Below are 57,671 nucleotides of genomic sequence, written 5' to 3'. Positions count from 1 at the left end.
TTCGGGATTCACGGCATCGACGTGTCACGCTACCAGCATCTTATTGCGTGGGAAGAAGTGAAGAAAATGGAAGTGTGGAACATCAAAATGGGTTTCGCATTTATCAAAGCAACCGAAGGCATCGGCAACATGGACCCGCAATTCCGCCGCAACTGGCAAAAGTGCCGGGAGAATGATATCATCCGCGGTGCCTATCACTTTTTTATTCCCACAAAAGATGGAAAGCTGCAGGCCGAGAACTTTATCGATAAAGTAAAACTAAGACCCGGCGACCTGCCTCCTGTACTGGATGTGGAAACGAAACTCAGCGCCAGTCCCGCTGCCTTGCGCCGCGAAGTCAAACGCTGGCTGGATGTGGTGGAAGAACATTACGGCGTAAAACCGATCATCTATACCAACGCGGATTTCTACCGGCAATATTTAGGCGTCGACTTCGATCAATATCCGCTGTGGGTAGCGCATTACTATGAGCCACGTCAGCCGCGCATTGGAAGGCCCTGGCATTTCTGGCAGCACAACGACAGCGGTCAGGTGAATGGCATTACGTCAAAAGTGGATTTCAATGTATTCAACGGCGATTCTGCTTCCTTCCGCGCACTGCTGGTGCCCGGCGCGCCGGAAGAATAACTAACTTGCTTTTCAAATTACTTGTATGGAACCCGAGCAGGAACCCGATGTAAGAAAATACTTCCTGAAGATTATCAACACAGCGTCTTCCCTGTTGCTGTGGCTGATCTTTATCATCATGACGGGGCTGCAATTCGGGCTGGCGTTCAGCGGGCGTTACCCGGCCGTTGTCACCTGGATCTATTATGCCATCATTGTTCTAGGATCGGCCTTTCTCATCCGCTATTACATACGCCTCTGGCGCAAACCTTAGTCGTTTCCGCTTTTTTCTCCCACAAACCAGTGTTCCTTGTTTTTAAACAAAACATTGAACGTAGTGAGTGAGCCATAGCAGCGGGTAATGTATTGCTGGATGTTTACCTTTTCTTCGTCGCTCAGTTTTTTGTGGCTGTTGATGTTTTGCTCCAGCACGCGCAGGCGGTCGCGGAGCATGACGATCTTGTGAAAAAAATCTTCTACGGGAATTTCCTTGGGCTTGAGCTGTTTATCGGCCGGTTGAAGGATCAGCGTGCCGCCGGTCCAGCGTTCGCCCAACTGTACCGGTTCGCCGAAACCATTCCACAGGCGGAGAATGCGGAGCATGGAAGCTTCCATATCGCTGAGTGTTTCAATCTCCTGCGAAACGTTTTCGGGAATGATCTCGTCGAGTTGCGTATCTGTTTTCTCTACTTCTTTAACACCGAGGTGGATAAAGGAAATAAGATAACTGGCATAGCGCACGCCCACGATTACGCCGGGACCGTATAATGTATGTTGCAAACGGGTGCCGATACCCAGCGTCAGTTGTTGTTCTTCCATAGCTCAAAATTTTACGGCGATGAAGATAAATGAGCCCGTTTTATTTTCCCCGTTTTTTATAAAAAAGAGAAAATCCGGCGGTTTGTACCGCCGAAAAGCCGTTTGGTGTATCGTATTTACCGGCCGCGGGTGGGTGGAATAGGTTTGTGTCAAATCGTAAAAGACATGAAACTCAACCAACCTATCTGCTGCCTGTTGCTGATCGCCGGACTAACCATGGCCTTGTGTACCCGCGTGCAGGCTCAGCAGCCGCTATCGAAAGATTCGGTCGTTGCCGCTGCTGCCGACTCGGCAAAAGTGATGAACGGAATTACCATTTCTTCCAAAAAGGAATTCATTGAACAGGGTGCAGGAAAAATCACGCTGAATATGGCGGCGAGCCCGGTAGCCGCCGGTGGTAATGCTTATGAAGCCTTGCTGCGTGCGCCGGGAATGTTTGAGCAGCAGGACAACCTGCAATTCCGTGGTAAATCCGTGCTGGTATTGATCAATGGCCGTCCTTCTAATCTATCCGGCCAGGAGCTCAAGGCCCTGCTTACGGCCACGCCGGCCGGCGGTGTGGAAAAAGTGGAAATACTGACCACTCCTCCTGCGCGCTATGATGCACAGGGCGATGTGGTCATCAATATCAAACTGGTAAAAAATAAAAACTTTGGTACCAATGCCACTTTAACGGCCGGTGCGGGCTGGGGCAACTACGGGAGATACAATGGTGGTGTTCTTGCCAATCACCGGAATAAAAAGGTAAATGCTTACGCCAGTTATGACCTGCTGCAGAATACACTTTACAATAAAACGGATCTGCGCAGAACAATGGATGCCCAAACTCTTATCCGGGAATCTGATTTTACGAGTTATAAACGTTTCAATCATAGCTACCGCGCAGGTGTGGATTATGAAATAGATAAATCAGCCACCGCAGGTGTGATGGCAAGAGGCCTGTTGCTCTATCGCGACAGGAACTCCACCAACCAGGTGGTAAAAGACAATATTCATAACGGCATCGATTCTTTCTCACGCGTGTTTACGGGCGGCCGGACATCCGTCAATAATATTTCAGTAAACGCTTATTATACCAAACAACTGAACAGCAAAGGCAAAGAGCTGACAGTAAATGCCGATTATTTTTCCTACGATAAAAGCTGGAAGGACCAGGTATCAACCATCTACAGCGATGAAAACGGCCTTGCTTACCAGCCTGAGTATCTTTTACGCAACAACTCTCCTTCTTCCATCACCATATACGGGCTTTCTGCAGATTATACCCATCCCGTGAAAGAAGGAAAAATTACCGCAGGATTGAAAACATCGATCAACCGATCCGATAATAATGCCGGTTGGGAATTCCTCGACGGCAACAACTGGAAAACAGATGTGCTGCGCAGTAATCATTTCATTTACCAGGAAAATATTTATGCCGGCTATGTCAGCCTCAATAAAAAGATTAAAAAATGGAGTCTTGAAACAGGGCTAAGAGCGGAGTATACATTTACCGAAGGTAATTCCAGAACGCTTGGTCAAAAAAATAGTAACCGGTATTTTAAACTCTTTCCTTCGGCTGCCGTACAATACCAGCTTTCGCAGGATCAGCAATTCGGTGTTTCTTACCGCCGGAAAATTAACCGCTTTGGTTTTGATGTTATGAATCCCTTTACCACTTACGTAAGTCAGTACAGTTATATCCAGGGAAACCCGGCCATACGTCCTTCCTTTTCCGACAATATCGGCTTATCTCATACTTATAAGAATAAGTTAGTTACCTCTATCGATTATAGTCATATCTCGGATGTACTGGCTCCGGTGTTTAAAAAAGACCCCGGAAGCGAAGTCGTGATCAGCACCCAGGACAACCTGCGCAGAGCCGGACAGCTAAGTTTATCCGTTTCTTATATGGAACAGTTGTTCAAGGGAAAATGGAGTATGACCAATACCATCGGGGCCGTATATGCCGGCATCAGTGACCCCGACGGGCTGGATAAAAAGACAACGACCACCGGTGCTTATCTCAACATGACCAACCTGCTGACTTTTAAACAGGGTTGGACTGCAGAAGTATCGGGTAGTTATTTTTCTGCGCTCACCGTTGGGGTAATGCATTTCCGTCCGCAGGGATCGCTGAATATCGGCGTATCAAAGGCAATTTTGAAAAACAATGGGCGGCTGACTTTTAATATCACCGATCTGCTGAATGTACAGGAGTATCACTATACTGTTTCGTCCTTTGGTGTGACGTCTGCTGCCGGCGTAAAACCTGAAACACGTGCGGCACGACTGACCTTTACCTGGAAATTCGGTAACAAAAATGTGAAGGCGGGCAAAACACGCAGAACGGGTATTGAAGAAGAAAAACAACGGACAGGCAGCAATTAAGCGGACATCCTGAAACCGAATAGCTTATTTTGCAGGAAGGATATTGGCGTTATGAAAAAGACCGTTGCCTTACATGCATTTCTTTGGTTGCTCTATGGTTTGCTGGAATACCAGGCCTATCCTGATGCGCGGGTGCTGCAACTGAATATCTTCTTTTTGCTTCGCATGGCGCTGTACATAAGCATCTTTTACTTCAATGCGCTTTTTCTTTACGACCGGCTTTTCAAACGCAAATCAGTTGCGCAGGGTCTTTTTTACTTGCTGATATCCGCGGCCACTTTTTATTTCCTGCTTTCCCGGATTTTTCATGTTTTCTATTTCGATGTATATGAAGAACGGTTAAAAGGAATAAGGAGCATGAACCAGAAGCCGCTGACGGCGGAGCAGATTTCGAATTCTGTGGCCATGATAGCCGCGATCTATTACCTGTTTATTTTTCTGGCGGCGCTGTTTTATTGGCTGTATCGCCGCGTAAAAATTACAAGCGCAAGGGCGGAGCGGCTGCAACGGGAGAAACTGGAAAAGGAAAATGAAACCATCCGTTTTCAGAATATGTTTCTCCGCTCCCAGATCAATCCGCATTTCCTGCATAACACACTCAATTTTTTTTATGCAAAAGCATTGCCCTTGTCACCGGAATTATCGGAAGGGATACTCACGCTGTCCAATGTAATGCGGTATTCCCTGCAGCAGGAAGAAGATGAGCAGGGGCTGGTGCCGCTGGAACGGGAAGCGGAACATTTACAAAATGTCATCAGCATCCACCAGATGCGTTTCAGTCAACGGTTGAATATCGATTATGTAGTACACGGACCGATAGAAAAAGCAAAGGTGATTCCGTTGGTGTTTATTACGTTACTGGAAAATGCTTTTAAACACGGCGAAATGTTGAGTGACGCGTCTCCGTTGACCATCCTGCTGGAAGCGAAAGAAGAAACCGGCCGGGTTTTGTTTACCATCCGCAACCGGAAGAAAAACGGTCCCAAAGAAATCTCCCACGGCATCGGCATTGAAAATATCCGCCAGCGATTGAAAAACATTTATAAAGACAATTATATTTTTCAGATAAAAAATGAAGGAGAATTGTACGAGGTAGAGGTGGAGTTGCCATTTATTTCAATGAATAAACCAAATCCATAACATGATTTCCTGCATAATTGTGGACGACGAACAACATGCGATCGATGTGCTGGCTCATTTTGTGAACCAGACGCCGCTGCTGACGCTGAAGGGCACCACCGCGGATCCGCTTGAGGCGTTGCAGTTGATCAACCGCGAACAGGTGGATCTTATTTTCCTGGATATACAAATGCCGCATATCAGCGGCATCGATTTTATCAAAGCAATCAACGGTCGTTGTAAAGTGATCCTCACTACGGCATACAGCGAGTTTGCCGCCGAAGGTTTCGACCTCGAAGTGGTGGACTATCTTCTGAAGCCCATACCCTTGCCGAGGTTTCTGAAAGCCGTGCAGCGCGCCGCCGCGGTTTTAGCCAAAACAACTGCTCCCGAAACGGAAACGGACGATTACATTTTTGTAAAAACAGAGGCCAAAGGGAAAATGCTGAAGATCAACCTGGCCGATATTGATTATATCGAAGGCATGAAAAACTATGTGGCTATTCACACCGGCGATACAAAAACACTGGCTCTCCTGAATATGAAAGACCTCGAAGACCGCTTGCAGGGAAAACATTTCATGCGTGTACACCGGTCTTATATTATAGCCATCGGAAAGATCACCATGATCGAGGGCAATAAAATAATGCTGAAGAAAGGGCAGGAAATTCTTTTAGGTGATAGTTACCGGACAGCTTTTCTTGAAGCGATGAAAGGAAAGTTAATGACCGGTGGCGGTAAATAAACCGGCTCAGTTCTCCTCGTCTTCCATCATATAATCTTCGGGGCGCCAGGCGATGGCCGGCGGCAATCCTTTCTTATAGCGTTCTGCCGCATCTTTGATATGCTTCTGGAAAGTGTATTCATCTGCCTGCAGGGCAAACTGATAAGGAGGTTGGTATACCTGCATGAAGTAATCCAATGAATCGCCGTCGAGCTGGCTCAGGCGACGCACCAATCCTTTGTTGAAGCGGTGCTTGATGTATTTTTCTTTTTCTTCTGTAAGCAGCCGGCGTTGAAATGCCTGCATCTGCCGGTTTTTCTTAAACCGGAACATATTAATAATAGCACTGAGATCGAAGCCCACCCCTTCGCTGTTGACCGACGGTGTGATCTTCGGTTTGCTGTAGTTGAAAACCTTCGCGTAGTCCTGGCGGTTTTGAATCGAATCCTGCCTGTAGTTGCGTGGTTTCACTTTCACTTCGTCGAGCATGGCCACGTTTACCGCCAGTGCGATATCGAAATTGATGGAGAGGTTCATTTTGGCCACGGGAAACTTTTGTGTGGGCTTACCAAGGTAGCTGAACCAGATGGAGTCTTTGTCGGACGCATCGATGATGTAGTCGCCGTTATTATCGGTCATGGCCCCTTTGCCGGAAGTAGAGAGAACGCTCACCGCGGGAAGCGCATAGTTGCGCGAGCTGTCGTAAACCGTGCCGCGCACCTTATATACGGGCGTTCTCGGTTGCGCCCGCAGCAAAGCGGGAATACAGCCGAAGACCAGTAAAAGGAGTATGAATAGAGTTTTCCGGTTCAAAAGCGCGCAATTAGCAGGCAAGTAACAAAAGAAAGTGCAAAATAAACGCTAAGAGTGATGGCGCGTGTTGAGAATTACTTTTTCCGCCTGTTCGGGATAATGCTGATGTTCCAATTGATGAATGCGCATAGCGAGTGAATCGGCGGTATCGTTTTGCATGACGGCACAGCGGGCCTGGAAGATGACGGCGCCATGATCATAATGTTCGTCTACAAAATGAATGGTAATGCCGGATTCGGGATCGCCGGCCGCCAAAACGGCTTCGTGCACAAAGCGGCCATACATGCCTTTGCCGCCGTAATTGGGCAATAAGGCGGGATGTATATTAATAATAGCACCGGAAAAAGCGCCGGTCAGCGCCTGCGGTACTTTCCAGAGGAAACCGGCAAGGATAATAAAGGAAATTCCCGCTTCGCGGAAAACGGGAACGTAGGCATCGCCGCGGAAAAAGCGCTCTTTTTCGATAATCAGCGTGGGAATGCCGGCTTTTGCGGCGATATCGAGCACACCCGCGCCGGGCTTATTGCAAACGATGAGGGCGATGCGGATGTTCGGGTGCTGCCGGAAATGTTCGATCATGCGGGCGGCATTGCTGCCGGCGCCGCTGGCAAAAACGGCAACGGCGATGCGGTTATCCACAATTGCGCCGCCGAGGCCCATGCGCCTGCCCATTTTTTTGAGGTAGCTGATGAAAAAACGGAATTGACCAAAAGGAATGCTGATGACCAGCACGGCCAGCGGCCAGATAAGCGTGACGATAATAATATATACGATGACCCAAAGCCAGGTGGCATTGATGCCGAGAGCGCCCATAATATAACGGCCGGCGATGCCGGTGAGGCTGCCGCCAATGGCAAAGGTGCAGAGGATCAGGAGAACCCGCAGGCCGCTGACCTTCCATTTTTGCTGAAGTCCCTTGAACATGCTGTGAATTTAGAAAAAGCCGGATGGTGAACAACGGCCCCGCAAAAGTGCGGAAAAAGCCTCATTTAATTTTGTGATTTTCACATTCGGTTTGAAACCGCGAAACGCCTGACTGATTCATGACAATCAAAAAGAGGCGGTTGGGAAAAATACCCATAAATCGCCTGAAACGCAATGTGGTAGCGGGTTTAAAAAATTTTCAAATTGTTGTCCATTTGTTAAGTTCGTGGCTTATTTTTGCACCCGGTTAGAGCTTTTTATCCACATTTTTGATCAATTGTGTTTATGATTCCTTGTAAGCCAACACTTCAAAGACTAACGCTGCTGTTTCTCTCGATTTTCGTTTTATCGGCGGTGACTGTTAGTGCGCAAGATGGTAAGACCCTTTTCGTGAGCAAGTGTCAGAGTTGCCACGCGCCTGATATGAAAACCGGCAGCACCGGTCCCGCACTCGGAGGAGTGGAAGACCGCTGGCCTGACAAGCAGAAACTGCACGAGTGGATCCGCAACAACAAAGCGTTGATCGCTTCGGGTTATCCATATGCAGTGGAGATTTCCAAGTATTCTCCAACAGCCATGGATCTGTTTACCAATATTACCGATCCCGAGATCGATGCGATCCTGAAGTATATTAACGATGTAAATACAGGGGTTATTGGCGGTAAAAAAACCGAGAAGGATAGTGAAAACGGAAAAGAATCTAACCAGAACGCCGTTATCTTCGGTGTTATCTCTCTCATTCTCGCGCTGATCGCCTTCATCTTAATGTACGTTAACAGCAACCTGAAAAAGCTGTCTGACGATGCAGAAGGTATCGACCGCCCCGAGCCTGTTCCTTTCTACCGTAATAAAGTATACCTGGCACTCTTCGCCATCGTACTGTTTATCGTAGGTGGGTTCTTCGTTTCCAAAGGCATGATCGGGCTGAACCGTCAAACCGGTTACGCGCCTAAACAACCTATTTACTACTCTCACAAAGTGCACGCCGGCATCAACCAGATCAACTGTCTGTATTGCCACGGCAACGCATGGGAAAGCAAGACAGCCGCCATTCCTTCTGTGAATGTGTGTATGAACTGTCATAAGACCATTCAAACCTACTCCAAAGGACCTAAGCTGTACGACAACGAAGGAATGGAGATCAACGGTACGGCCGAGATCGCCAAACTGTACGAGTACGCTGGTTTCGATCCGAAAAAACCGGATGCGTGGGATCCTTCCAAAGCCAAGCCGATCGAGTGGGTGAAAATTCACAACCTGCCTGATCACGTATACTTCAACCACAGCCAGCACATCCGCGTGGGTAATGTACAGTGTCAAACCTGTCACGGTGATATCACCGGAATGGACGTGGTACACCAGGCTTCTGAACTGAGCATGGGATGGTGCGTGAACTGTCACCGCCAGACCAAAGTGAACTTCAATTACTCTGACAGCACAGGCAACCAGTTTTACAGCATCTACCAGAAATTCCACGACGATATCAAGTCCGGTAAAATGGATAGTGTGAGTGTCAAAGATATCGGTGGCCTGGAGTGCCAGAAATGTCACTATTAATCGCTGCTGCAGGACCGTCCTGCTTACTGATAATAAAATTTTAGTTTAAAAACAGCGGGTTGATCAAGTTAAAGACCGCTGCCAATTCAGATAATATGAGCCAAAACAAGTACTGGCAAAGTTTCGCAGAGGCAAATGATCCGGAGAATTTCAAAGGCCGGAACCAGGATGAGTTTCGCGAAGAACTGCCGTTCGAAGATTTTGATGGCAAGGGCCTCATCGACGCCAAGGCTCCCCGCCGCGATTTCTTAAAATACCTGGGTTTCAGCACGGCAGCCGCCACCCTGGCCGCCAGCTGTAAAGTGCCCGTACGTAAGGCCATTCCATTCGCCAACAAGCCCGAGAACATCGTTCCCGGCGAGGTTAAATATTATGCTACCACTTACATCCAGGACGGTGATGTGGTGCCTGTTCTCGCACGCGTGCGCGACGGTCGCCCTATCCTGATCGAAGGCAACGACCTTTCTTTCGTGAAAGGTTGTACTACTGCCCGTATCCAGGCTTCCGTACTGGACCTGTATGATAAAAACCGTGTTACGCATCCCAAACACAAAAAGGGTAATGAGTTCACGGAGATCCCGACTTTTGAAGCGCTCGATAAAGAACTCGGTGCGGCCATCCGCAACGCAGGTGGTGAAGTTGTGCTGCTCACCGGCACGATCAACTCTCCTTCCGCATTGCAGGTTATCGCCGACTTCAAAGCCGCTTACCCCAGCTTCCGTCACGTACAATACGACGCAGTTTCTCATTCAGCGATGCTGCTGGCCAACGAAGCAAGCTTCGGCAGCCGCGCTATCCCGAGCTACAAGTTCGAGAACGCACGCAAAGTGGTGGTGAGTTTCGGCGCCGATTTCCTTGGTACCTGGCTGAGCCCTGTAGAATTTTCTCACGGTTTCGCACTCAACCGCCGGATCAATGAAGACGATCCTAAAATGGTTCGTCACTTCCAGTTCGAGAGCTTCCTGAGCATGACCGGCGCCAACGCCGACTACCGTTTCAACCACCGTCCTTCTGAAACAGGCGCTGTGGTAGCTGCACTCGCTGCTGCACTCGGTGTTCCAGGTGTTTCTGCTCCCGCTATCACAGATGCCAAACTGAAAGCAGGCATCGAGCAGGTAGCAAAAGAACTGAATGCCGGTAAAGGTGAAAGCCTCGTTGTCAGCGACAGCAACGATGTAAACGTACAAGTACTGATCAACGCGATCAACAGCCATATCGGTTCTTACGGCACCACCATCGACTGGTCTGCTCCTGTTAAGTACCGTCAGGGTATTGACAAAGACCTCGCTGACCTGGTTGCTGCGATGCAGAGCGGAAGCGTAGGTACATTGATGATCTACGGCGCTAACCCCGTTTACACCTGGCCCGAAGCCAAAAAATTTGAAGACGCACTCAAGCGCGTTAAAGTTTCCATTTCTTTCAACGACAGAATTGATGAAACGACAGCGCTTTGCCAATACATTGTTCCTTCCAATCACTACCTCGAAAGCTGGGGTGATGCCGAAGCACGTGCCGGCCAGATTGGTTTTGTACAGCCTACTATTTTCCCGCTGTTCAAAACACGTCAGTGGCAGGAAAGCCTGCTGGTCTGGGCTGGTAAAAACGAACTGTTCGAAGACTATTTCCGCAACTTCTGGATCGCACGTCTCGGTTCTGCCGACGCTTATAACAAAGCCCTGCAGGACGGTGTATGGACGGCTGCTGAAGCTACAACTGCTTCTGCCGGTTCATTCAACGGTGGTGCTGTTGCCGGTGCCGTAGCGGCTATCGGAGCGGCTCCGAAAGGCGGCGCGAAAGAAGTAGTACTGTACCAGAACGTAGCACTGGGTTCAGGCTCTCATCCGGGTAACCCCTGGCTCCAGGAATTGCCCGATCCGATCACCAAGGCAACCTGGGACAACTACGCCATGATCTCTGCCTCTACTGCAGACGAACTGAAGATCGATTACAAGAGCAACGACTACGAATATTATCCAAACAAACCGGTTATCAAAATCAAAGCGGGCAACCTGGAAGTTGAACTGCCGATCCTGGTGGTACCCGGTATGGATAAAAATACAATCGCTGTCGCCCTTGGTTATGGCCGCGCGGCCAGCCTGGGTCCGGTATACGAGAATGTAGGTAAAAACGTATACCCGGTTTCTTCTTTCAACGGTACAACGGTTAGCCTCTACGCAACCAATGCAACTGTGGAAAGAGCCGGCAGAAACGAGAAGATCGCGCAGACGCAGATCCACACCAGCTATGAAGACCGTGTGGACGTAGTGCGCGAAACAAGCCTCGCCAGCTTCATCAAAGACAAACACGAGATCAAAGACTACCGCGATAAACTGGTAAATGATTACGCTAAAAATACCGGCAGCTTCCGCAAAGAAGCTACGCTGTATGGCGATCATGAAGCACCGGGTATCAAGTGGGGAATGAGCATCGACATGAACGCCTGCTTTGGTTGCGGCGCCTGTGTGATCGCTTGTCACGCTGAAAACAACGTACCGGTAGTAGGCAAGAGAGAAGTATTGCGTTACCATGATATGCACTGGCTGCGTATCGACCGCTACTACGTGTCTGACGAAAAAGATCCTAACGAACTCAAAGGCGTGGTATTCCAGCCGATGATGTGTCAGCATTGCGATAACGCTCCCTGTGAGAACGTTTGTCCGGTAGCAGCTACCAACCACAGCAGCGAAGGCATCAACCAGATGGCTTACAACCGCTGTATCGGTACACGTTATTGCGCGAACAACTGTCCTTACAAAGTACGCCGCTTCAACTGGGCTGACTATACCGGAGCTGACAGCTTCAAGAACAACCAGGATCAGGAACTGGTGGGTAAACTGGACATTGCCGTTCACCACATGAACGACGACCTGACCCGCATGGTACTGAACCCTGACGTAACCGTTCGTTCACGCGGTGTGATGGAAAAATGTACTTTCTGCGTACAACGTCTGCAGGCTGCCAAACTGGACGCCAAGAAAGCCGGCGAGCCGCTGAAAGACAAACACGTACGCCTCGCATGTTCTTCTGCCTGTGCCGCCGACGCCATCGTATTCGGTAACGTTAACGACAAAGACAGCGCGATCAACGAAGAAAGAAGAAAGAATCCGCTGCGTACATTCTATGTACTCGAGCAGATCCACACCCTGCCCAACATCAGCTACCTGGCTAAAATCCGCAACACCGACGAACTCATCCCGCGCAAAGGTGCGCACGGTGGTGGCGGACACGAAGAAGGTGGTCACGGTGAAGAGAAAGGTCATGGAGAAGCACCACATGCTGAACAGGGACATGGCGAAAAAGAACACCAGGAGTCTAAATTGCCATCGACTCAGCCGGCAGAGGCTCATCACTAAGATATAAAACGGAAGCCCGTCTGCGGACGGGCCTCCTTCAAAGCTCTTTTGATATTGTAACGACAGGCCTGTGCAGGTTTAATTACTTACACTTCGCCTATTTCCCGCTATCCGTAACTGCAATAGCAGTAGGATAAACGGAAATGCCCGGTTCTTTTGTTGGAAATGCGTACTGGAATATCCGGTCGCGAAATCAAGAACAAGGAAACGGAAAAAAAGTTTGAATGCTGTTTTAATCGGAAAAGATTATAGTGGCAGACAAACAACCAAACAGCTTTTACTTATTCGGAAATATTATTTATGTCTTTACTCAGATACGAATCACAGGTCAGACCGCCGATTGTGGATGGTAACAAGGATTATCACCAGGTAACAGAGGACATTTGCCGCCCGGTGGAAACCAAGCCGTCTAAACTCTGGTGGGTTGGGTTTATTATCTCCCTTGGTCTTTTGGGTTTTGGTTTCGTTTCCGTAACCATGGAAGTGATCTATGGTACCGGTCAGTGGAACCTGGGTAAGACCATCGGCTGGGGTTGGGATATCACCAACTTCGTATGGTGGGTAGGTATTGGTCACGCGGGTACACTGATTTCCGCGATCCTTCTCCTGTTCCGTCAGGGATGGCGTACCGGTGTAAACCGTGCGGCGGAAGCGATGACCATCTTCGCGGTAATGTGTGCGGGCCAGTTCCCCATCTGGCACATGGGTCGTGTGTGGAATGGCTTCTTCGTACTGCCTTACCCCAACACCCGCGGTCCGCTTTGGGTTAACTTCAACTCTCCGCTGCTGTGGGACGTATTTGCGATCTCCACTTACTTTACTGTATCTCTTCTCTTCTGGTACTCCGGTTTGTTGCCCGACATGGCTACGCTCCGCGATCGTGCCAAGGAAAAATGGCGCAAAGCATTCTACGGTGTTGCAGCATTCGGCTGGACAGGCAGCACCAAACACTGGCAGCGTCATGAAGCGCTTTCACTGGTACTGGCAGGTCTGAGTACACCACTCGTACTTTCCGTACACACTATCGTATCATTTGACTTCGCTACCTCCGTTATTCCCGGCTGGCATACTACCATCTTCCCGCCCTACTTCGTGGCTGGTGCGGTATTCTCCGGATTTGCGATGGTACAAACGCTGTTACTGATCACCCGTAAAGTGCTGGCTCTCGAAGACTATATCACCATCGAGCACATCGAAGTGATGAACAAGGTTATCGTCCTTACCGGTTCTATCGTAGGTATCGCTTACCTGACCGAGCTCTTCATGGCCTGGTACAGTGCGGTTCCGGGTGAACAATATGCCTTCTTCGAAAACCGTCTGAACCTGAACAGCCCTTACGGATGGAGCTACTGGCTGATGATGGGATGTAACGTACTTTCTCCGCAGATCTTCTGGTTCCGCAAAATGAGAAGAAACCTGCTGGTTACCTTCTTCATGAGTATCCTGGTTAACATCGGTATGTGGTTCGAACGTTTTGTGATCATCGTTACTTCTCTGTATCGCGACTACCTGCCCAGCTCCTGGAGTACGTACTATACGCCAACTATCTGGGAGATCGGTTTCTACCTCGGTACATTCGGTTTGTTCTTTACCTGTTATTTCCTTTTCTCCAAATACTTCCCGGTTATCGCGATCGCTGAGATCAAGCATATCCTGAAGAAAAACGGCGACAACTATAAGAGCCAGATGGATAAAGTGGAAAATGAATCGATCGAGAAATTTGCAGATGACGAACTGCACCACGGTGATCATCATTGATCAGCGGCAGTTCAACAGTTCTTTTTGATAAAAAATAGTAGACCGGCTGCAAAGCGGCAAGCGGTCCATGACAATAAAAACAACGGGTGAATCCGTTCACCCAGGCTATAAAAGCTATAAATAATGAGCGTTAAAAAATTCATCGTAGGCAATTTTTATGACGAGGCGGTATTGTTTCCCGCTGTCAAAAAAGTGCGCCGTGCCGGTTACAAGATCCATGATGTGTACACGCCATTCCCTATTCACGGTCTGGATAAGGAGATGGGCCTGAAGGACACGAGCCTTCACGTGGCAGGTTTCATCTATGGCATCACCGGTACTACCACTGCAGTGAGCTTCATCACCTGGGCCCTTACGGTGGACTGGCAGATCAACTTCGGTGGTAAGCCGTTTTTCTCCCTGCCTGCGTGGATTCCCATTACGTTTGAGTTGACCGTACTGTTTGCAGCGGTAGGCATGGTACTTACATTCTGCTGGCTGTGTCAGTTGGCGCCTTTTGTAAAGAAAGACCACTTCAACCCGCGCAGCACCGACGATACATTTGTAATGGCAGTTGAATGCACCGACAAAACCAGCGAAGCAGAAGGAATTGCCTTCCTGCAAAGCGTTGGCGCAAGCGAAGTGAGCGTTCAATACCGCGAAACCGGCTGGTGGCTGGGTCGTTACGACCGCGACACTACCCGTTTTGGTAAAAAAGTGGAAGCTGCGGTTTAATCCGGCAGACAGTATTAAAAAGTATTCATTCGGACGATATACAACTACAATGAAAAAACTCTTAACGATAGCAGGATGTGCGTGGATGATAACCGTATTGCCCTCCTGCGGCGGAAATGATCAGCCGGGACGTGCGTATGCTCCTGACATGGTGTATAGCCGTGCTTACGAAACATATGGTTCTACCGAAGACATTGCCAAGGCCGGTGCTTATTACAACGAGCGCCCTGTTCCTGGTACTGTTGCCCGCGGTGATGCATTTCCTTACCCGTTGAAGCACGATTCGATCGGTTATGCGCAATCGGCTACCTACCGCAATCCGCTGTCGCCCGATTCTATTAATATGAAAGAGGCAGAGCGCCTTTACCTGATCAACTGTGCGATCTGTCACGGTTCCAAACTGGACGGTAACGGTCCTTTGTTCAACGGCGGAGATGGTCCTTATACGGCAGCGCCGAAGAATTTCATGGATGCTGCCATGAAGGAAATGACGGAAGGCACCATGTTCCACTCCGTTACTTACGGAAAAGGACAAATGGGTAGCTATGCTTCACAGTTGAACACCAAGCAACGTTGGATGGTCATTGCATATATCAAGTCCAAGCAGGGTGGAGCAGCCGGTGCAGCAGCACCTGCCGCTAAGGACAGCGCTGCCGCAACCACTCCAGCACCAGCACCTGCTGCTGCCGGAGCCATGGCACCAGTAGCTGCCAAGTAATCAGAGAACCAACTATTTGAAGAAATTTAAAAGAACATAGGATGTCATCAATTAGGGAAAATTTCGCTCCGACAAAAAAGTACAACACGCTAGCCTTTGCGTTGATGGCTGTGGGTATTATATCTATCATTGCGTTGTACATCTCTACGCATGGAGGCACAGGCAATGAGGAAGAGAAAAAGCTGCAGGACGCGCGCTTCTGGGCGAGCCTGATGCAGAACAGCGTTTTCTTTCTGCTGATTGTAAACGCAGCCATGTTCTTTATCTGTGCAACCACACTCGCCTGGGGTGGCTGGCAATTGTCCTTCCGCCGCGTGACGGAAGCGGTTTCTGCCTGCGTACCTGTTCTGGGTGTAATAGCCGCCGCAATCCTGCTATCCATTGCTTTTGGCAGCAACCACACTATCTATCACTGGACTGATGCCGAACACGTAAAACATGATGCAATCCTGGATGCTAAAAAAGGATTCCTGAATAAAGGATTTTATACTACGGTAACCTTGCTTACCGTGATCCTCTGGTCTGTACTGGGATGGAAAATGCGCCAGATGTCCCGCAAACTAGACAATGAGCCGTTGAAGACCATGGAAGAAAAGAAGAAATATATCTGGAACAACACCGTTTGGGCGGCTGTATACATCGTGGTATTTTCTCTCACCATTATGTCTTCACTGCCCTGGTTGTGGCTGATGAGCATCGATGCACACTGGTACAGCACCATGTACAGCTGGTATACATTTGCAAGTTCATTCGTAGCCGGTGTGGCCCTTATGACTTTGTTTGTCGTTTACCTGAAAAACAATGGTTATCTCCAGTATACGAATAACGAACACCTGCATGACCTTGGTAAGTTCATGTTTGCGTTCTCTATCTTCTGGACTTACCTGTGGTTCTCCCAGTTCATGCTGATCTGGTACGCCAACATTCCTGAAGAAACGGTTTACTTCAAGCCCCGCGTTGAAGGTGCCTACAGCGGAATTTTCTGGATCATGTTCCTGATCAACTTTATTGCACCGTTGCTGATCCTGATGAGCCGCGATGCCAAACGTAACTATACCACGATCACCTTCATGGCAGTATTGATCATCTTTGGTCACTGGCTGGACTTCTACCAGATGGTATTCCCGTCAATTTCGAAGAATCCTCCGCTGATGATTGCTGATTTTGGTGTGGCCCTCGGATTTGTAGGTCTGATTCTTTTCCTGGTTGGCAGAACACTTTCTAAGTATCCGCTGGTTCCGAAGAATCACCCCTTCATCAAGGAAAGTCTTATCCACCATACATAATATTGGTGGCCGGACAGCAGTTCTTTAATTGAAATATGAATGATATCGGCCAACGGGCCGGAAACTGGAAACAGCATTAATTTTTGGAATTTATACAGCTATGCAAACTTTCTTTATTATAGCGATCCTCGTACTCGGCTTTCTGATCACCTTTCAGATTGCCAAGGCAAGTGAATATGTAGCCGTTATCCGCGGCGAAGAGAAGTCCCGTAAGCAGACAAACAAGATCAATGCTTTTCTGCTGCTTCTTTTCCTGATCGTGGGATTAATCGGTGTGTGGTATTGTAACGATCGTCTTGCAGGGAAGATCCTGAAGATCGGTGAGGCCTCTTCCGATCACGGTATCCTGGTAGACCGCATGCTGAAATACACCCTGATCGCAACAGGCGTGGTATTCGTGATCACACAAGGCCTGCTGTTCTGGTACTCTTTTAAATACCAGGAATCAGACAAGCGTAAAGCATATTATTTCCCGCATGACAACAAACTGGAGTTGATCTGGACGGTAGTACCTGCTATCGTACTGACTGTACTGGTAGGTTTCGGTATCGTTTACTGGTACCGCATCACAGGCCCCGCTCCAAAAGAAGCCATGATCGTTGAAATAACCGGTAGCCAGTTCAAATGGGAATACCGTTATCCGGGAGCTGACAAAGAGTTGGGTAAAAAATATTACAAGAAGATCAACCCGGAAGAGCAAAACCCGCTCGGTCAGATCTGGGAAGACGAATTCAACCACGACGACGTGTATACCAGTGGTCAGGATGAACCGCTTCACCTGGTGGTGAACAGACCTGTAAAACTGATCATCAATGCGAAAGATGTAATCCATGATGTAGGTCTTGCGCACTTCCGCCTGAAAATGGACGCAGTACCAGGCACACCTACTACTATGTGGTTCACGCCGACCAAGACCACCGAGCAGATGAAAAAGGAAACAGGCAATCCGGACTTTGTGTACGAGATTTCCTGCGACCAGATGTGCGGAGCCGGTCACACCAGCATGCGTGGTACTATTGTGGTGGAAACACAGGAGGCGTATGATCAATGGTTCGCTTCTAAAAAATCACAGTACGCTATGATGCTGGAAGCCAAGAATCCTCCTGCTGCAGACTCCGCGGGCGCCAAGCCTGCAGCACCTGCAGCCGACACTGTTAAAGGCCTTGCCCAACTGAAATAATAAAATGAAGAAACCGGGCGATACGTGTAGCCCGTTAAAATAAAAGATTATGAGCGACGCATTGCATATTCAGCCTGAAGTGGGTACCTCACACGGAGCACATCATGATGAGCACCATGTGCACCACCACAAGGAAACGTTTATTACAAAGTATATCTTCAGTCAGGACCACAAGACCATTGGTAAGCAGTTCCTGATCACGGGTATTATCTGGGCGATCATCGGCGGTCTGTTTTCAGTACTGTTCCGTTTGCAGCTCGGTTTTCCTGATCAGACCTTCCCGATCCTGGAGACATTCTTTGGTAAATGGGCTGAAGGCGGCCGTATCAAACCCGAATTTTATTACGCGCTGGTAACCATGCACGGTACTGTACTCGTGTTCTTCGTACTGACTGCAGGTTTGAGCGGAACCTTTGCGAACCTGCTTATTCCTCTTCAGGTTGGTGCACGTGATATGGCGTCGCCGCTGATGAATATGCTGTCTTACTGGTTCTTCTTCATGGCCAGTGTGGTAATGATCGCTTCCATGTTTATTCAAACCGGACCAGCCGCCGGTGGGTGGACGGTCTATCCGCCGCTAAGTGCGCTGGGCGAAGCATCGATCGGTTCCAAAGCCGGTATGGACATGTGGATCATCGCCATGGCGCTGTTTGTGGTTTCACAGTTGCTCGCCGGTCTGAACTATGTTTCCACTATTCTGAACATGCGTACCAAAGGCATGAGCATGACACGTCTGCCGCTGACTGTATGGGCGCTGTTCTTCACTGCCGTACTGGGTATCCTTTCTTTCCCTGTACTGCTTTCTGGTCTGATCCTCTTGTTGTTTGACCGCAACCTGGGTACCAGCTTCTATCTGAGCGACATTTATATTGGTGGTCAGGCCCTGCCTAATGAAGGCGGTAGTGCCATCCTGTTCCAGCACTTGTTCTGGTTCCTGGGTCACCCCGAAGTATATATCATTCTTTTACCTGCGATGGGTATGGTGTCCGAAGTATTGTCGGTTAACTCCCGCAAGCCCATCTTCGGTTACATGGCGATGCTCGGTTCAATGTTCGCCATCTGTATCCTGGCGTTCCTTGTGTGGGCTCACCACATGTTCGTGACAGGTCTGAATCCGTTCCTGGGATCGGTGTTCGTACTGCTCACCCTGCTGATCGCGGTGCCTTCAGCCATCAAGGTGTTCAACTGGCTTACTACATTGTGGAGAGGTAATATCCGCTTCACGCCGGCCGCCTTGTTCGGTATCGGTTTCGTAAGCTTGTTCATCTCCGGTGGTCTGACCGGTATCTTCCTCGGTAACTCTACGATCGACATTCACCTGCACGATACCATGTTTGTGGTGGCACACTTCCACATTGTAATGGGTGTGGCTTCCTTCTTCGGTATGTTCGCCGGTGTTTATCACTGGTTCCCCAAAATGTATGGCCGCTATATGAACAATACGCTCGGCTATATTCACTTCTGGGTTACCATGATCGGTGCTTACCTGATCTTCTGGCCGATCCACTATCAGGGCCTTGCCGGTATGCCACGCCGTTATCTCGACAAGAGCGTATGGGTGAACTTCAGCCAGTTCCACGAGCTGGATAAAATGATCACCGTTGTATCGATCATCGTATTTGCGGTTCAGCTGATGTTTGTATTCAACTTCTTCTATTCCATATTCAAAGGCCGTAAGGTTACTACACAGAACCCATGGGGAGCTACCACGCTCGAGTGGACTACTCCGATCAACCCGGGCCACGGTAACTGGACTGGTGAGATTCCTGAAGTACACCGTTGGGCTTATGATTACGGAAAAGACGGAAGAGAATTTATTCCGCAGACGGAACCGGTGGGTGCTAATGAAAGCAAACACTAAGAAGTAAAAATTCAAAAGTAAAAAGTCAAAAGACTTTTACAACCAGCGGATCATTTTTGAATTTTGAATTTTGACTTTTGAATTATAAAACGGAAGCGGGATGAACAAGATCAAGGATTATTTACAGTTAGTCAAGCTTTCGTTGAGTATAATGGTGGTGTTCAGCAGTGTGATCAGTTACCTGCTGGCGCCCGGAGTGGGATTTGATTGGTGGCGGATTTTTTTGCTCTTTGCAGGTGGATTACTGGTAACAGGTAGTGCCAATACAATCAATCAGGTGGTGGAAAAAGATACGGACGCGATGATGAAGCGTACCGCGCGCCGCCCGATTGCTTCCGGCCGGATGAGTGCCCAGGAAGGATGGGGTTTTGCCATCTTCACCGGCGCGCTCGGAGTTTTTATCCTTGGTAATTACTTCAACTGGACGGCGGCTGGTATTGCGGCCTTCAGCCTTTTCCTTTACGCGTTCATTTATACGCCGCTTAAGAAAGTCAATTCTATTGCGGTAATGGTGGGTGCGGTTCCGGGTGCGCTTCCCTGCCTGATCGGCTGGGTGGCAGGTTTTGCTCCCGGTGAGGAAGTCGACTGGCTGGCAGGTGGCGTTTTATTCCTGATCCAGTTTTTCTGGCAGTTTCCGCACTTCTGGGCTATTGCCTGGATTGCGCACAACGACTACTCTGCTGCAGGTTTCAAGCTGCTGCCGGCAGATAAGGGACCAACACGTTTTACAGCATTGCAAACAGTGGTTTATTCACTGCTGTTGCTGCCCGTAACCATGGCGCCTTATTTTACCGGAATATGCACATTTGACAACACGGCAGGACTGATCGGCCTGATCCTCGTGATCGCAGGCAACCTGTTCATGATCATGCGTTGTGCCATGCTGTATGCCAAAATGGACATTCCTTCTGCACGCCGCGTGATGTTTGGCAGCTATTTGTATCTGCCTGTCGTATTGCTGGCGCTGTTGCTGAGCAAAGTGTAAGTTGATTAAAACACGGAGCCGTTTTAATGCGGCCTCAAAGCGATAAAAATGGTAAGTGAGTTGAATATCAGTGAGCATAAGACCCCGGCAAAGGGCAACGGACGAAAAATGCATCCCCACAAGTTTACACTTTGGGTGGCCATTGCAAGTATCCTGATGATGTTTGCCGGTTTGACAAGCGCTTTTATTGTAAAAAGCAACCTGGTTGGCTGGCGCACGGTGACCATGCCCGATGTCTTCTGGATATCAACGGCCGTGATCGTGGCAAGCAGCATCACCATGCAGATGGCGGTGCGGGCCTTCCGCCAGCGCGTGATGCAGCAATACCGGCTGCTGACCGCTATAACAGTTCTTTTGGGTCTGGGATTTGTAGTGCTTCAGTATATGGGCTTTCATGAACTCTGGAAAAATAATATCCGGTTCATCGGGGCTTCAGGCGCAGGACAGTTCCTGTATGTGATCTTCGGTCTGCACGCCATCCACGTCATCGGGGGTATGGTTGCGCTGGTGATCATGTTCGGCAGAGCGTTCTTCGGCCGTGTGAAGCAATACAGTCCGGTGCCGGTAGAAGTAATGGCTACTTACTGGCATTTCGTAGATATTCTCTGGCTGTACCTGCTGGTTTTTTTCCTGATTGTAGGATAAGCAGCAGCCGCACCAAAACATAATTAGGCATTTTTTTTAACTATTAGTATGGCAACAACAGTTTCGACACATCAGACCAAATGGTGGAGCGGGGGCAAAAGTCCCTTCAATGTGGAGTATGGCAAGGTGATGATGTGGTACTTCCTGATGAGTGACGCATTTACATTCGGCGCATTCCTGATTTCGTATGGCACTATCCGTTTCAGCCAGAACTTCTGGCCGGATCCCAACGTGGTGTTCAATGCGTTTCCGGGTGCGGGCCACGCCAATCTGCCGCTGGCTTTCGTGAGTGTAATGACCTTTATCCTCATCATCAGTTCGGTAACCATGGTACTGGCAGTACATGCCGGTCATAAAGGCGATAAAGCCAGTGTGGCCAAATGGCTTGCCTGGACTATCGTTGGTGGTATCGCGTTCCTCGGCTGTCAGGCCTGGGAGTGGCATCACCTGATCACCGGCGAACACGCAACCCTGATCGACGGCCAGATCCAGATGGTGGGTCAAACCACTACCATCAACCCCTGGGGTCAGTTGGTAGCAGCAGGACCGGAACTTACGGCGGCGCTCAACAATTCCGATCAACACGTATTGGCCAGCCTGGTACATGAGCACCACGCTTCACAACTCGGTCATGCCGAGCTGATGAAACTGCCCAAGCAGGACCTGGTAAATATGCTGAGCAATGCAGAACTGCATATCCGTGAAAAAGGACCCGTTGCCTTCGGTGGATATTTCTACGGCATTACCGGTTTCCACGGTTTCCACGTATTCTCCGGTGTGATCATCAACATCGTAATGCTGATCATGACGCAGAAAAATGTATTCGAACGCAGAGGACACTACCTGATGATCGAAAAGGCTGGTCTCTACTGGCACTTTGTAGACCTGGTATGGGTATTCGTATTCCTGTGCTTCTACCTGATCTGATCCGGCTGCGGCTTTTATCAAAAGAGATTTAACTTAATTAACAGATACCTTATTTCAACGTTATGGAGCATACATCATCAGAGATCACGTTTCATCACCACACAGATGATGAAACTTTTAAAAAGAAGGTAAAAAAGACGACCATCCTGCTCTCGATCATTACTATCATCGAGTTGCTGATCGGCCTGGTTATTTATAATATTCACAAAGGCGAAAACCCAAGCGCATACCTGGTGCTGGCTTTCAAAGGAATGGTTTGTATACTGACCATTGCCAAAGCTTATTACATCGTAGCGGTATTCATGCACCTGGGTGATGAGATCCGTAACTTCATCATGACGATCGTGGTTCCGCTGATGCTGTTCATCTGGTTCATCGCAGCGTTCCTGATCGATGGTAATTCTTATAAAAACCTGCGTAACGACTACGACAAGCATTTTAAAGAAACCACTTCGCCCAGACCACACCACGGTCACGAAGCACCGGCGAAACCGGAAGCTCCGAAACCTGAGCCCGGCAAACAATAACAAAAGTTCAACCGAACGCATAGCAAGAGTAAGAAGTAAAAAATTGACCAACTCCGTTTTTTGCTTCTTACTTTTGCATTTTAACAGGTGACCAATTAATTTGATCTGTGAACAAGAAAGCCTTATATGCGGTTCTGATAGCCCTCTTCCTCCCGCTGGTATGTTATTTCATCGTAAAAAATTATAGCGAGAAAGCAGTGGCCATGCCCCGGCACTATGTGCTGGACTCCGTTAATGTTTCCAAACGAAACGGTAAAATGGTGACGGACTCAGTATGGCATCGCGTGCCCGACTTCACGCTGATCAATCAGCAGGGCGATACCGTTTCCCTGAAAAACCTGCGCAACAAAATCATCATCGCCGACTTTTTCTTTACGCATTGTCCAACCATTTGCCCTGGCATGACCATGAACATGCGTAAGCTGCAGCAAGCCCTCTCCAACGGGCAACGCGTAGGCGACCGCACCAACAAAGACGTTCAGTTTATTTCTTTCAGTATCGATCCCGAACGCGATTCTGTTCCGCAACTCAAATCATGGGCAGACCGTTTCCAGATCGATCCGGATCAATGGTGGCTGCTGACCGGCGATAAAAAGACCATTTATGATCTTGCCATCAACCACATGAAAGTAGGCGTGGAAGATGGCATGGGTGTCGATACCAGCTTTTTCCATTCCGACAGGTTTATCCTTATCGACAGCAACCGTTATGTACGCGGCTATTATCGCGGGCTTGACTCCGCCTCTCTCAATCAACTGGCGCAAGACCTGGTGATGCTGACGATGGAAAAAGACAAATCGAAGAAAAGTTTTTTTGCAGGAAAACTTCAGATCATGGCCGTAGCATTTTTGCTGGCTATCGCCGGTGTGGGGCTGTTCCTGTTTGTATTCAAAAAAAATAAACCCACCAATGCTGACAGCCGCCTGGAAAAAGAATGATAAGAAGGCCCGTATTCTCATCTTCACCTTCTCTATTGTAGTGTTTCTGCTTGTAACGGCGCTCAGCCGCGTGTCCATAGATGTCGATCTCGGATTCGACGTACATATTTTCGCGGCAATCAATGCGGTAATCAATACTTGCGTGTCGCTGTTGTTGCTGGCGGCGCTAATGGCAGTGAAAGGGAAAAGATACCTGGTACACAAGAGACTGATGCTGGCCGCGATGGTGTTGTCCATTTTGTTCTTGCTGAGTTATGTAACGCATCACCTGCTGGCCGGAAACACGGAATATGGTGGTGAAGGAATTGGCAAAACGATTTATTATATCATCCTGTTTACACACATTCCGCTGGCCGGCCTGATCCTGCCATTCATTTTGTTTACTGCTTACCGCGGTCTTACCGGCGAATGGGTTAATCACCGCAAGCTTGCCCGCATTACCTGGCCTATCTGGTTTTATGTAGCTGTAACCGGGGTGGTGGTTTATTTGATGATCAGCCCTTACTACTAAGGAGTAAGGCGTAAGGCCCGACACTTCGGGCTAGGGCGTAAGGCCCGACACTTCGGGCTAGGGCTCCTGAGGCCGAAGCATCGGCCTGTTGAAGGAAACAGCGGTTATAAGTTTTAAGTAGTAAGTAAAACAGCCATTCACGATTCACCATTGACCATTCACGTTTTTAATTTTGAACTACTATGAACGCCTTTGAGGTACGCGGTGGTAAACCGCTTTCGGGCACCATCACTCCGCAAGGTGCCAAAAACGAAGCACTGCAAATCATCAGCGCCGTGTTGCTTACAGCCGAGCCTGTAACCATCACCAATATTCCCGACATCCTCGATGTGAACCTGCTGATCGAATTGCTCGGGGAGATGAATGTAAAACTGGAGCGCGTTTCGCGCGACACCTGCATTTTCCGCGCCGATGATGTGAACGTCGATTACCTCCATAGCGAAGACTTCCGCAAAAAAAGCGGCCGCCTCCGTGGTTCCGTTATGCTGGCCGGCCCCATGCTCGCCCGCTTCGGCAAAGCATTTATTCCCAAACCGGGCGGAGACAAGATTGGCCGGCGCCGCCTCGATACACATATTCTCGCTTTTGAAAAATTAGGCACCCGTTTCGATTACAATGCCGAAGACGGTTTTTTCCATCTCGATGGCACTAACCTTCATGGGGCAGACCTGCTGCTCGACGAACCTTCCGTAACCGGTACCGCCAACATTGTTATGGCTGCCGTTCGCGCCAAAGGCACAACGACTATCTATAATGCTGCCTGCGAACCCTACATACAACAGCTTTGCGGTATGCTCAACCGCATGGGTGCTCGCATCAGCGGCATCAGCAGCAACCGCCTGGTGATCGAAGGCGTGGACGAACTCGGCGGTACCACACACCGCATGCTGCCGGATATGATCGAAGTAGGCTCCTTCATCGGACTGGCCGCCATGACGCAGAGCGAGATCACCATCAAAGACGCCGGTATCGAACATCTGGGTATCATTCCCGATAAATTCCGGCAGCTCGGCATTCAACTCGAATACCGCGGGGACGATATTTATATTCCAGCTCAGAAAGAATACACTGTTCAGCGTTATCTCGATGGCGGCGTGTTGACCATCTATGATCATCCCTGGCCGGGTTTTACGCCGGATCTGCTGAGTATTGTCCTGGTAACGGCCATTCAGGCAACCGGTAGCGTATTGATCCACCAGAAAATGTTTGAAAGCCGCCTGTTCTTTGTCGACAAGCTGATCGACATGGGTGCGCAGATCATTCTTTGCGATCCGCACAGGGCAGTGGTAATCGGGCTGGAACGCCAGCAGCGATTGCGCGGCATTACCATGAGCAGCCCCGATATACGGGCTGGTGTGGCCTTGCTCATTGCTGCACTCAGCGCAGAAGGTAAAAGCGTGATACAGAACATCGAACAGATCGACAGAGGTTACCAATATATCGATCAGCGATTAATGGCGCTTGGTGCAGATATTAAGCGGTTGTAACGAAAACAGTTTTTTCTTTTCTTTGCACATGGCTTCTGTTCAACAAAAGATCATCATCATCACCGCACCCTCGGGCGCCGGTAAAACGTCCATCACCCATCATCTGCTGCGTCAGTTTCCGCAACTGGCGTTTTCCATTTCGGCGGCAACCCGCCAGGCCAGGGCTTATGAGCAGGATGGGAAAGATTACTATTTCATCACTCTCGAGGATTTCCAGCATAAGATCCAGCACAACGAGTTTGTGGAATGGGAAATGGTGTACGAAGGAAAATACTACGGAACATTAAAAAGTGAGTTGCAGCGCCTTTGGGACAATGAACAGTGCCCGCTGCTGGATATCGATGTAAAAGGCGCTATCCACGTGCAGCAACAATACCCGGAAACCTCGCTTTCCATCTTTATTGAACCGCCCTCCATCGATGAATTAAAGCGCAGACTGCTTTCCCGCGGCACGGAAACCGAGGAAACGCTGCAGGCGCGGGTCAATAAAGCCTCTTACGAACTGTCTTTCAAAAATCATTTTGACAAGGTTATTCTCAACGACGACCTTCCCCGGGCCTGCGCCGAAGCGGAAGCCATCATCCGGGAGTTCCTGTCATGAAACACCAAACTTTTTCTATCTTTAGAATATGATAGAGTGGAAGATCATTGTCTGGTTTATCCTGACGGTGTTGCTGATGGGTTTCTTCGCAGGTATTGAAATGGCATTTTTCAGTGCCAATCGCCTGAATATTGAACTGAAACGCAAGCAGGGCAGTGCCACGGGCCACCTGTTGGGCAAATTTGTAGACTCTCCCGCTACTTTCCTGGGTACTACTCTTATCGGGTTTATCATTTTCCTCGTTTTTTTCGGATTGCAAATCAGTACCGTGCTGCAGCCCATGTGGAAATATTTCAATGTAGGTTCTGACCTGGTGCACATCCTTGTAGAAATCGTTATCGCCACCTTCCTGGTGCTGATACTGGCCGAATTCATTCCCCGCGCCATTTTCCGGGCACGCAGCAATACCCTGCTCAGCAAACTGTCCATCGTCACCAACTTTTTCTACCAGATGTTCCAGCCCCTGGCAACGGGACTAATCTCGCTGGCGGAATGGATGCTGAAATATGTGTTCAACGTAAAACTGGACAAAACAAAAGAAGCCTTCAACCGGAGTGATCTGCGGAATCTTTTCCAGCAAAACCACGGCGACGATGACCGGCAGGAACGCAATACACAATTACTGGAAAACGCGCAGGAGCTGCCGCGTGTGAAGATCCGCCAATGCCTCGTGCCCCGCAAAGAGATCATCGGCGTGGATATTACCATTTCCATAGAAGACCTGATTTTGCGCTTTTCCGAGACAAAACTGAGCAAAATGGTCGTTTATGACAGCAATATCGATCATATTGTAGGATATGTGCACGAACTGGATCTCTTCAAAAGGCCGTCAACTATCCAGGAAGTCCTGCTGGCTATCCCGGCTGTGCCGGAAAGCATGAGCGCCGCCGACCTGATCAACAAGCTGAGCCGCGAACGCAAAAGCATCGCGTGGGTGGTGGATGAATTTGGCGGCACCGCAGGCATCATTACCATGGAAGACGTGCTGGAAGAGCTGTTCGGGGAAATTTTTGATGAATACGATACGGAGCAGTTTGTAGAAAAACGCATTTCCGAAACGGAATACATCTTCTCCGGACGCCTCGAATTGGATTATCTCGAAGAAAAATACTCGTTTGTATTTCCCGAAAACGACGCAGAAACGCTTTCCGGTTATATCATCGGCTATCATGAAACCATTCCGCGCCAGAAAGAACGGATCATTATCGATGATTATGAATTTGACGTACTCAATGTCAGCGATACCCGTATCGAGATGGTAAAAATGAAAAAACTGAAGTAATCTCCGTATCGTAGGTTAAACACAGGCATCTATTGCCCGTTTCCCTTTAATTTTGACATTTCCTAAATTAATTGAATGGCCCTTCTCGACTTTTTGGACAAGCGGAAAAAAGATTCCCAGGCGGAAATGTCTTTCATCGATCACCTGGAAGAACTTCGCTGGCACCTGATCCGCTCGGTGATCGCCCTGCTCATAGGCGCCATTATCGTTTTCTCTTTTACAAGCTTTGTGGTGGATACCGTGTTGTTTGGTCCCACCAGGGCCGATTTTATTTCTGCAAAATGGCTCTGCAGCCTCGGACACGCAATCGGCATCGGGGACACGCTTTGCTTTCAGCAGGTAGACGCAAAGTTTCTCGAAACGACGATGACCGGTCAATTCGTGGCCTCGTTCACACTCGCATTCATTGGCGGGTTCATCCTCGCCTTTCCCTATATCTTCTGGGAACTGTGGCGCTTTGTAAGCCCCGCTCTTTCAGACAAGGAGCGCAGGACCACACGCGGTGTAATTTTCTGGGTATCGCTGTTGTTCTTTATCGGCGTGGCATTCGGCTATTTTATCCTTACACCTTTCATGGTGAACTTTTACTTCAATTACAAACTCAGCGATCAGGTAACCATCATGCCTACCTTCTCCGATTACCTGGAGAACCTGATCTATACCACCGTGGGTATCGGTTTATTATTCCAGATGCCGCTGCTGATGGCCGTGCTGGCAAGAGTAGGCATTGTTACGGCAAAATTTCTCCGTAAATACCGCCGTCATGCTTTTGTGCTGATCGTGATCGCTGCGGCTATTATCACACCTTCAACAGACCCGTTCAGCCTTACGATTGTAGCTATTCCACTTTATTTGTTGTTTGAAGCCAGCATTGTTTTGGCCGCACGCATCAATAAAAAACAGAAGGCCAAAGAAGACGAAGAGTGGAGCTGATACGCGGGTAATCTTCTTATCTTTACGGTCTTAATAAACCGGTTATGATGAGTACTGAGTTTGACCTCTCCAAACCTGTTGCCATTGGCAGCGACCATGCAGGATTTGAATACAAAGAAGACCTCATTTCCTTTCTTGAAGCGAAAGGTCTTGCTTTCAAAGATTTTGGTACCTATTCCGCCGATTCGGTGGATTATGCAGACTTTGCACACCCGGTAGCCGAGGCCGTTGAAAGCGGCGATTACTCATTTGGTATTCTGCTGTGCGGAAGCGCAAACGGGGTGGCCATTACGGCGAATAAACATCAGCAAATCCGTGCTGCCATCTGCTGGGGTGATGAACTGGCAAAGCTCGCACGTCAGCACAACAATGCCAATGTGATCTGTATTCCGGCGCGTTTTGTGCGCGAAGGTGACGCGGAGAAAATGGTAGACAGTTTCATGAATACCGCGTTTGAAGGCGGCCGTCATGAACGCCGCGTGGAGAAAATAGCCTGTAACTAACCGACCGCTCATCATACGAAATTCGGATGCTCAGACTTTTCAATTAAGTTTGAGCATTCCTCTTTTAAACACATACCACATGATCAGAAAATCAGTACTTCCGGCCCTTCTGCTGCTGAGCCTCACGGCTACTGCGCAAAAGAAGAGCCGTCCCGGCAGTTTTGCCGCAACGATCACGGCCGCAGACATGAGCCGGCATCTGCACATCATTGCCGGAGCTGAAATGGAAGGACGCGACACGCCTTCGCCCGGTTTGGAAAAAGCCGCTTCTTACATTGAAGAGCATTTCAAATCACTCGGACTGCAGCCCGGTAACAACGGCAGCTATCGTCAGCGATACCCGTTGTACAAAGACTCCATGACCGCCACATCGCTGAGCGTAAACGGAACAGCCTTTGAATTAGGGAAAGATTTTTTACCCAATGCACAATTCAATCACCACTCAGGTCTTCGTTTTTCTGAAGTAGTATTTGTTGGTTATGGTATTGTGGATGGCGATCTGAATGCTTACAAAGATCTCGATGTTGCCGGCAAGCTGGTGATGATCGCAGATGGTATGCCTGAAGGATACAAGCCTTCGGCTACAGGGTTCCGCTCTCCCGGGAATATTTTTGGCAAACTCGCAGCTGCCCGCGCGCGGGGTGCCGCAGCGGTATTAGTCGTGTCTGCCAATTTCCCCCGGAAAAACATACAAATGCAATCCGCCTACCAGCTGAATGGCTATCAGCCTTCCGTATATCCTCCAACCTATAGTATTTCGCAGGCACTCGCTACCAGCATTCTCGGTGCCGGTACAGAAAACGTGCTGGACCAGGTGAAGAAAAATGGCGTTGCTTCAAAAGTATACAAAGCCGATGTGGCGCTGCGTTATGAAGTGGCCACCAAACAAGCTGCGGCATCCAACGTATTGGCACTGCTCGAGGGCACGGATAAAAAAGATGAATACGTGATCATCACCGCACACTACGACCACGTAGGGAAGCGCGACGACGGAACGATCTATTACGGAGCGGATGATGATGGCAGCGGTACTACGGCCATTCTTGAGCTGGCTGAAGCATTTGCCAAAGCAAAAGCAGCAGGCAAAGGCCCGCGCCGTTCCATTGTATTCATGACCGTAAGCGGAGAGGAAAAAGGACTGTGGGGTTCAGAATATTATTCCAATCACCCCGTGTTCCCACTCGATAAAACAACGGTGGACCTGAACATCGACATGATCGGCCGTATCGGCGACGAATACAAGGCCGACAAGGACTCCGTGAACTATGTGTATGTGATCGGCGACGACAAACTGAGCACCGATCTGGCTCCGATCACCGACCAGGTAAACAAGCAATATGTAAAAATGAAACTGGATCGCAAATACAACGATCCCAATGACAAAAACCGCTTCTACTACCGCAGCGATCATTACAACTTCGCGGATAAAGGAGTGCCGGTGATCTTCTATTTCAACGGTGTGCATCCCGATTACCACAAGCCTACCGATACGCCGGACAAGATCAACTATCCGCTGATGGCGAAAAGAGCGCAACTGGTATTTTATACCGCCTGGGAAATGGCCAATCGCAATGATATGCTGAAAAGAGATTTGAAGCTGCCGGAGGGCACAAGAAGATAAGTTTTAAAAAAACTTATCTTCTGGAATTAGGCAATTTGATGATTTGAAAATTTGGCAATTGGGCAGTTTGAAGATCTTTTGTAATAAAGAATAGCCGGGAAAGAAGTAAATGCTCGCCCGCGTAGCATTATCAAATTTTCAAATCACCTAATTAAAAAAGCCCCGCAGTGCGGGGCTTTTTCTACCATTTCAACAACCAGGCGAAGATCAGCGGTACAACAATTGTTGCGTCGCTTTCTACAATGTATTTCGGTGTATTGATATCTAATTTACCCCAGGTGATTTTTTCGTTGGGAACGGCACCTGAATAAGAACCATAAGAAGTGGTGCTGTCGCTGATCTGGCAGAAATAGCTCCAGAACGGTACATCATGCCACTCGAGATCCTGGTACATCATGGGCACTACGCAGATCGGGAAATCGCCGGCGATGCCGCCACCGACCTGGAAGAAGCCAACGCCTTTGCCACCGGAATTCTGGCGGTACCAATCGGCCAGCCATACCATGTATTCAATGCCATTCTTCACAGTGCTGGCCTGCAACTCGCCTTTGATCACGTAGCTGGCGAAGATGTTGCCGGTGGTGCTGTCTTCCCATCCGGGAACAACGATCGGAATATTTTTTTGCGCAGCGGCCACGATCCAGGAATCTTTCGGATCGATCTCGTAGTATTGTTCGAGTTCACCGCTCAATACGGTTTTATAAAGAAACTCATGCGGGAAGAAACGTTCACCTTTTGCTTCAGCATCTTTCCATTGCTTTACCAGGTGTTTCTGCAAACGGCGGAAAGCTTCTTCCTCGGGAATGCAGGTATCGGTAACGCGGTTGTAATGATTTTCCAGCAGGTCCCACTCGTCCTGTGGCGTAAGATCGCGGTAATTGGGAACACGCTTGTAGTGGGAGTGTGCTACCAGGTTCATTACATCTTCTTCGAGGTTGGCACCTGTGCAACTGATGATGGCCACTTTATCCTGGCGGATCATTTCTGCCAGTGAGATGCCTAATTCGGCGGTACTCATAGCGCCTGCCAGGGAGACCAGCATTTTTCCTCCTTCGGCGAGATGGGTTTCATAGCCTTTAGCGGCATCCATCAGGGCGGCTGCGTTGAAGTGGCGGTAATGATGTTCGATAAACTGCGAAACAGGACCTCTGCTCATGATATAGTTTTTTAAAGATGTCCCGCCGCAAAGCGGCGGTGAGGTGGCAAAATTACAGCTTTACCACAAATACAAAGCCCCGTGTCTCAAAAGATCACGGGGCTTTTTTACCACACACCAAAACTAATCTATAAAAGAGAAACTATCGCCTTGATTACAGTTTGGTACTTTTCTGGTACTGCGCCCAGTCTTCACCGTTCATCGATTTGAGAACGATCTTGTTATTGCCGTTTTCAAGCGTTACGCAGTAACCGGTACCATCGAAGTTGCTTACTTCAAAGAGATCGGAGATCCAGTATTTTTCATAATTGCCACGCAGACTTTTTTGCAACATTACAGGCAGGTCGATGGAGCTGATGTTGCGGGTAAGTCCGATCATTTGTCCTTCCTTGTCATAGTATACGGAAACGAACTTGTTGTTGTAAAGGAAAGAAGCGCGGTATAAATTCTCGCTCTGCGTCCACTCTACCTGGGAGGCGGTAGCGAAATCTTTTTTGAAGGCGTCCAGTACTTTGTTGTCGATTGTGTTGTCATTGGCCATTGCGCTAACAGATGCGATGATGAAGGCCAGCATTACGAATAACTTTTTCATGTGTTTGTTATTTATCGGTTTGGTTTTTTTTGTTTGTTTGAGAGTATGACGGTACAAAGCTATTTTTTGTTACACCGCATTTCAAGTCAATTGTGATTAGCGGAGCCCGATGTTAAACAACCTTAACGCGTTACTCCGTTCATCATTTCGCGCATCCGCTTATAAGCTCAAAACCGCGTTGATTATGACAAGAACAGCAAAAATTTTTTTCTGATTTTTCTTATCGCTGCCGGATATAAAGTTGGATTAACAAATCATTAAGAAGAATGGCTGTTACGCTTTGTTGCCTGATCACATCTCTCACATACAGGGGCAGTGATGAAGAAGTGGTGCGTTTTATGTATATTATAGTATAAAACCAGGGTTATTAATTTTCTTGCACACGCATATCTGTCTTTTGACGATCCGGAGGTACTGGCCGGCAACCTTTTCAGCGATTTCGTGAAAGGCCGGCGGCAGTATGATTTTCCGCCAGGCATAAGAAGGGGCATTCTGCTCCACCGCATGATCGATGGTTTTACCGACGATCATCCGCGCGTGCACGAGGCCAAGGAAATTTTCCGGCCGCTTTACCGTTTATACAGTGGTGCGTTTATCGATGTGGCCTTCGATCATTTCCTGGCCAATGATGAAAACGAGTTTACGGATGCGTCGCTGCTGGCATTTTCTCAGAAGGTTTACCGGCTGACCGAACAAAACACCACCTGGTTTCCGGCAAAATTTGCGGGGATGTTTCCGTATATGAAACGGCAGAACTGGTTATATGATTACCGCAAGCGCCAGGGAATCTTCAATAGTTTCGAAGGGCTGGTCAGAAGGGCGGCTTATATGTCGGAAAGCCTGCCCGCCGTGCAGTTGATGCTGGATAACTACGACTACCTGCGGGCGTGTTACGGAAAATTCTGGCCGGAGCTGAAAGCGTTTGCGGAGGTGCAATACCATCAATTAAGTGAAAAAGAAAATCCATAAATGGTAAGTACACGGTACTTTGCTTTGTTATTTTTGCAATTCGTATGATAAAACAACTGTTCCTTTCTTTTGTAATGGCAGGTGCTGTATTAACAGCCGCTGCGCAAACAGCCATGCCGCCCGCCGACAAGTCTCCGCTTGATATCAGTTACTATCCGGCAGATTATCCGATGCTGAAAATCCAGGGAAAAGTAACCGAATCGCCCATTGCCCGTGTTGTATACAGCCGTCCGTCGAAATCCGGCCGCAAAGTATATGGCGGGTTAGTGGAATACGGAAAAGTATGGCGTCTCGGAGCCAATGAGGCGACGGAGATTGAATTCTACCGCAATGTCAAAATCAATGGCAAGACCGTTTCCAAAGGACGTTATACACTTTATGCCATCGTGGAAGAAAATCAGTGGAACTTTATCATCAACAAGGACACCGATTGCTGGGGTGCTTTTAAATATGACGAGAAAAAAGATGTAGTGCGCATGCAGGTGCCTGCCAGAACGGTTACGAATACACAAGAGCTGGTGAGTATGGTGTTTGAAAAAACAACAACCGGATTCAACCTGGTAGTTGCCTGGGACAATGTCCAGGCTGCGCTGCCGATCACGCTTTAATAACTGATCCTGCATGAAGAAAGTACTGTTCATCTCCTGTCTGTCTCTTGCGCTGGCAATGGTTATGTCCTGCAACCAGCGGCCGTCCACGAAAAAAGCGCAGGAGGATTCTGCCCGCTCACGTCCGTTGCCGTCTCATATCCGCGACACCGCAGCGGGAGCGGTCAACAGTTATGCGCCGGTGGATATATCTCCGATGGACATGAGTTATTATCCGAAAGACTATCCGATCCTGAAAATTGCATCAGACAGTAATATCAGTGCAGATATGCGGGTGATCTACAGCCGTCCGCACCTCAATGGCCGACGCCTTTTTCATGATGTGGTAAAATACAATGAGCCCTGGCGCCTGGGTGCCAACGAGGCCACAGAGATCGATTTTTTTCATCCGGTAAACATCCAGGGCACGCGCGTGAAAGCCGGACGTTATATTATCTATTGCCTCCCGCATGAAAATACCTGGACGATCGTGCTCAACAGCAACCTCGACTCGTGGGGGCTGGAGCAGGACCGCCAACTGGACGTCTATAAATTTGATATTCCGGTGGTGCATAACAACCCGATGGTGGAGTATTTCACTATGGTTTTTGAGAAAAAAGACGGCGGCGCCAACCTGGTGATCGCCTGGGACGAGGTAGTGGCAAGGCTGCCGATTGACTTTAAGTAATATGTAAATGTACCGCCTTCGGCGGGATGTGGAAATGGAAACAGCTATTTACACACTGGCTTTCTCCGACTTCCACCACCGGTAAGCCAGCACACTGATAATAGCCAATGGCATAAAAGCCAGGTAGAGAATGCCTGTATTCATACCAGTAGCGGGGCGTTCGCCCATTTGTTCTGCAGTACGCGTACATACAGAACACTGAGCCAGGCTGCTCAGCGCTGTGCCCAATATCAAAAACAGGGAAAGTAAACAGATCAGTAGCCTCTTTTTCATGATCACGGTGGGATTTGTGCAAAGGTAGCCATTTCCGCATTTCCACATCCCGCCGAAGGCGGCACATTTCCACATTCCTACATGTGTTCCGTAATCCCTTTTTCCGCCCAGGTAATTTTCTGATCCACGGCGTCCTGCATCATGCGGATGTTGCGCTCTTCGAGTTCGCGTGAGGCTTCTTTGTGGTATAAATGATAACTGATACCGCCAAACTTGAGGAATTGTTTGCGGATGCCGGCATTGATCAGGCGAATGGCAATTTCACTGTCTTCCCTTCCCCAGCCCAGAAACGCTTCGTTGTACCCGTTCACCTTCAGCAGATCCTGCTTCCAGAAGGCCATATTACACCCTTTTACATAGTATTTATGTTTGCCCTTGTTCTTGTATCGGCGGGAGATGAGTTTGTGAACGGAGGCAAAAGGAAGATGAATGCCGTTTAAAAAGTTGCGGTCGTCTACCGAGTGTTTTTTTATATCGATGCAGTTCGCCTTAAACAATGCTTCGGTTGTTTGTGGCGAAAGCAGCACGCGGCTTCCGGTGGTAAAATGTCCTTTGTGGGCAAAGTTCAAATGATCTTTTACAAAATGACGATGCAGGATGAGGTCGCCATCGATCTGGATCACGTATTCGCCGGAGGCGGCGGCAATGCCTTTGTTGCGGATGCGCGAAAGCTGAAATCCTTCGTCGGGTTGCCAGACGTGTTTTACGGGCACCGGTGATTCCGCCATGAAGCGGTCGACCAGGTCGCCTGTCTCGCCGCGGGAGCCATCATCGGCAATAACGATCTCGTCGGGAAGCACCGACTGATGCAATACACTTTTCAGGCAAAGGTCCAATGCCTGCGGCCAGTTATAAGTTGATATGAGAATCGAATTCGTTGGCATGGCTGCAAAATAACAAACCTCAGGAAGCTTTTGTATCTGTAAGGGGAAGATCGTCGGCAAAATCTATGGGAGGCCGGAAGGTAACCGATGCCAGCGAGGAGCTGATAAGTGTGCGGATAAAAGCCATACGGTGGTCTTTTCGCTTTATTAACAGCGAAAACGGCCAGGTAAATACCCGCTTGAGCAGGTTGCGCCAGTAACTGCCTTCGCCTTTGAACATCCGGCGGATATAAAGGTCATTGCGAAGCCCGTGCTTGTATTTCCATAAATTATTGGCACCGTCCGTAAAGATATCACTGGCATAGTTAACCGGTGTTTTGTGGATTACAATGCTGTCGGTTACCAGTGCGCCGCTGAGTCCGTGTTTACGGATGCGGCGTGTATATTCATAATCATCCCCCCAGATAAAAAATTCTTTGATGGGCAGCCCCGCTGCACGCACCGCTTCCCGGCTTACCAGCAAGGAGACGAAAGAATTGAATTCAACCGGAACGATCTGGTGCTGTGCGTAAAACGTTTTGTCTTTTTTCCCCGTGAAGTCCTGAAGTATAACCTGCCTGTTCATGAGGTGCGGCGTGCGGTCGGTGAACAAAACCTGGCTTCCGAAGAAGCCGAATTCGTCACCCGCCTGCTTTGCAACGGCAGCGGCATCGAGTAGTTTTTGCAAAGCCGAAGGTTCCGGGATCGAATCGTCGTCCATGATCCATGTCCAATCGCTGTTGTGATGGTAGGCATGGCGGAGGCCTTCATGAAAACCCCAGGCGCCGCCCCTGTTGGGTTGTGTAATCACGCGCAGACCGGGCTGTGTAGCCAGCCACTCGTCCGTGCCATCGGTGGAACTGTTATTAATGATCAATATTTCGTCGGAAGGACGTGTTTGCGCGCGGATTGCGGCAATACATTCTTTCAACAACCCAAGGCGGTTGTAGGTAATAACAACGGTAATTATGTGCATATTCTCAGTGACGGTCTAGTATATCTTTTCCAAATATACGTCCTGCCGCGGTCATTGCCGAGCCAATAACTTGATGCATATCATAATATCTGTACTCGGCCAGCCTTCCGCCAAACAATACTCCTTCTTCCGCCTGTGCCAGTTGGTCGTAGGTGCGGAATATGGCCATATTTGTATCATCATTTACGGGGTAATAGCATTCCTTGCCGGGCGTCCAGGTTTCGGGATATTCATAGGTGATCACCGTATGGGGCTGGGTGCCGAATTCGAAATGTTTATGCTCGATGATCCTGGTGTATGGCACCGCAGCATCACTGTAGTTCACAACCGCATTTCCCTGGAAATTATCCGTTTCTAATCGCTTGTGTTCAAAACGCAGGCTACGGTATTCGAGCTGGCCTTCCCGGAAATCAAAGTAAGCATCGAGCTGGCCGGTATACACCACCGTGTCGGCCAGTGATTTGAAATAATCGCGGTCTGCCAGGAAATCCTGTTGCAGACGTACTTCAATTCCCTCGAGCAGACCTTCTGTTATTTTATTGTAACCGCCGGCAGGGATGCCCTGGTATTTGTCCGTGAAATAATTATTGTCGTAGGTAAAACGCAAAGGCAGGCGGCGAATGATAAAAGCCGGCAATTCACGTGCAGATTTGCCCCATTGCTTTTCGGTGTATTCGCGGATCAGCGCGTTGTAAACGTCGGGCCCCACAAGGCGCAGAGCCTGTTCTTCGAGGTTGGCCGGTTCTTTTCCGGCGTAAGGAGCTGTTTGTTCTTCGATCTTTTGTTTTGCTTCTTCCGGCGTCACCACTCCCCACAGTTGGTGAAAAGTGTTCATGTTGAAAGGCAGGTTATACAGTTTGCCTTTGCTGAGCGCAACGGGGCTGTTGGTGTAGCGGTTGAATGTGGCAAAGCGGTTAACGAAGTTCCAGATGCCCGTATCGTTGGTATGAAAAATATGAGCGCCGTAAGCATGTACGTTGATGCCCTCTTCATCGCGGCAGAAAATATTACCACCGCTATGGTCCCGCTTATCGATCACCAGGCATTTCTTTCCGGCCTTGCGGGCAAAATAAGCAAAAGTAGCCCCGTAAAGACCGCTGCCTACGATCAGGTAATCATATTCCTTCGTTGCTGCCATACAATAAAGATAAGGGGCTTGTTTTCATTATCGAGACTTGTTCACGAAGGGCTGAATAAGTTGATAAAGATTCTGCGAGCGGCCTGTTTCCGCGGCAATTTTTTTCTGCAGGTCGGTGATGGAAATATCCTTCATCCGTGATGCCTGGATAAGATGGTAGGCTTTCTCGGCCAGCAGCCAGTTTTTTCTTTCGTTGGGTAAATGAAGGGAGAGATAATGATCGATGGCGTTCCAGAGTTTTGCTATGCCGTTGACTTCGGGCCCTTCGAGCCCTTCGAGTGCCTCAGGGGCCGAATGAGCGATGGCTGAGGCTTCCGAATGGCCGGTGGCTGAGGCTCTCGAAGCCCCGGTGGCCACGGTCTTGATTACCGGAATTTCTATTTGCGTCCGGGAAAATGCGGGCGCCAGCATTAGCCGCAGGTTTTTGACAAACGCATCTGCTCCGGGCCGGTCGCTTTTGTTGACGGCAAAAATCTGCGCAATTTCCATCAGCCCGGCTTTCATCGTTTGTATTTCATCGCCGGCTTCGGGCACTACCACAACCACGGTCACATCTGCGAGTCCGGCAATTTCAATTTCGCTCTGGCCTACGCCCACCGTTTCTATAATGATATAATCGTATGCTGCTGCTTTGAGCACATCCGTGATCTCGATGATCTTCGGATTGAGGCCGCCCATGGCGCCGCGTGTGGCGAGCGAACGGATATATACATCGGGATGCGTGTACCATTGATTCATGCGTATGCGGTCGCCGAGCACCGCACCCAGGTTGAAGGGCGAAGACGGATCCACACAAAGAACCGCCACCCGTTTCTTTCGCTGGATCAGTTCTCCCACGAGGGCGTCTGTCAACGAACTTTTACCTGCACCGGGCGGGCCCGTAAGACCAACAACTTTCGTGGGAGAATCGGCGGGCAATGACAAGAGGAGTTCTTCGTAGCCGGGCGCCTCGTTTTCCACGAGCGAGATAGCTCTGGCCAGTTGCCGGATATCACCGGCGCGTATGCCTTGCAGAAAAGATGACGCCATAAACCAATTGATGTTTCGGCAAAAATAGGCGTATTCATTAGCAATCATTGATCAAACGGCATGGAATTGGGGCAGATAAAACCTCATCCGATTAACTTTACAGCATGACAAATTTTATCCCCGTGTTTCCGTTGGGACTGGTAGTATATCCGGGCGAGCATTTGAATCTGCACATTTTTGAACCGCGTTATAAGCAACTGATCAAAGAATGTCACGACAGTGGAAAATCATTCGGCATTCCCACCGTAATTGACAATAAACTGCAAGACCATGGGACTTCGGTAAAAGTGCTTGAAATAAGTAAACTATATCCCGACGGAGAAATGGATATCCGGACGGAAGGCCAGGAAGTCTTCCGGATACTCGAAGTGATCCGCGACATACCCGACAAACTTTACAGCGGCGCGATTGTGAATTATCCGCCGAACAATACGCGGATGCTGCCGGGTGTGCTGGATCAGTTGATGCAATCCATCCAGGAGCTTCACGAGCTGCTGCAGGTGAAGAAAGACATGCGTATTGCGGGCCGCGAACCGGATGCTTATGCAATCGCCCATCATGTGGGCATGTCGCTGCAGGAAGAGTACGAGTTGCTTTGCCTTTTTGATGAACGTCAGCGGCAGGAATACCTGAAACGCTTCCTGGAAAAAGTATTACCCACAGTTGCCGGAATGGAGCAATTGAAGGAAAAAATCCGTTTAAATGGCCATTTCCGGACACTTCCGGGCCTGAAATGGGAAGAATAACGAGTTTGTGGTTAATCAGGCTCATCTCCCTATCTTGCACGCATGTCCACAACACTTTGTTTTGATTTCGGCAACACCCGCAGAAAAGTAGCGGTATTCCGCGATGCAGAAATTGATAAGGTGCTGGTATTGCCGGACGACAGTTCAGGTCTGATCAATGCCTTGCTGGATGAATACCGGCCTTCCAAAACCATTCTTTCTTCGGTCATCGAGCATAATCCGGAAATGGAAACCCTGCTGGCAAACCGGTCAAAGTTTCACCGGTTGAGCCATCTGACCAAACTGGATTTCAGCACGCCGGTTGGCAAACCCGAAACCATCGGCGCCGACCGCCTGGCGCTGACAGCCGGAACGGTGCGTTTTTATCCTAAACAACACAACCTGGTGATTGCGCTGGGCACCTGCATTACCTACAATTTCATCAATAAGTTCAGGGAGCTGGTCGGCGGCGGCATTTCGCCAGGCCTGGAAATGCGGCTTAAAGCATTGAACCATTACACGGCCAAACTACCTGTGGTGGAAGCAGACAGCAACGTGCCATTGATTGGCTACGATACCCGCACCAACATCCTTTCGGGGGTTGTGCTGGGAATGGTCTATGAAATGGATGGATTTATCGACGAGTACCGCAGCAAATTCGACAACTTTAACGTGGTCTTAACCGGGGGTGATATGGTACATTTGGCTCCGCACCTGAAAAACAAGATATTTGCAGACCCCGATTTAATCTTTAAAGGCCTTTATGCGATTAGCGAAGTTAATAACCCCTAAGAGGATCAATACATTAGGAGTTATCAAGATAACGGCACTGACCATGCTGACTGTTTCATTCCTCCCTGCTGCTGCACAGGATAATTCTCCCTATTCGCGATATGGTCTCGGCGATCAGGTACCTTCCGTCAATATTGTCAACCGCAGTATGGGGGGGGTAAGCGCCGGATTTACAGATCCTTTTACGATCAATTATGCCAACCCGGCTTCTTATAGCTGGTTTCAGTCGTTTAAAGAAGCGCGTTCTCCGAAACTGGGTTCCGGCCGTGCCATTCTCGACGTAGGCATCAATTATGAGAGTCGCACATTGCGCGAGCCGAATAACAACAGTCCTGTTGGAAAGTTTACGGCCAGCAACCTGCTGTTCTCACACGTACAGCTCGGTGTGCCGCTGCGTTCCAACTGGGGTCTTTCCTTTGGCATCCGCCCTGTAAACCGCATCAGCTACAACATGATCAAGCGGGAGCGCCTGACGGATCCGATCAGCGGAACCAATATCGACTCTGCACAAACCCTGAGCGAAGGTGATGGCGGTGCTTATATGCCCAACATCGGTACCGGTATGCGTTTCAAAACTGCCAAGAACCAGTGGCTCAGCATCGGTGTAACGGCGGGTTACCTCTTTGGTAAAAAAGATTACGCCACACGCCGCGCTTTTATCAACGACACAGTCGCTTACAATGCCGGCAACTGGCAGACAAAAGCTTCTTACGGAAATATTTTCTTCAATGCAGGCCTGCAGTATGTGATCAACATCGACAGCCGCCTGTCTGCAACGATCGGCGCTTATGGCAACTGGCAACAGAAACTTAAAGCAACCGAAGACCGGATCCGCGAAACATATTATTATGACGAAGCGGCGGGCTATACGCGCCTCGACAGTGTATACGAAGACCGCAATATTAAAGGTGATATCATTTACCCCTCTTCCTTTACCGTGGGCTTTATGCTGCAGAAGCTGCCTAAATACGACGGTGAAAAAAGAGAAGGGGGCTGGTCACTTGGTGTGGACTTCAGCCAGACCAAATGGGATAATTACCGTTATTACGGCAAAGTTGATTCCGTTCGCAACCGTTGGGAGCTGCGCCTGGGTGGTGAACTGCGTCCCGCTCCAAACCCTAACAGTTACTGGAGCAACGTAGCCTACCGCGCCGGTTTCTTCATTGGTCCCGATTATATTCATGTACAGGAAAAGCTTCCGATGTATGGTATCACGGCCGGCATCGGTCTGCCACTCGTACAGCCGCGCAACAGCCAGGCCCGTAATCAATACACACTGATCAACCTCGGATTTGAATACATCAAACGTGGCAACAACGACAACCTGCTTCGCGAAAACCTTTTCCGCTTGTCAGTAGGTATGTCCTTGAGCGATCTTTGGTTTATCAAGCGCCGTTACGATTAAGGAAGGCGTAAGGCATAAGGAAGAAGGTATAGGGTTATCGGTAATAAGTTTTAAGTAATAGGTTATAAGTAAAACAGCCAGGCTGCTTATTCACGATTGACTCCCGAGGCTTCGGGATCACCATTCACTTTTTTGACTTTTTAATTTTGAATTATCCTCTGAGCTCATTTCGCCGGATCATGCTTGCCGGCAGCTTTATCGCTGCTTGCTGGAGCCTGATTTCCTGCGAAAACAGCCAGAGCGAAATGGATGTGTGGACGAAAAAACGTGCTATACCCGAAGAAGCGCACGATATGCAAAGCTTCCTGAGCCAGGACGGCCGGTTGAAAGCAAAACTCACCGCACCGCTGATGCTCCGCTGGCAGAATGGCAAGTCGGGTCAGGGCGATACCATCTCTGTTGAATTTCCCAACTCATTACACGTAGATTTTTTCGACGACAGCGCGCGCCTGGAAAGTAAAGTAGACAGCAAATACGGCATCTACTACGAAAATCTTGCAAAGGTCTACCTCCGCGACAGTGTGCTGGTGACCAGCGTAAAAGGCGACTCCCTCTGGTGTCACGACTTGTGGTGGGACCAGAACCGCAAATTATTTTACTCCGACACGACGGCTGTGTACAAAGCGCCCGGCCGCGATATCATGGGCACGAAAGGCATTGAAGCCACCCAGGATTTCTCCACCGTTACATTCAAATATCCCATAGCCGACCTCAAGAACAACGAGGAGGGATCTGTTCTTCCCCAATAAACGGTACGGCCAAAAGAGCTTGTCTTCTACGCGCAAAGAATCCTAACTTTAGCAGACACATTTCTTAAATAGTATGGAATACAGATACATGGGCCGTACAGGCCTGCAATTGAGCGTACTTTCTTTCGGTAGCTGGGTTAGTTTTCACAAACAGATCGATGATAAGATCGCCGATGAACTGATGGGCATCGCTTATGATAACGGCATTAACTTCTTCGACAATGCTGAAGTATATGCATTGGGACAAAGCGAAGAAATGATGGGCCGGGTGCTGAAGAAAAAGAACTGGGACCGCAGTTCTTATGTTGTCAGCAGCAAAGCATTCTGGGGATGGCGCGGTACCGAAAACAAACCCAACCAGACAGGTCTCAGCCGTAAGCACCTGACCGAGGCCTGCAACGAAGCACTGCAGCGTTTACAACTCGATTATCTCGATCTCTATTTCTGTCATCGTCCTGATAAAAAAGTGCCGATAGAAGAAGTAGTATGGACCATGCACCAGCTCATTCAGCAGGGAAAAGTGCTCTATTGGGGAACATCTGAATGGAGCGGCGTTGAGATCATGGAAGCACATCGCGTAGCACAGCAATATGGCCTGATCGGACCAACGGTAGAACAGCCGCAATACAATCTTTTTGAAAGACAAAAACTGGAAAATGAATTCCTGATGATCTTCAATACCGTTGGAATGGGAACGACCATCTGGAGTCCGCTCGCATCCGGATTACTGAGTGGAAAATACAACGATGGTATACCAGAAGGCAGCCGCTTTGCATTGGAAGGATTCGACTGGCTGAAAGACCGCTGGATCAAAGACGGCACAATTGAGAAAGTAAAACAGCTCGCCGTATTGGCAAAAGAACTGGGAGTTTCATTGGCCGAATTAAGCATTGCCTGGTGCATCAGCAATGCAAACGTAACCACAGCCATTCTTGGTGCTTCACGCAAAGAACAGTTGTTACAAAACCTCGGCGCATTGAGTGTAAAAGAAAAACTGACCTCCGACGTGAAAGAACGCATCGATCAGATCGTGCAAACCAAACCGGTGCTGCCGGAGTATTGAAAAAATAAAACCGGTTCCGCATAAACGGAACCGGGATGTTTTTGAGGGGCAAACCAGAAATTTCTTCTGTTGGACGGTTTCCTCAAAGGTTCACAAGGGTATATGGATTCAAACGGGGATGCAAAAAAATTGACTGACACGGGTTTTGTGCGGTCTTTTTTACAGGATAATTGGATGCAACGGCTTTCATCGGAATAATGGATCACAATTCCCTGATCAATCAACCGGACAAAGCTAAGGCTCCACTCCAACAGCCGCCAGAGGGTTATTAGGCAAAAAAAGACTTGCTGAATTTACCGGCAGTCTAGTAGAAATACGCGTAATACCAGGCAACGCATTATCATAAAATACGATTATCAACTAAAAGTTTAATTGCTATGTCATTGAAAGGGAAGACTATTTTTATCACCGGTGCCAGCAGAGGCATTGGTAAGGCAATGGCGCTGCGGTTTGCAGCGGATGGAGCGCGCATCATCATCGCCGCAAAGTCAACGGAAGAAAATCCTAAACTCGGCGGCACTATTTTTTCCGCAGCAGAAGAAATCAAAGCTGCCGGTGGAGAAGCGTTTGCGGTAAAATGCGATATCCGTTTTGAAGACCAGATCCAGGAAGCCGTGACCAAAGGCGCAGAACATTTCGGCGGCATAGACATGCTGATCAATAACGCGTCTGCTATCTCCCTTACACCTACAGAAAAAACGGAACCGAAGGCCTTTGACCTGATGCATGATATCAATGTGCGCGGAACATTCTTTGTAACCCAGGCCTGTCTTCCTTATCTCAAACAGGGAAACAACCCGCATATACTTACCTTATCTCCACCCGTTAACATCAAACCGAAATGGCTGGCCGGTCATATAGCGTATACCCTTGCGAAATACAACATGACATTGATGGCGCTGGGCTGGGCCGCTGAATTCAAAAAATATGGTATTGCCTCCAACGCGTTGTGGCCCATGACCACGATCGACACAGCCGCCGTTCGTAATTTGCTGGGTGGTGATACTTTGGTAAAAATGAGCCGCAAGCCCGATATTCTTTCCGATGCAGCTTATGCCATTTTCAACCGCAGCGCCGAAGAATGCACGGGCAATGCATTTCTTGATGAAGATGTATTAAAAGAAGAAGGTATTACCGACCTGGATAAGTATTCCGTTGTACCGGGAGCGAAGCTGTATAAGGACCTTTTTCTGGATTGAACGATCCGGCGAATGTGAAAATGTGCCGCCGCTTTGCGGCAGATGTGAAAATGTGGTGTAATTGACGGCTCATTTACACATTTCCACACTTTCACATTTACACATTTTTTAATAGGTATATCGCTAATAGCTACGAGGATAGGTAGTTTTAACACAATATCCTACCCTTCTGCACGGTGTTTGTACCCTTAACCTAAAATCAATGGTTATGGATAAAATGCAGAAGCTCGAAATGATGGACAAGATATTACGTGAACTGGAAGACGTGAAAAACAGTCAGACCGCTGTCCTCAAAAAAGTAGCCCAGATTGAAGCAGAAAACATTAACCTGGGTGTAGGATTATTGGATAAATCATTGCCGGATGTACATGGAAGTGTAGACGATGGCATTGAAGCGATAACTGAACTGATGGAGCAATTCCAGGCTCACCGCGACAAATTTGTAAAAGATAACAGACTGGATGCCGTGGAAGAAACGGCCTCTTAAAAAAAGCCCCGCGATTAGCGGGGTTTTTTTATAAGTCAAAAGTTAAAAAGTCAAAATTCAAAAGGCTGCCTATTGACGATTCACGATTCACGCTCTCCCTGTTGAATCTCGTCACTTTTCTCCGGCCTCATCTGCGGGAAGAACAACACATCCTGGATGGAGGGCTGATTGGTCAGCAACATACAAAGACGGTCGACGCCGAAACCAATACCAGAGGTCGGTGGCATACCATATTCCAATGCACGCAGGAAATCATAATCGATGAACATGGCTTCATCATCTCCACGTTCCATCAGTTTAACCTGGTCTTCAAAACGCTCACGCTGATCCACGGGATCGTTCAGCTCAGTATAGGCGTTCGCAATTTCCTTACCGTTTACGATCAGTTCAAAGCGCTCAACCAGTCCGGGTTTGCTACGGTGTTTCTTGGTCAGCGGACTCATTTCAACCGGGTAGTCGATGATGAAAGTCGGCTGTACATAGTGGTCTTCACATTTTTCACCAAAAATCACATCGATCAGCTTACCCTTGCCCATTGATTTATCAACGGGAAGATGTAAGGCAGCACATACTTCACGCAGACCGGTTTCATCCATTTCACTTACATCATAACCCGTATGTTCTTTGATCGCGTCGTAGATGCTGATACGTTTGAACGGCGCTTTAAATGAAACAGTTTGATCGCCTACCTGCAGATCGGTACTGCCACATACATCGAGCGCAGCTTTTTCCAGCAGTTGCTCGGTGGTTTCCATCATCCACAAATAATCTTTATACGCCACATAAAATTCAAGAATGGTAAACTCGGGGTTATGGGTGCGGTCCATGCCTTCGTTGCGGAAGTTGCGGCTGAATTCATATACCCAGTCAAACCCACCTACGATCAGGCGTTTGAGGTAAAGTTCGTTGGCAATACGCAGGTAGAACGGCACATCCAATGCATTGTGGTGCGTAATGAACGGACGAGCCAGTGCTCCACCGGGAATGCTCTGCAATACGGGTGTATCTACTTCCAGTCCGCCCCGGTCGTTGAGGAACTGGCGGATGGAATTGATCAGTTTGGTACGCTTCAGGAAGGTTTCCTTTACGTTGGGATTGATGATGAGATCGGCATAACGCTGACGGTAACGGAACTCGGGGTCTGTTACTTCGTCGAATACGTTTCCTTCTTCATCGCGCTTTACTACGGGCAGCGGCTTCAATGATTTGGCCAGCAGCGTGAGTGTTTGCGCATGTACGGATATTTCGCCGGTACGTGTGGTGAACACAAAACCTGTAACGCCGATGATATCACCGAGGTCGAGGCCGTGTTTTACCAATACATCCCATTCGCTTTTGTCTTCACCGGGATACAAATCGTCGCGGCGGATATACAATTGCAGAATGCCTTTGCTGTCCTGGATTTTTACGAAGAATACTTTTCCCTTGTCATTGATACTCATGACGCGTCCGGCCACACAAACATTGGCAAACGCATCTTTATTTTCTTCCGTGTAGCCTTCACGGATATCAACCGAATAGTTGGAAACGGGGTATAAAGGAGCGGGATAGGGGTCGATGCCGCCCGCCTGCAGCTTCGCAAGCTTTTCGCGCCGTACCTGTTCCTGCTCTGATAAGTGCTGTACACTCATGGGATCGTCTTGATTTTTTGAGAGGGCAAAGGTACTCCTTACGGCGCAGAACTGCAAAGCTGTGTCAGAAGCGCAGCCTGAACCCGATGGTCGGATAGCTGGCCTGGCTCATGCGCGGCATATTAATGTCGCCGATTTTTTCGGAACCAAAGGCCATATCGCCGCGCAAATACTTTCGTTTTTTATGTGCGGCCACCACAAAAAGAGGAATGCTGGTGAGGGCAAATGCGACACCGGCAATGAGCAAAATGACGCCTCCGATGATATTCATATTGGGCTTGTCCCAATTGTTGTTAGAGTTGTCGATGAGAATGATCCCGGTTGTAATGGCCGCAGCGCCAGCTACTCCTAACACAAAAGCGTTGGTTTTGAGCCGGTGTACCTGGTCTTCGATCTGTGACTGAGAGGGCATCGGACGGGCTTCGCGCGGGCGGATAGTGTCGGCAGAAGGGGTAAGAGCAGCCTGGGCCGTATAGGTCGCCAGGAAGGTCAGCAACAGCAGAATTGATCTCATAATGTTTAAATTCGGTAGAAAAATTACGTGTTTATGTTAAGGCAAGGTAAAGACACACAAAAAAATGGGACCGCTGCACACGAATTGGTCTGTTTGATCGTCAAATAGGCTGCACGGCCCTCTCTTATCGTAAAACAAATGAATGTATGAAGAAAACTTACCTTTTCGCGTTTATCCTGGCTACCCTTGCGGCTCCTCTTTACAGTTCTGCCCAGATCAAAATTCCGCAGGTATTGAAAAAAGGCTCGTCCGGCAAGGTGACCGAAGCCGAAGCTGGCCAGGGTGTTAAAGAAGCCCTTTCTCAGGGCGTGCTCAATGCCGTACTCAACCTCAACAAGACCGACGGCTTTTTCGGCAGCAATGTTTATAAAATGTTCCTCCCGGAAGATGCCCAGAAAATAGAAAAAACACTTCGCGCGGCGGGCATGGGTGCGCAGGTTGATAAAGCCATTCTCGCCATCAACCGCGGTGCGGAAGATGCGGTGGCTTACGCAAAACCCATTTTCCTCGATGCCATCAAGCAAATCACGGTTACCGATGCGCTGAAACTGGTTTCCGGTCAGAAAGATGCGATCACGCAATTCTTTAAATCAAAAACTACGGCGCAACTGACCGCAGCATTCCGCCCCTCCGTACAGTCTTCACTCGAAAAAGTGAATGCTACCAAATATTACACGGATATCGTTACCTCATACAATAATTTGCCTACCACCTTTAAAAAGATCAACCCCGACCTGACCGGCTATGTAGTAGACAGGGCCGTGGCAGCGTTGTTTGACCAGGTGGCGCAGGAAGAATCAAAGATCCGCGCCAATCCGATGGGACAGGCTTCGGATATTTTGAAGAAAGTGTTTGGGAAATGACAAATGTGAAAATTCAAAAGGCTATTGCGTAAACCTTGAGTCGTCAATAAGGCAATAAGTGAATGGTGAATAAAACTGCCATTCTCATTTTCAAATTTTCAAATCATCAAATTGGTAACTCCGCTGCCAACAATACCTGCCATGCATCGGCCACTTTTCCCTGCAGCAATAATGTGCGGGCGTGCAGATGCAATTCCTTTTCCAGGTCCTCGGGATTCAGGCTGTAATATTGAATGATCTGCTGAAGATGCGTATCGTGATAAGCAGCATCAACCACCGGCGGCTCGTGCACATTGGCCAATTGACCTAATTCATTTCCCGTAAGTATTTTACTGTTGCGGATGCCGGAGGGTAATTGATCGATGCCGATGCCGAGTTTGGTGTTGGGCTTTTCTACCATGAACAAATTGCTTTCGTTTACCCGGCAGTACCAGTCTCCGCCGAGGCGTGCCACCAGCGGCAGTTTACGCTGATCGATCTTTTTGTTTTCATCGAGCAGGCCGTCGGCAATATGCAACTGCAGTACTTCGCAGATAACGAGATTGCCCGCACCACCTTCAGTGCCGAGCGGTTTTATTTCGAGTACCCTGCATTCCAGTTTTACCGGGCTTTCCTTCACCATCGGCGGCTTCACTACAGTTCCCGCCTCCTGCGTAAATCCCGCTTTGATAAATTCGTTGACGCCCGCCGGATATTCACAACTGGCCAGCGATGTCTGCTGTACCATGTCTTCCGTTACCATATTAATAACAACCTCCGGCACTTCTTGGAGGTTTTCCAGCGTGTGTTTGGTGGTATTGTCGCGCACGCGCCGCGAAGGCGAAAAGATGACCACCGGTGGTTGGGAAGAAAAAAGATTGAAAAAACTAAAAGGGCTGAGGTTCACGTCACCTTTTGCATTGATGGTCGAGGCAAAACAGATCGGGCGCGGTGCAATGACATGCTGCAGGTAATATTGTCGTTCAACAGTGGAAAGCGTGGCAAGATCGAGGACCATACAATAATAATTAGGGCACAAAACTAGCGGTTAATGCGAAAGCGCCGAAACCAAATAGCACATTCAGAAAATATTCAGAATTGGTCTGTTAGATTTGTAAGGTGAAAGTGCTCATCATAGAAGACGAACCTGAGCTGGCCGCCAGTATCACGGATTATTTGTCGGGAGAAAGTTATCTCTGCGAAACGGCGGCCTCATTCCGGCAGGCCATCGAAAAAATCAACGCTTTCGAGTACGACTGCATCCTGCTCGACCTGATGCTGCCCGGCGGAAACGGACTCGATATTTTACAGGAAATAAAGCACCGCAAACGCGAAGAAGGAGTGATCATCATCTCCGCAAAAGATGCCGTTGAAGATAAAATAAAAGGACTGCAGATCGGCGCCGATGATTATATCAGCAAACCGTTTCACCTGGCCGAGCTGGCCGCCAGAATTTACTCGCTTATCCGCCGAAAGCAATTCAATAATACCAACGTGCTGCGCCAGGAAGAAATTGAAGTGAACCTGTTGGCGAAGACAGTACACGTGCATGGTAAAGTGGTGAATTTTACCCGTAAAGAACTGGACCTGCTGCTTTATTTCATGGCCAACCGCAACAGGGTCGTTTCTAAAACCGCCCTGGCCGAACACCTTTCCGGCGATATCGCCGATATGCTCGACAGTCACGATTTTGTTTACGCACATATCAAAAATCTCAAGAAAAAATTAGCAGAAGCCGGCGCAACCAACTACCTTAAGACAATCTATGGCTCCGGCTATAAGTGGGAATCATGACCAGGCTCCTCAATAAACCTCTCCGCGCATTTATCCTGTACTCACTGGTAGTGCTGGCTACCAGCATACCCGCCTATTATTTAATCATTGATTATATCTGGCGCCTTCAGCTCGATGAGCATAATCAACTCGTGAGTAAAAAAACACAGAATGAGTTGTCGACACTTTCCCTGAACGATACATTGCTGAAACAAAGTATCGAACTCTGGGATCGCATACAACCCGGCACCGCACTCGAGCCGGTGTCGCAGGCGGAAATGCGCCCCGACTCTATCTATACCGTTTTACGTCCTAATAAATATGATCCCGACGGATATATTAATCGCTTCAGGGGCTTATCCACCTATTTTATTCTTTATGGAAAACCTTACCGGCTGATTGTTGAAACGAATGTGGAAGAATCTGATGAAACCATTGCCGCGATCACCGTTGTCACTGTTTTCTTTTTCCTGCTGCTGCTCGGCGGGTTTATTATTTTAACTAAACGGATTTCCGTAAGGTTGTGGAAGCCGTTTTACCGAACGTTGGAAAAAGTACAGCATTTCAACCTCAGCCGTCAGCAAAACATTCAATTCGAAGACACGTCGATCAAAGAATTCAGAGAACTGAACGATGCATTGCAAAACCTCATCGAAGCCGACATGACAGCCTACCGTCTGCAAAAGGAGTTCACCGAAAATGCTTCACATGAATTGCAGACACCGTTGGCGATTATCCGCTCCAAACTGGACCTCCTGCTGCAATCCAGCACGCTCACAAACGAGCAATCCGATATCATCGAGCAGGCTACGCGCGCATTGTCACGCGTATCACGCATCAACCGTAATCTTTTGTTGCTGGCGCGTATCGAGAATAACCAATTTGCCGACAGGCAACAAATTGATCTCAGTGGCATCGTAAACGAAAACCTGCTGATGCTGGATGAACACTTATCCAATAAAGGCATTGAGCGGGAAAAAGATATCGATGATGCTATTCAGATTACCGGGAACAGAACATTGGTGGAAACGATGGTCAGTAATCTTTTACTCAATGCCATCCGGCACAGTCCGGCCGGCGGCAAAATAAAAGTGCAGTTGTCGGCGCGGCAGTTGCGCATCTCCAACAGTGGCAAAGGTCCGTTGAAGGAAGAAGGCCTGTTTCAGCGATTCAGCAACATTTCGCACGAAAGTCCGGGCAGCGGACTGGGGCTGGCCATTGTAAAACAGGTCTGCAACCGCTACGGCTGGGAAGTAAGCTATTCCTATTCACAAGATTTTCATGTATTTACGATCCGCTTCTGAATTCAGAATTTCTTCAAAATCGTTATTCAGCTTTGCAGTTGATTAACACACGCTCAATTGAAGAACGCAATGCTGAACCGCCACCGCTATGCGCCTGTTGCATGGCTGATTGTTATTGCCTTGTCCGTGTTCACCCTCACACGGCTGTTATTATTATTCAGTTTTTACAACGAGATCCGGCCATCCCTGGGCAGTTTCTTTACGGCGCTGCTTACCGGATTCGGCTATGATCTCATTACGGTGTTTTTTGTAGCGCTTCCGCTTGCGCTGCATATTGCTTTTACAAGCGAATGGATCTACAGCCGTTATGGCCGTTGGGTCATGATTGCCTTATTTGCTGCGGGTCTTTTCGTAATCTTCTTTACCGGGCTTATACCAAAAGAATTCAATAAACACCTGCCGCTTATCTTCGGCAGTTATATCCTGCTCCGGTTGCTGATCTTCCTGCTGTTGTTATACAAAGGACATGCATTCAGGCTTCGCTGGCGTGCCACGGTATTGCAGGGCTGGTTGCTCATCTTCGTGTTTCTTTTATTGTTCAATGCGGTGAGTGAATGGTTTTTCTGGGCCGAGTTCTCCGGGCGTTACAACTTTATTGCCGTTGATTATCTTGTTTACACGCATGAAGTGATCGGCAATATCCGCGAATCTTATCCCGTAGGATGGCTGATTGCTATTACGGCGTTGGTGGCCGGAGCCATTACCTGGTTGCTGCGTTCGGCTTACCGTAGTTCGGTTACGATGCCGGCTACCTGGCGCACGCATATCATCGCAGCCCTTATTCTTTTTGGACTACCGGCTTTGTCGGTGATGGCAGGCGACCCGGGTTGGAAAAATATTTCCAAAGACAATTATACACAGGAGCTGGGCGCAAATGGTTTTTATGAATTTGTAAGAGCCTTCGAGCAAAACGAACTGGACTTTTATCGTTATTACGAAACCATGCCCGACAAAGAGGCCATGAAACTGGTACGTGATAAACTCACCACTCCGTATACCACCTGGTCTTCCGATCCGATGAGCCTGGAGCGCACTATTCAATATCCCGGCGCGGAACAAAAAATGAATGTGGTGCTGATCAGTGTTGAAAGCCTGAGCGCGGACTTCATGGGGTCGTTTGGCAATGATAAGGGGCTGACTCCCGAACTCGATTCACTGGGGGCAAGAGGAATACTATTCAGGGGAATGTATGCGAGCGGCACGCGCACTGTACGTGGATTAGAATCATTGTCGCTTGCACTGCCGCCTACGCCGGGGCAAAGCATCGTCAAGCGTCCGGGTAACGAAAACCTGTTTTCGTTGGGAAGTATATTCCGCAGCAAGGGGTACATTACGCAATACCTTTATGGCGGCTATGGTTATTTTGATAACATGAATTATTTCTTTAGTCATAATGACTATGAGGTGATCGACCGCTCTGCGTTGCGCAGTGATGAAATACATTATGCCAATATCTGGGGCGTGGCCGATGAAGATCTTTTCACCCTGGCCCTTCGTACGTTTGACCAGAATTACGCCGCAGGCAAACCATTTTTCAGTCATGTGATGACGGTATCCAATCACCGCCCGTATACTTATCCCGAAGGAAGGATCGACATTCCTCCAACTGCTCACAGCCGCGATGGTGCAGTGAAATATACCGACTATGCAATCGGCGATTTTATCCGTCGCGCCTCATCGCATCCCTGGTTTAAAAATACCTTGTTCGTGATTGTAGCGGATCACTGTGCTTCGAGCGCGGGCAAATCTGCATTGCCTCCGAAAGGATACCATATTCCGCTGATCTTTTTTGCTCCCGGTCATATTGCGCCCACAGTGGATGATAAACTGATGGCACAGATCGATATAGCACCCAGCATTCTCGGTTTCCTGAACTTCGATTACAAAAGCCGCTTCTTCGGGCAGGATATTTTTCATATTCCCGAAAATGCAGAACGACGTGCATTCATCAGCACCTACCAGGGGCTTGGATTTCTGCGCGATAGTTTACTGGTGGTGCAGTCTCCGGTGAAAAAAATACAGGTATACCGTCCTGATTTTAAAAGCAGCCAGGCGCAGGAAGTGCCACGCGTTGACAGTCTGGTGCGCGAAGCGATGGCTTTTTATCAGACGGCCGCATGGGTAATACGTGAAGGAAAATATAAGATTCGCTGAAAGGGGGGAAATGTTCAGAATTTCTACAAAATCGCGGTTCAGTTTAGCATAAAATAAGCCACATGCGAAGCCTGTTCACCACCTTGCTGCTCCTGTCGTTTTCCGTGTTCTCGTTTGCACAACAGGACAGTACCCGGATCAACCAGCCTCTCCATTTTTCTATCCGTCAACTGCAACTGCCTGCGGGCCTGATCGCTGCGGGTATTCTCAGCAATGGAAGGTCATCGGAATCGGTAAAAAACGAAGTACTTGAAAGCCGCAACAAGAACATTCCCGGTTTTCATACCAAAATTGATAATTACCTGCAATATGCCCCGATTGCGTTGGCCTACGGGCTTGATGCATTTGGTGTGCCTTCGCGCAATGATCTGCTGAATCGTTCGGTCATATTGGCAAAGGGAGAACTGATCACGTTGGGCTCGGTGAATTTTCTTAAAAAAACAACCCACACGTTGAGACCGGACGGCACCACTTACAACTCTTTCCCTTCGGGCCATACGGCGCAGGCATTTGCGGCAGCTACTTTTTTATCAGAAGAATACAAAGACCGTTTGCCATGGATGCCTTATGCGGCATACGGAATTGCTTCATCTGTTGGTGTATTGCGCATGGCGAACAACCGGCATTATGTAAGCGATGTACTTGTCGGTGCCGGCATCGGTATTTTATCGATGAAGCTGGCGTACTGGACGCATCAATATAAATGGGGACGCAACAAACAGCGGCTTCTTCCTGTGTTTTGATTATAAATAAAAAGGCTGTCATTGACAGCCTTTTTATTTATTCGAGATAACCGAATTTCCCCTTGTTAAAATCATCATAGGCCTGTTGCACTTCTTCATAGGTATTCATGAGGAACGGCCCGTAGGCAAAGAGCGGTTCATCGATGGGTTCACCGCTCAAGACCAGGATCACACTGTCTTCCAGCGCTTCTACGGTGAAAGAGCTGCCGTTGTTTTCAAACAAAGCAAAATGATCAAGAGAAGCTTTTTCCGTATTGTTGATGCGGATGCCGCCTTGTACTACCAGCAAACCGGTATTGTAATGAGCGGGCAAATCGAGGTTCACCACGGCACCTTTTTTCACCCGCAGGTTATATGCTTCCATCGGGGTGAAAGTATGTGCAGGTCCTTTTACACCTTCATACGAACCGGCAATTACTTCAACGGTTCCCTGGTCGCCGGGTAAATGATACTGGCCCATTCTACCGCGTGTAATCTCCTGGTATTTGGGCGTGGTCATTTTATCTTTTTGCGGAAGATTGACCCAGAGTTGCACCATCTGAAAAGGTCCGCCGGTGCGGCTGTATTCCGCATCATGGTATTCTTTGTGCAGGATACCGGAGCCGGCGGTCATCCATTGCACATCACCCTCTCCGATCACACCGCTGTGGCCTGCGCTATCGTGGTGCGCCACTTTACCCTGGTAAGCGATGGTTACCGTTTCAAAGCCGCGGTGCGGGTGCACGCCAACGCCCCTTGGTGTTTCACGCGCTGCAAAATCAACCAGTGAATTATAATCGAGCAGAAAAAAGGGACTCATCCTTTTTTTGCCCATGTTGTATCCTCCGGGAAAAAAATTGTGTACCCGGAAGCCATCTCCCACCATATGCGGATCTGGGGGAGCCAATACCTGCTGAACAGTTTTGATAGCCATATCTAACTCCTTTGTTTTTTAAATGATAGAGCAAAGCTACGATGCGTGTTGGCGGGGGGCGTTGATGTATGGTAAGAACGGGAAACGTGAATCGTCAATGGTCAATCGTGAATCGTGAATCGTCAATAAAACAGCCGTTTCTTAGCGCCTTTGCTCCTTATGTCGCTTTGCATGGAACTTATCGAAGCGTCAGCCCATTGCGCCCTTGCTCCTTATTTCGCTTTGCGTGAAACCTGATTTTTCCTCTCAGCGAGGTAACAAAATCTCCCTCCCTTTGATATAAAGAAAAAATCGCGCTGCGGCGTGATGCATTGCTCATCAAACGCTTTGTATATGAAAACGCTAATCATCAGTTCATTTTGCCTCTTAATCAGTTATATGGTTGCTGCACAAACCAAAACCAGGGAGCCCGGCCAGTGGCAGGTGGGTGTTTTTGGTGGCGGCAGTCAACCGCTTGGTACTTATAAAGGAGAGATCGGAAAGGCCCGCATGGGTTATACGGCCGGACTTTTCGCCGATAAATATTTCGGGGGCAATCACTGGGGCATCGGTATCGACGCACGTTACCTGCAACATGGATTGCCTGCATTCGATTCGGTTTTTTTTGGTAATGGATATATTGCTACCACATTCAACTCTCCGAAATCATTCCGGCACATGGCTTTCACTTTAGGCCCTGTTTACCGCACCGCAATCGGTTCGCTGGAGATCGAGGCTTTTGCCAAAGCCGGTGTTATGCTGCAACAGTTTCCTGATTACACACAAACGATGACCTACACAACACCGCTCACCAGCGGTTCGATCGACATTTTTAGTACTGCCAATCCCAAAGATGATCCGAAGGCATGGGTAGGCGTAGGCGGTCTTCGCTTCAATTATAAACTCAACGATAATTGGGCGCTCTTCCTGCAGGGTGATTACCTGAGCACGATCAGCCGTCGCTTTTCAAAAGACAGCAGCGAGTACTATGTCAGCTATCGTCCTGCTTTGAAGCCGCTTAATGCAAATGACATCGTTGACGATCCCCTGGCTTTTTATGCAGAGAAACCTGAATATGCACGCACCTATACACAGGCCGTGAATCTCACTGCCGGCGTGAAATACATTTTTGGTAAAAAACATGAACCTGCGAAACCGAGGCCATTGCCTGAGGTAGCGCAAGAAGTAGCCAAAACACCGGCGCCTGCACCGAAGAAAGAAGAAATGAAGAAAGATATTCTTGTGGTAGTGAAAGACCGTCAGACCGGCCTGGCACTGAGCGGAGTGCGCGTTGATATTGCTTACGAGGGCAACACCTTTACGTCACTGACCAACGCCAACGGCGAGGCCGATCGCCTGAAAGAAGCCACGGAAGGAAGTTATGCCGCACATGGCGAGAAAAATGGCGTGGCCACCACAACAGTACTCATTACACCGGCCGACTTTAAACAAAGCGGCACCGTTATTTACAAGGAAGTTTTTCACGACGATCCGCGCTTTACACTCATCGGCGAGACCGTTGAATGCGCGAGCGAACAGAAATTGAAAAACATCAATACCACACTCACCAACAGCGGCTCGCATACCAACATGAGCCAGGTGTCCGATGGTGAAGGCAAGTTTATTTATCAGCTCGATCCCGCCACAGCCTATACGATTGTAGCAAACCAGGCCGGTAAATATTCACAAACAGAACAAGTAACCACTCAAGGACTTGATCGTACCAAGACACTTTATGTAAGCCTTAAATTAGGTGTATGTAACTTGCAGCAGGGATCGACCTGGGTGTTGAAGAATATTCTTTACGACCTGGATAAGAGTTTTATCCGCTCCGATGCAGCAACAGTACTGGATAATGTGGTCAATATAATGAAACAGAATCCAACCCTGCGGATAGAACTGTCGTCTCACACAGACAGTCGCGGAAGTGATGCCTATAACATGAGTCTTTCCCGCAGACGTGCAGAGGCCGCTGTGAACTACCTGGTGTCGAAAGGCGTGGAGAAGAACAGGCTTACCGCACGCGGTTACGGCGAAACAAAACCGCTCAACGAATGTGTGAATGGTATAAATTGTAGCGAAGACCAGCACCAGCAAAACAGAAGAACAGAAATCAAGGTGTTGTCTTATTAACTTATAATTCCCTGTGGCAACATGCATAAATACCCCGTCCTGTGCGGGGTATTTGCTTTTTTGCATATGTTGCTCCCGCAGGCAATACGGAGCCGCATTGTTTTTGCGAAGGGTCATGTGGCTCGTGGGTGGCCTGTTGGTCAGGAGACCAACAGGGGCTGCCTTCCTTTCTTTGAACGCGCATTTTCAATTGAAGAGAAGATCTCCCTCGTTGGTCTCCCGACCAACGAGC

The 57,671-nt window shown here is 48.7% G+C and carries 56 protein-coding genes (1 of these 56 cut by a window edge); 42 read left to right on the top strand and 14 right to left on the bottom strand.

What is annotated here, in order from left to right; all coding sequences use genetic code 11:
* A protein-coding gene (locus tag H608_RS0120460) for a glycoside hydrolase family 25 protein (protein ID WP_028789324.1) crosses the window boundary here: on the top strand, positions 1-627 show its 3' portion. The gene continues 162 nt to the left of window position 1, outside the view; the window shows 627 of its 789 coding nt (coding positions 163-789); the start codon falls outside the window, past its left edge; the stop codon is at positions 625-627.
* A gap of 25 nt (positions 628-652) precedes the next feature.
* The gene (locus H608_RS0120455; protein WP_028789323.1) at positions 653-880 is read left to right on the top strand and encodes a hypothetical protein; all 228 of its coding nucleotides are present in this window, start codon (positions 653-655) and stop codon (positions 878-880) included.
* On the opposite strand, the gene H608_RS0120450 is transcribed toward H608_RS0120455, so the two are convergent.
* A complete protein-coding gene (locus tag H608_RS0120450; RefSeq protein WP_028789322.1) occupies positions 877-1,425 on the bottom strand; it encodes a hypothetical protein in 549 nt (182 codons plus the stop codon). The genes H608_RS0120455 and H608_RS0120450 overlap by 4 nt on opposite strands.
* 165 nt (positions 1,426-1,590) lie before the next feature.
* Between H608_RS0120450 and H608_RS0120440 the strand changes: the two genes are divergently transcribed.
* From H608_RS0120440 to H608_RS0120430, 3 genes are read left to right on the top strand one after another with little or no spacing between them, the layout of a single operon-like run.
* Positions 1,591-3,795, top strand: coding sequence for an outer membrane beta-barrel family protein (locus H608_RS0120440; protein WP_028789321.1), 2,205 nt, complete (start codon positions 1,591-1,593; stop codon positions 3,793-3,795).
* Positions 3,796-3,846: 51 nt separating this feature from the next.
* A complete protein-coding gene (locus H608_RS0120435; protein WP_028789320.1) occupies positions 3,847-4,935 on the top strand; it encodes a sensor histidine kinase in 1,089 nt (362 codons plus the stop codon).
* Between the two features lies 1 nt (position 4,936).
* Positions 4,937-5,659 (top strand): LytR/AlgR family response regulator transcription factor, encoded by a 723-nt coding sequence (locus tag H608_RS0120430; protein WP_028789319.1) that lies wholly within the window; start codon positions 4,937-4,939, stop codon positions 5,657-5,659.
* Positions 5,660-5,665: 6 nt separating this feature from the next.
* Here the strand turns inward: H608_RS0120430 and H608_RS23190 are convergent, their stop codons facing one another.
* Positions 5,666-6,451 (bottom strand): carboxypeptidase-like regulatory domain-containing protein, encoded by a 786-nt coding sequence (locus tag H608_RS23190; RefSeq protein ID WP_162142911.1) that lies wholly within the window; start codon positions 6,449-6,451, stop codon positions 5,666-5,668.
* A gap of 48 nt (positions 6,452-6,499) precedes the next feature.
* Positions 6,500-7,375: a phosphoribosylglycinamide formyltransferase gene (purN, locus tag H608_RS0120420; protein ID WP_245565786.1), complete on the bottom strand. Its 876-nt coding sequence runs from the start codon at positions 7,373-7,375 to the stop codon at positions 6,500-6,502.
* Between the two features lie 423 nt (positions 7,376-7,798).
* On the opposite strand from purN, the gene H608_RS0120410 reads away from it, so the two are divergent.
* The 20 genes from H608_RS0120410 (at position 7,799) to H608_RS0120315 (ending at position 30,762) form a co-directional block, all read left to right on the top strand.
* Complete coding sequence (locus H608_RS0120410) at positions 7,799-8,932, top strand: cytochrome c3 family protein (RefSeq protein WP_245565785.1); 1,134 nt, start codon at positions 7,799-7,801, stop codon at positions 8,930-8,932.
* Between the two features lie 95 nt (positions 8,933-9,027).
* Complete coding sequence (locus tag H608_RS23185) at positions 9,028-12,285, top strand: TAT-variant-translocated molybdopterin oxidoreductase (protein WP_081658968.1); 3,258 nt, start codon at positions 9,028-9,030, stop codon at positions 12,283-12,285.
* A gap of 300 nt (positions 12,286-12,585) precedes the next feature.
* Positions 12,586-14,043 (top strand): NrfD/PsrC family molybdoenzyme membrane anchor subunit, encoded by a 1,458-nt coding sequence (nrfD, locus tag H608_RS0120400; protein ID WP_028789316.1) that lies wholly within the window; start codon positions 12,586-12,588, stop codon positions 14,041-14,043.
* Between the two features lie 123 nt (positions 14,044-14,166).
* Positions 14,167-14,757, top strand: coding sequence for a DUF3341 domain-containing protein (locus tag H608_RS0120395; protein ID WP_028789315.1), 591 nt, complete (start codon positions 14,167-14,169; stop codon positions 14,755-14,757).
* A 49-nt stretch (positions 14,758-14,806) separates the two neighbouring features.
* A complete protein-coding gene (locus tag H608_RS0120390) occupies positions 14,807-15,475 on the top strand; it encodes a c-type cytochrome (RefSeq protein ID WP_038009278.1) in 669 nt (222 codons plus the stop codon).
* Between the two features lie 41 nt (positions 15,476-15,516).
* Positions 15,517-16,761: a hypothetical protein gene (locus H608_RS0120385; RefSeq protein ID WP_028789313.1), complete on the top strand. Its 1,245-nt coding sequence runs from the start codon at positions 15,517-15,519 to the stop codon at positions 16,759-16,761.
* A gap of 100 nt (positions 16,762-16,861) precedes the next feature.
* Entirely contained in the window at positions 16,862-17,941 is a 1,080-nt protein-coding gene (locus H608_RS0120380; RefSeq protein WP_028789312.1) for a cytochrome c oxidase subunit II, read from the top strand.
* A 49-nt stretch (positions 17,942-17,990) separates the two neighbouring features.
* On the top strand, positions 17,991-19,802 hold the full coding sequence (locus H608_RS0120375; protein WP_028789311.1) for a cytochrome c oxidase subunit I: 1,812 nt from the start codon (positions 17,991-17,993) through the stop codon (positions 19,800-19,802).
* A gap of 100 nt (positions 19,803-19,902) precedes the next feature.
* Positions 19,903-20,787, top strand: a complete 885-nt coding sequence (gene cyoE / locus H608_RS0120370; RefSeq protein ID WP_028789310.1) for a heme o synthase — start codon at positions 19,903-19,905, stop codon at positions 20,785-20,787.
* A 108-nt stretch (positions 20,788-20,895) separates the two neighbouring features.
* Positions 20,896-21,432, top strand: a complete 537-nt coding sequence (locus tag H608_RS0120365) for a cytochrome c oxidase subunit 3 (RefSeq protein ID WP_028789309.1) — start codon at positions 20,896-20,898, stop codon at positions 21,430-21,432.
* Positions 21,433-21,480: 48 nt separating this feature from the next.
* Complete coding sequence (locus H608_RS0120360) at positions 21,481-22,359, top strand: cytochrome c oxidase subunit 3 (RefSeq protein ID WP_028789308.1); 879 nt, start codon at positions 21,481-21,483, stop codon at positions 22,357-22,359.
* Between the two features lie 62 nt (positions 22,360-22,421).
* Positions 22,422-22,886, top strand: a complete 465-nt coding sequence (locus H608_RS0120355) for a cytochrome C oxidase subunit IV family protein (protein WP_028789307.1) — start codon at positions 22,422-22,424, stop codon at positions 22,884-22,886.
* A 107-nt stretch (positions 22,887-22,993) separates the two neighbouring features.
* A complete protein-coding gene (locus H608_RS0120350; protein WP_028789306.1) occupies positions 22,994-23,824 on the top strand; it encodes an SCO family protein in 831 nt (276 codons plus the stop codon).
* Positions 23,796-24,335: a DUF420 domain-containing protein gene (locus H608_RS0120345; protein ID WP_028789305.1), complete on the top strand. Its 540-nt coding sequence runs from the start codon at positions 23,796-23,798 to the stop codon at positions 24,333-24,335. The genes H608_RS0120350 and H608_RS0120345 overlap by 29 nt, the downstream gene beginning before the upstream one ends.
* 182 nt (positions 24,336-24,517) lie before the next feature.
* Positions 24,518-25,822, top strand: a complete 1,305-nt coding sequence (gene murA, locus H608_RS0120340; RefSeq protein ID WP_028789304.1) for a UDP-N-acetylglucosamine 1-carboxyvinyltransferase — start codon at positions 24,518-24,520, stop codon at positions 25,820-25,822.
* 28 nt (positions 25,823-25,850) lie between these two features.
* On the top strand, positions 25,851-26,423 hold the full coding sequence (gene gmk / locus H608_RS0120335) for a guanylate kinase (RefSeq protein WP_038009277.1): 573 nt from the start codon (positions 25,851-25,853) through the stop codon (positions 26,421-26,423).
* Positions 26,424-26,451: 28 nt separating this feature from the next.
* The gene (locus tag H608_RS0120330) at positions 26,452-27,705 is read left to right on the top strand and encodes a hemolysin family protein (protein WP_245565784.1); all 1,254 of its coding nucleotides are present in this window, start codon (positions 26,452-26,454) and stop codon (positions 27,703-27,705) included.
* A 75-nt stretch (positions 27,706-27,780) separates the two neighbouring features.
* Complete coding sequence (gene tatC, locus H608_RS0120325) at positions 27,781-28,638, top strand: twin-arginine translocase subunit TatC (protein ID WP_028789301.1); 858 nt, start codon at positions 27,781-27,783, stop codon at positions 28,636-28,638.
* A gap of 47 nt (positions 28,639-28,685) precedes the next feature.
* On the top strand, positions 28,686-29,141 hold the full coding sequence (gene rpiB / locus H608_RS0120320) for a ribose 5-phosphate isomerase B (RefSeq protein WP_028789300.1): 456 nt from the start codon (positions 28,686-28,688) through the stop codon (positions 29,139-29,141).
* A 79-nt stretch (positions 29,142-29,220) separates the two neighbouring features.
* Complete coding sequence (locus H608_RS0120315; RefSeq protein WP_028789299.1) at positions 29,221-30,762, top strand: M28 family peptidase; 1,542 nt, start codon at positions 29,221-29,223, stop codon at positions 30,760-30,762.
* 181 nt (positions 30,763-30,943) lie between these two features.
* On the opposite strand, the gene H608_RS0120310 is transcribed toward H608_RS0120315, so the two are convergent.
* Both H608_RS0120310 and H608_RS0120305 read right to left on the bottom strand, forming a co-directional pair.
* On the bottom strand, positions 30,944-31,918 hold the full coding sequence (locus H608_RS0120310) for a deoxyhypusine synthase family protein (RefSeq protein ID WP_028789298.1): 975 nt from the start codon (positions 31,916-31,918) through the stop codon (positions 30,944-30,946).
* Between the two features lie 154 nt (positions 31,919-32,072).
* Positions 32,073-32,510 (bottom strand): hypothetical protein, encoded by a 438-nt coding sequence (locus H608_RS0120305; protein WP_155990278.1) that lies wholly within the window; start codon positions 32,508-32,510, stop codon positions 32,073-32,075.
* A 366-nt stretch (positions 32,511-32,876) separates the two neighbouring features.
* Here H608_RS0120305 and H608_RS0120300 point away from each other — a divergent pair, with 366 nt between their 5' ends.
* From H608_RS0120300 to H608_RS0120290, 3 genes are read left to right on the top strand one after another with little or no spacing between them, the layout of a single operon-like run.
* Positions 32,877-33,479 (top strand): acyl carrier protein phosphodiesterase, encoded by a 603-nt coding sequence (locus H608_RS0120300; protein WP_028789296.1) that lies wholly within the window; start codon positions 32,877-32,879, stop codon positions 33,477-33,479.
* Between the two features lie 44 nt (positions 33,480-33,523).
* Complete coding sequence (locus H608_RS0120295) at positions 33,524-34,087, top strand: DUF2911 domain-containing protein (protein ID WP_081658965.1); 564 nt, start codon at positions 33,524-33,526, stop codon at positions 34,085-34,087.
* A 13-nt stretch (positions 34,088-34,100) separates the two neighbouring features.
* Positions 34,101-34,754: a DUF2911 domain-containing protein gene (locus H608_RS0120290; RefSeq protein ID WP_051268568.1), complete on the top strand. Its 654-nt coding sequence runs from the start codon at positions 34,101-34,103 to the stop codon at positions 34,752-34,754.
* 48 nt (positions 34,755-34,802) lie between these two features.
* On the opposite strand, the gene H608_RS0120285 is transcribed toward H608_RS0120290, so the two are convergent.
* From H608_RS0120285 to meaB, 5 genes are all read right to left on the bottom strand, one after another.
* A complete protein-coding gene (locus H608_RS0120285; protein WP_028789293.1) occupies positions 34,803-35,027 on the bottom strand; it encodes a hypothetical protein in 225 nt (74 codons plus the stop codon).
* 77 nt (positions 35,028-35,104) lie between these two features.
* A complete protein-coding gene (locus H608_RS0120280) occupies positions 35,105-35,911 on the bottom strand; it encodes a glycosyltransferase family 2 protein (protein ID WP_028789292.1) in 807 nt (268 codons plus the stop codon).
* Between the two features lie 19 nt (positions 35,912-35,930).
* Positions 35,931-36,866, bottom strand: a complete 936-nt coding sequence (locus H608_RS23180; RefSeq protein WP_051268566.1) for a glycosyltransferase family 2 protein — start codon at positions 36,864-36,866, stop codon at positions 35,931-35,933.
* A gap of 4 nt (positions 36,867-36,870) precedes the next feature.
* Entirely contained in the window at positions 36,871-38,004 is a 1,134-nt protein-coding gene (gene glf, locus H608_RS0120270) for a UDP-galactopyranose mutase (RefSeq protein WP_028789291.1), read from the bottom strand.
* A gap of 27 nt (positions 38,005-38,031) precedes the next feature.
* On the bottom strand, positions 38,032-39,033 hold the full coding sequence (meaB, locus tag H608_RS0120265; RefSeq protein ID WP_038009276.1) for a methylmalonyl Co-A mutase-associated GTPase MeaB: 1,002 nt from the start codon (positions 39,031-39,033) through the stop codon (positions 38,032-38,034).
* A 104-nt stretch (positions 39,034-39,137) separates the two neighbouring features.
* On the opposite strand from meaB, the gene H608_RS0120260 reads away from it, so the two are divergent.
* The 7 genes from H608_RS0120260 (at position 39,138) to H608_RS0120225 (ending at position 45,453) form a co-directional block, all read left to right on the top strand.
* Complete coding sequence (locus tag H608_RS0120260) at positions 39,138-39,779, top strand: LON peptidase substrate-binding domain-containing protein (protein WP_028789289.1); 642 nt, start codon at positions 39,138-39,140, stop codon at positions 39,777-39,779.
* Between the two features lie 42 nt (positions 39,780-39,821).
* A complete protein-coding gene (locus tag H608_RS0120255) occupies positions 39,822-40,550 on the top strand; it encodes a type III pantothenate kinase (protein ID WP_028789288.1) in 729 nt (242 codons plus the stop codon).
* The gene (gene bamG / locus H608_RS0120250) at positions 40,522-41,955 is read left to right on the top strand and encodes a BamG family beta-barrel-assembly machinery protein (protein ID WP_028789287.1); all 1,434 of its coding nucleotides are present in this window, start codon (positions 40,522-40,524) and stop codon (positions 41,953-41,955) included. The genes H608_RS0120255 and bamG overlap by 29 nt, the downstream gene beginning before the upstream one ends.
* 146 nt (positions 41,956-42,101) lie before the next feature.
* Positions 42,102-42,704: an LptA/OstA family protein gene (locus H608_RS23175; RefSeq protein ID WP_155990277.1), complete on the top strand. Its 603-nt coding sequence runs from the start codon at positions 42,102-42,104 to the stop codon at positions 42,702-42,704.
* A gap of 73 nt (positions 42,705-42,777) precedes the next feature.
* The gene (locus tag H608_RS0120240; RefSeq protein WP_028789286.1) at positions 42,778-43,767 is read left to right on the top strand and encodes a potassium channel beta subunit family protein; all 990 of its coding nucleotides are present in this window, start codon (positions 42,778-42,780) and stop codon (positions 43,765-43,767) included.
* A gap of 377 nt (positions 43,768-44,144) precedes the next feature.
* Positions 44,145-44,966, top strand: coding sequence for an SDR family oxidoreductase (locus tag H608_RS0120230; RefSeq protein ID WP_028789284.1), 822 nt, complete (start codon positions 44,145-44,147; stop codon positions 44,964-44,966).
* Positions 44,967-45,174: 208 nt separating this feature from the next.
* Complete coding sequence (locus H608_RS0120225) at positions 45,175-45,453, top strand: hypothetical protein (RefSeq protein ID WP_028789283.1); 279 nt, start codon at positions 45,175-45,177, stop codon at positions 45,451-45,453.
* An 80-nt stretch (positions 45,454-45,533) separates the two neighbouring features.
* Here the strand turns inward: H608_RS0120225 and lysS are convergent, their stop codons facing one another.
* Positions 45,534-47,084 carry a lysine--tRNA ligase gene (lysS, locus tag H608_RS23170; RefSeq protein WP_038009275.1) on the bottom strand — a complete coding sequence of 517 codons (1,551 nt, stop codon included), beginning with the start codon at positions 47,082-47,084 and terminating at the stop codon, positions 45,534-45,536.
* Between the two features lie 64 nt (positions 47,085-47,148).
* The gene (locus H608_RS0120215; RefSeq protein WP_028789282.1) at positions 47,149-47,598 is read right to left on the bottom strand and encodes a hypothetical protein; all 450 of its coding nucleotides are present in this window, start codon (positions 47,596-47,598) and stop codon (positions 47,149-47,151) included.
* A 146-nt stretch (positions 47,599-47,744) separates the two neighbouring features.
* Here H608_RS0120215 and H608_RS0120210 point away from each other — a divergent pair, with 146 nt between their 5' ends.
* A complete protein-coding gene (locus tag H608_RS0120210; protein ID WP_028789281.1) occupies positions 47,745-48,461 on the top strand; it encodes a DUF4197 domain-containing protein in 717 nt (238 codons plus the stop codon).
* Positions 48,462-48,567: 106 nt separating this feature from the next.
* On the opposite strand, the gene H608_RS0120205 is transcribed toward H608_RS0120210, so the two are convergent.
* Positions 48,568-49,458: a flavin reductase family protein gene (locus H608_RS0120205; RefSeq protein ID WP_028789280.1), complete on the bottom strand. Its 891-nt coding sequence runs from the start codon at positions 49,456-49,458 to the stop codon at positions 48,568-48,570.
* Positions 49,459-49,559: 101 nt separating this feature from the next.
* Between H608_RS0120205 and H608_RS0120200 the strand changes: the two genes are divergently transcribed.
* The 4 genes from H608_RS0120200 to H608_RS23165 all read left to right on the top strand — a co-directional run bounded on the left by H608_RS0120200 (position 49,560) and on the right by H608_RS23165 (position 54,414).
* Positions 49,560-50,234 (top strand): response regulator transcription factor, encoded by a 675-nt coding sequence (locus tag H608_RS0120200; protein WP_028789279.1) that lies wholly within the window; start codon positions 49,560-49,562, stop codon positions 50,232-50,234.
* Entirely contained in the window at positions 50,231-51,517 is a 1,287-nt protein-coding gene (locus tag H608_RS0120195) for a sensor histidine kinase (RefSeq protein ID WP_028789278.1), read from the top strand. Before H608_RS0120200 ends, H608_RS0120195 begins: the two co-directional genes overlap by 4 nt.
* Positions 51,518-51,574: 57 nt before the next feature.
* Positions 51,575-53,671, top strand: coding sequence for an LTA synthase family protein (locus tag H608_RS0120190; RefSeq protein WP_028789277.1), 2,097 nt, complete (start codon positions 51,575-51,577; stop codon positions 53,669-53,671).
* A 62-nt stretch (positions 53,672-53,733) separates the two neighbouring features.
* Positions 53,734-54,414 carry a phosphatase PAP2 family protein gene (locus H608_RS23165; protein ID WP_038009273.1) on the top strand — a complete coding sequence of 227 codons (681 nt, stop codon included), beginning with the start codon at positions 53,734-53,736 and terminating at the stop codon, positions 54,412-54,414.
* 37 nt (positions 54,415-54,451) lie between these two features.
* Here H608_RS23165 and H608_RS0120180 read toward each other — a convergent pair whose 3' ends face one another.
* A complete protein-coding gene (locus tag H608_RS0120180; RefSeq protein ID WP_028789276.1) occupies positions 54,452-55,327 on the bottom strand; it encodes a pirin family protein in 876 nt (291 codons plus the stop codon).
* Between the two features lie 333 nt (positions 55,328-55,660).
* Here H608_RS0120180 and H608_RS0120175 point away from each other — a divergent pair, with 333 nt between their 5' ends.
* Together H608_RS0120175 and H608_RS24700 are read left to right on the top strand one after the other, a co-directional pair.
* On the top strand, positions 55,661-57,439 hold the full coding sequence (locus tag H608_RS0120175; RefSeq protein ID WP_028789275.1) for an OmpA family protein: 1,779 nt from the start codon (positions 55,661-55,663) through the stop codon (positions 57,437-57,439).
* Between the two features lie 21 nt (positions 57,440-57,460).
* Positions 57,461-57,671, top strand: a 211-nt coding sequence (locus H608_RS24700; protein ID WP_211227099.1) for a hypothetical protein, incomplete at its 3' end; no start/stop codon positions are given.

Source organism: Terrimonas ferruginea DSM 30193, assembly GCF_000425585.1.
In the GTDB taxonomy this organism is placed as follows: domain Bacteria; phylum Bacteroidota; class Bacteroidia; order Chitinophagales; family Chitinophagaceae; genus Terrimonas; species Terrimonas ferruginea.
This window is presented reverse-complemented; position numbering and strand designations above follow the sequence as displayed.

Coding starts and splice junctions, on each gene's coding strand:
- H608_RS0120455 (WP_028789323.1), top strand. CDS start 653: ATGGAACCCGAGCAGGAACCCGATGTAAGAAAATACTTCCTGAAGATT.
- H608_RS0120450 (WP_028789322.1), bottom strand. CDS start 1,425: ATGGAAGAACAACAACTGACGCTGGGTATCGGCACCCGTTTGCAACAT.
- H608_RS0120440 (WP_028789321.1), top strand. CDS start 1,591: ATGAAACTCAACCAACCTATCTGCTGCCTGTTGCTGATCGCCGGACTA.
- H608_RS0120435 (WP_028789320.1), top strand. CDS start 3,847: ATGAAAAAGACCGTTGCCTTACATGCATTTCTTTGGTTGCTCTATGGT.
- H608_RS0120430 (WP_028789319.1), top strand. CDS start 4,937: ATGATTTCCTGCATAATTGTGGACGACGAACAACATGCGATCGATGTG.
- purN (WP_245565786.1), bottom strand. CDS start 7,375: ATGTTCAAGGGACTTCAGCAAAAATGGAAGGTCAGCGGCCTGCGGGTT.
- H608_RS0120410 (WP_245565785.1), top strand. CDS start 7,799: ATGAAAACCGGCAGCACCGGTCCCGCACTCGGAGGAGTGGAAGACCGC.
- H608_RS23185 (WP_081658968.1), top strand. CDS start 9,028: ATGAGCCAAAACAAGTACTGGCAAAGTTTCGCAGAGGCAAATGATCCG.
- nrfD (WP_028789316.1), top strand. CDS start 12,586: ATGTCTTTACTCAGATACGAATCACAGGTCAGACCGCCGATTGTGGAT.
- H608_RS0120395 (WP_028789315.1), top strand. CDS start 14,167: ATGAGCGTTAAAAAATTCATCGTAGGCAATTTTTATGACGAGGCGGTA.
- H608_RS0120390 (WP_038009278.1), top strand. CDS start 14,807: ATGAAAAAACTCTTAACGATAGCAGGATGTGCGTGGATGATAACCGTA.
- H608_RS0120385 (WP_028789313.1), top strand. CDS start 15,517: ATGTCATCAATTAGGGAAAATTTCGCTCCGACAAAAAAGTACAACACG.
- H608_RS0120380 (WP_028789312.1), top strand. CDS start 16,862: ATGCAAACTTTCTTTATTATAGCGATCCTCGTACTCGGCTTTCTGATC.
- H608_RS0120375 (WP_028789311.1), top strand. CDS start 17,991: ATGAGCGACGCATTGCATATTCAGCCTGAAGTGGGTACCTCACACGGA.
- cyoE (WP_028789310.1), top strand. CDS start 19,903: ATGAACAAGATCAAGGATTATTTACAGTTAGTCAAGCTTTCGTTGAGT.
- H608_RS0120365 (WP_028789309.1), top strand. CDS start 20,896: ATGCATCCCCACAAGTTTACACTTTGGGTGGCCATTGCAAGTATCCTG.
- H608_RS0120360 (WP_028789308.1), top strand. CDS start 21,481: ATGGCAACAACAGTTTCGACACATCAGACCAAATGGTGGAGCGGGGGC.
- H608_RS0120355 (WP_028789307.1), top strand. CDS start 22,422: ATGGAGCATACATCATCAGAGATCACGTTTCATCACCACACAGATGAT.
- H608_RS0120345 (WP_028789305.1), top strand. CDS start 23,796: ATGCTGACAGCCGCCTGGAAAAAGAATGATAAGAAGGCCCGTATTCTC.
- murA (WP_028789304.1), top strand. CDS start 24,518: ATGAACGCCTTTGAGGTACGCGGTGGTAAACCGCTTTCGGGCACCATC.
- gmk (WP_038009277.1), top strand. CDS start 25,851: ATGGCTTCTGTTCAACAAAAGATCATCATCATCACCGCACCCTCGGGC.
- H608_RS0120330 (WP_245565784.1), top strand. CDS start 26,452: ATGATAGAGTGGAAGATCATTGTCTGGTTTATCCTGACGGTGTTGCTG.
- tatC (WP_028789301.1), top strand. CDS start 27,781: ATGGCCCTTCTCGACTTTTTGGACAAGCGGAAAAAAGATTCCCAGGCG.
- rpiB (WP_028789300.1), top strand. CDS start 28,686: ATGAGTACTGAGTTTGACCTCTCCAAACCTGTTGCCATTGGCAGCGAC.
- H608_RS0120315 (WP_028789299.1), top strand. CDS start 29,221: ATGATCAGAAAATCAGTACTTCCGGCCCTTCTGCTGCTGAGCCTCACG.
- H608_RS0120310 (WP_028789298.1), bottom strand. CDS start 31,918: ATGAGCAGAGGTCCTGTTTCGCAGTTTATCGAACATCATTACCGCCAC.
- H608_RS0120305 (WP_155990278.1), bottom strand. CDS start 32,510: ATGAAAAAGTTATTCGTAATGCTGGCCTTCATCATCGCATCTGTTAGC.
- H608_RS0120295 (WP_081658965.1), top strand. CDS start 33,524: ATGATAAAACAACTGTTCCTTTCTTTTGTAATGGCAGGTGCTGTATTA.
- H608_RS0120290 (WP_051268568.1), top strand. CDS start 34,101: ATGAAGAAAGTACTGTTCATCTCCTGTCTGTCTCTTGCGCTGGCAATG.
- H608_RS0120285 (WP_028789293.1), bottom strand. CDS start 35,027: ATGAAAAAGAGGCTACTGATCTGTTTACTTTCCCTGTTTTTGATATTG.
- H608_RS0120280 (WP_028789292.1), bottom strand. CDS start 35,911: ATGCCAACGAATTCGATTCTCATATCAACTTATAACTGGCCGCAGGCA.
- H608_RS23180 (WP_051268566.1), bottom strand. CDS start 36,866: ATGCACATAATTACCGTTGTTATTACCTACAACCGCCTTGGGTTGTTG.
- glf (WP_028789291.1), bottom strand. CDS start 38,004: ATGGCAGCAACGAAGGAATATGATTACCTGATCGTAGGCAGCGGTCTT.
- meaB (WP_038009276.1), bottom strand. CDS start 39,033: ATGGCGTCATCTTTTCTGCAAGGCATACGCGCCGGTGATATCCGGCAA.
- H608_RS0120260 (WP_028789289.1), top strand. CDS start 39,138: ATGACAAATTTTATCCCCGTGTTTCCGTTGGGACTGGTAGTATATCCG.
- H608_RS0120255 (WP_028789288.1), top strand. CDS start 39,822: ATGTCCACAACACTTTGTTTTGATTTCGGCAACACCCGCAGAAAAGTA.
- bamG (WP_028789287.1), top strand. CDS start 40,522: ATGCGATTAGCGAAGTTAATAACCCCTAAGAGGATCAATACATTAGGA.
- H608_RS0120240 (WP_028789286.1), top strand. CDS start 42,778: ATGGAATACAGATACATGGGCCGTACAGGCCTGCAATTGAGCGTACTT.
- H608_RS0120230 (WP_028789284.1), top strand. CDS start 44,145: ATGTCATTGAAAGGGAAGACTATTTTTATCACCGGTGCCAGCAGAGGC.
- H608_RS0120225 (WP_028789283.1), top strand. CDS start 45,175: ATGGATAAAATGCAGAAGCTCGAAATGATGGACAAGATATTACGTGAA.
- lysS (WP_038009275.1), bottom strand. CDS start 47,084: ATGAGTGTACAGCACTTATCAGAGCAGGAACAGGTACGGCGCGAAAAG.
- H608_RS0120215 (WP_028789282.1), bottom strand. CDS start 47,598: ATGAGATCAATTCTGCTGTTGCTGACCTTCCTGGCGACCTATACGGCC.
- H608_RS0120210 (WP_028789281.1), top strand. CDS start 47,745: ATGAAGAAAACTTACCTTTTCGCGTTTATCCTGGCTACCCTTGCGGCT.
- H608_RS0120205 (WP_028789280.1), bottom strand. CDS start 49,458: ATGGTCCTCGATCTTGCCACGCTTTCCACTGTTGAACGACAATATTAC.
- H608_RS0120195 (WP_028789278.1), top strand. CDS start 50,231: ATGACCAGGCTCCTCAATAAACCTCTCCGCGCATTTATCCTGTACTCA.
- H608_RS23165 (WP_038009273.1), top strand. CDS start 53,734: ATGCGAAGCCTGTTCACCACCTTGCTGCTCCTGTCGTTTTCCGTGTTC.
- H608_RS0120180 (WP_028789276.1), bottom strand. CDS start 55,327: ATGGCTATCAAAACTGTTCAGCAGGTATTGGCTCCCCCAGATCCGCAT.
- H608_RS0120175 (WP_028789275.1), top strand. CDS start 55,661: ATGAAAACGCTAATCATCAGTTCATTTTGCCTCTTAATCAGTTATATG.